This window comes from Shewanella oncorhynchi, from assembly GCF_012584455.1.
Lineage (GTDB): Bacteria > Pseudomonadota > Gammaproteobacteria > Enterobacterales > Shewanellaceae > Shewanella > Shewanella oncorhynchi.
Genome location: NZ_JABAEB010000013.1, coordinates 57,672 through 115,342 on the forward strand (window position 1 = coordinate 57,672; position 57,671 = coordinate 115,342).

The 57,671-nt window shown below is 44.5% G+C and carries 45 protein-coding genes and 1 pseudogene (1 of these 46 only partly in view); 33 read left to right on the forward strand and 13 right to left on the reverse strand.

Features of this window, described 5'->3' with window-relative positions:
- Positions 1 to 261: 261 nt before the first annotated feature.
- Complete coding sequence (locus HGO26_RS18490; protein WP_168827059.1) at positions 262 to 933, reverse strand: HAD family hydrolase; 672 nt, start codon at positions 931 to 933, stop codon at positions 262 to 264.
- Between the two features lies 1 nt (position 934).
- Positions 935 to 1,645 (reverse strand): bifunctional 2-polyprenyl-6-hydroxyphenol methylase/3-demethylubiquinol 3-O-methyltransferase UbiG, encoded by a 711-nt coding sequence (gene ubiG / locus HGO26_RS18495; protein ID WP_028759866.1) that lies wholly within the window; start codon positions 1,643 to 1,645, stop codon positions 935 to 937.
- 385 nt (positions 1,646 to 2,030) lie between these two features.
- Between ubiG and gyrA the strand changes: the two genes are divergently transcribed.
- The 3 genes from gyrA (at position 2,031) to HGO26_RS18510 (ending at position 7,272) form a co-directional block, all read left to right on the forward strand.
- The gene (gene gyrA, locus HGO26_RS18500) at positions 2,031 to 4,781 is read left to right on the forward strand and encodes a DNA gyrase subunit A (protein WP_168827061.1); all 2,751 of its coding nucleotides are present in this window, start codon (positions 2,031 to 2,033) and stop codon (positions 4,779 to 4,781) included.
- Positions 4,782 to 4,916: 135 nt separating this feature from the next.
- Positions 4,917 to 6,008 (forward strand): 3-phosphoserine/phosphohydroxythreonine transaminase, encoded by a 1,092-nt coding sequence (gene serC / locus HGO26_RS18505; protein WP_168827064.1) that lies wholly within the window; start codon positions 4,917 to 4,919, stop codon positions 6,006 to 6,008.
- A gap of 343 nt (positions 6,009 to 6,351) precedes the next feature.
- On the forward strand, positions 6,352 to 7,272 hold the full coding sequence (locus tag HGO26_RS18510; protein WP_168827065.1) for a LysR family transcriptional regulator: 921 nt from the start codon (positions 6,352 to 6,354) through the stop codon (positions 7,270 to 7,272).
- On the opposite strand, the gene HGO26_RS18515 is transcribed toward HGO26_RS18510, so the two are convergent.
- The 3 genes from HGO26_RS18515 to HGO26_RS18525 form a co-directional block, all read right to left on the reverse strand.
- Positions 7,269 to 8,165 (reverse strand): YjjW family glycine radical enzyme activase, encoded by an 897-nt coding sequence (locus tag HGO26_RS18515; RefSeq protein ID WP_168827066.1) that lies wholly within the window; start codon positions 8,163 to 8,165, stop codon positions 7,269 to 7,271. The two genes, HGO26_RS18510 and HGO26_RS18515, sit on opposite strands and share 4 nt — an antisense overlap.
- A complete protein-coding gene (locus tag HGO26_RS18520; RefSeq protein WP_168827067.1) occupies positions 8,137 to 9,696 on the reverse strand; it encodes a YjjI family glycine radical enzyme in 1,560 nt (519 codons plus the stop codon). The genes HGO26_RS18515 and HGO26_RS18520 overlap by 29 nt, the downstream gene beginning before the upstream one ends.
- A 375-nt stretch (positions 9,697 to 10,071) precedes the next feature.
- Entirely contained in the window at positions 10,072 to 11,262 is a 1,191-nt protein-coding gene (locus HGO26_RS18525) for an amino acid aminotransferase (protein ID WP_168827068.1), read from the reverse strand.
- 435 nt (positions 11,263 to 11,697) lie between these two features.
- Here HGO26_RS18525 and aroA point away from each other — a divergent pair, with 435 nt between their 5' ends.
- The 10 genes and pseudogenes from aroA to HGO26_RS18575 all read left to right on the forward strand — a co-directional run bounded on the left by aroA (position 11,698) and on the right by HGO26_RS18575 (position 21,888).
- Positions 11,698 to 12,978, forward strand: a complete 1,281-nt coding sequence (gene aroA / locus HGO26_RS18530; protein WP_168827069.1) for a 3-phosphoshikimate 1-carboxyvinyltransferase — start codon at positions 11,698 to 11,700, stop codon at positions 12,976 to 12,978.
- A 186-nt stretch (positions 12,979 to 13,164) separates the two neighbouring features.
- Positions 13,165 to 13,857, forward strand: coding sequence for a (d)CMP kinase (gene cmk, locus HGO26_RS18535; protein WP_168827070.1), 693 nt, complete (start codon positions 13,165 to 13,167; stop codon positions 13,855 to 13,857).
- A 99-nt stretch (positions 13,858 to 13,956) separates the two neighbouring features.
- A pseudogene (gene rpsA, locus HGO26_RS18540) lies at positions 13,957 to 15,627 on the forward strand (30S ribosomal protein S1); the annotation flags it as partial.
- 73 nt (positions 15,628 to 15,700) lie between these two features.
- Complete coding sequence (gene ihfB, locus HGO26_RS18545; RefSeq protein WP_006081718.1) at positions 15,701 to 15,988, forward strand: integration host factor subunit beta; 288 nt, start codon at positions 15,701 to 15,703, stop codon at positions 15,986 to 15,988.
- 122 nt (positions 15,989 to 16,110) lie between these two features.
- Positions 16,111 to 16,386 (forward strand): LapA family protein, encoded by a 276-nt coding sequence (locus HGO26_RS18550; protein ID WP_028759876.1) that lies wholly within the window; start codon positions 16,111 to 16,113, stop codon positions 16,384 to 16,386.
- 1 nt (position 16,387) lies between these two features.
- Positions 16,388 to 17,548, forward strand: a complete 1,161-nt coding sequence (lapB, locus tag HGO26_RS18555; protein WP_168827071.1) for a lipopolysaccharide assembly protein LapB — start codon at positions 16,388 to 16,390, stop codon at positions 17,546 to 17,548.
- Between the two features lie 45 nt (positions 17,549 to 17,593).
- Positions 17,594 to 18,289, forward strand: coding sequence for an orotidine-5'-phosphate decarboxylase (gene pyrF / locus HGO26_RS18560; protein ID WP_168827073.1), 696 nt, complete (start codon positions 17,594 to 17,596; stop codon positions 18,287 to 18,289).
- A 185-nt stretch (positions 18,290 to 18,474) separates the two neighbouring features.
- Positions 18,475 to 19,296 carry an SDR family oxidoreductase gene (locus HGO26_RS18565; protein WP_028759878.1) on the forward strand — a complete coding sequence of 274 codons (822 nt, stop codon included), beginning with the start codon at positions 18,475 to 18,477 and terminating at the stop codon, positions 19,294 to 19,296.
- Positions 19,297 to 19,366: 70 nt separating this feature from the next.
- On the forward strand, positions 19,367 to 19,909 hold the full coding sequence (locus HGO26_RS18570) for a DUF2058 domain-containing protein (protein WP_028759879.1): 543 nt from the start codon (positions 19,367 to 19,369) through the stop codon (positions 19,907 to 19,909).
- 221 nt (positions 19,910 to 20,130) lie between these two features.
- On the forward strand, positions 20,131 to 21,888 hold the full coding sequence (locus HGO26_RS18575) for an acyl-CoA dehydrogenase family protein (RefSeq protein ID WP_168827074.1): 1,758 nt from the start codon (positions 20,131 to 20,133) through the stop codon (positions 21,886 to 21,888).
- 101 nt (positions 21,889 to 21,989) lie between these two features.
- Here the strand turns inward: HGO26_RS18575 and dacB are convergent, their stop codons facing one another.
- Together dacB and HGO26_RS18585 are read right to left on the reverse strand one after the other, a co-directional pair.
- Entirely contained in the window at positions 21,990 to 23,483 is a 1,494-nt protein-coding gene (gene dacB / locus HGO26_RS18580) for a D-alanyl-D-alanine carboxypeptidase/D-alanyl-D-alanine endopeptidase (RefSeq protein WP_168827075.1), read from the reverse strand.
- A gap of 59 nt (positions 23,484 to 23,542) precedes the next feature.
- Positions 23,543 to 23,719 carry a hypothetical protein gene (locus HGO26_RS18585; protein WP_006081710.1) on the reverse strand — a complete coding sequence of 59 codons (177 nt, stop codon included), beginning with the start codon at positions 23,717 to 23,719 and terminating at the stop codon, positions 23,543 to 23,545.
- 430 nt (positions 23,720 to 24,149) lie between these two features.
- On the opposite strand from HGO26_RS18585, the gene HGO26_RS18590 reads away from it, so the two are divergent.
- Positions 24,150 to 24,482, forward strand: coding sequence for a DUF1904 domain-containing protein (locus HGO26_RS18590; RefSeq protein ID WP_028759882.1), 333 nt, complete (start codon positions 24,150 to 24,152; stop codon positions 24,480 to 24,482).
- 11 nt (positions 24,483 to 24,493) lie between these two features.
- A complete protein-coding gene (gene pssA, locus HGO26_RS18595) occupies positions 24,494 to 25,807 on the forward strand; it encodes a CDP-diacylglycerol--serine O-phosphatidyltransferase (protein WP_168827076.1) in 1,314 nt (437 codons plus the stop codon).
- A 153-nt stretch (positions 25,808 to 25,960) separates the two neighbouring features.
- Here the strand turns inward: pssA and emrD are convergent, their stop codons facing one another.
- The gene (emrD, locus tag HGO26_RS18600) at positions 25,961 to 27,193 is read right to left on the reverse strand and encodes a multidrug efflux MFS transporter EmrD (RefSeq protein WP_168827077.1); all 1,233 of its coding nucleotides are present in this window, start codon (positions 27,191 to 27,193) and stop codon (positions 25,961 to 25,963) included.
- 377 nt (positions 27,194 to 27,570) lie between these two features.
- Positions 27,571 to 28,755 (reverse strand): class C beta-lactamase, encoded by a 1,185-nt coding sequence (ampC, locus tag HGO26_RS18605; RefSeq protein WP_168827078.1) that lies wholly within the window; start codon positions 28,753 to 28,755, stop codon positions 27,571 to 27,573.
- Positions 28,756 to 29,163: 408 nt separating this feature from the next.
- Between ampC and HGO26_RS18610 the strand changes: the two genes are divergently transcribed.
- The gene (locus HGO26_RS18610; protein ID WP_028759886.1) at positions 29,164 to 29,928 is read left to right on the forward strand and encodes a tRNA-uridine aminocarboxypropyltransferase; all 765 of its coding nucleotides are present in this window, start codon (positions 29,164 to 29,166) and stop codon (positions 29,926 to 29,928) included.
- Positions 29,929 to 30,075: 147 nt separating this feature from the next.
- Here the strand turns inward: HGO26_RS18610 and HGO26_RS18615 are convergent, their stop codons facing one another.
- Together HGO26_RS18615 and HGO26_RS18620 are read right to left on the reverse strand one after the other, a co-directional pair.
- A complete protein-coding gene (locus HGO26_RS18615) occupies positions 30,076 to 32,130 on the reverse strand; it encodes a PhoX family protein (protein ID WP_168827079.1) in 2,055 nt (684 codons plus the stop codon).
- A gap of 405 nt (positions 32,131 to 32,535) precedes the next feature.
- Positions 32,536 to 33,651 (reverse strand): tyrosine-type recombinase/integrase, encoded by a 1,116-nt coding sequence (locus HGO26_RS18620; RefSeq protein WP_168827081.1) that lies wholly within the window; start codon positions 33,649 to 33,651, stop codon positions 32,536 to 32,538.
- A 592-nt stretch (positions 33,652 to 34,243) separates the two neighbouring features.
- Here HGO26_RS18620 and HGO26_RS18625 point away from each other — a divergent pair.
- From HGO26_RS18625 to HGO26_RS18640, 4 genes are all read left to right on the forward strand, one after another.
- Positions 34,244 to 34,771, forward strand: coding sequence for a hypothetical protein (locus HGO26_RS18625; RefSeq protein ID WP_105252540.1), 528 nt, complete (start codon positions 34,244 to 34,246; stop codon positions 34,769 to 34,771).
- 166 nt (positions 34,772 to 34,937) lie between these two features.
- The gene (locus HGO26_RS18630) at positions 34,938 to 35,276 is read left to right on the forward strand and encodes a hypothetical protein (protein ID WP_105252539.1); all 339 of its coding nucleotides are present in this window, start codon (positions 34,938 to 34,940) and stop codon (positions 35,274 to 35,276) included.
- Between the two features lie 347 nt (positions 35,277 to 35,623).
- Positions 35,624 to 37,612 carry a RecQ family ATP-dependent DNA helicase gene (locus HGO26_RS18635; protein WP_168827083.1) on the forward strand — a complete coding sequence of 663 codons (1,989 nt, stop codon included), beginning with the start codon at positions 35,624 to 35,626 and terminating at the stop codon, positions 37,610 to 37,612.
- Positions 37,605 to 37,880 carry a hypothetical protein gene (locus HGO26_RS18640; protein ID WP_028759892.1) on the forward strand — a complete coding sequence of 92 codons (276 nt, stop codon included), beginning with the start codon at positions 37,605 to 37,607 and terminating at the stop codon, positions 37,878 to 37,880. The genes HGO26_RS18635 and HGO26_RS18640 overlap by 8 nt, the downstream gene beginning before the upstream one ends.
- Before the next feature lie 86 nt (positions 37,881 to 37,966).
- Here HGO26_RS18640 and eco read toward each other — a convergent pair whose 3' ends face one another.
- Positions 37,967 to 38,518 (reverse strand): serine protease inhibitor ecotin, encoded by a 552-nt coding sequence (gene eco / locus HGO26_RS18645; RefSeq protein WP_168827086.1) that lies wholly within the window; start codon positions 38,516 to 38,518, stop codon positions 37,967 to 37,969.
- 642 nt (positions 38,519 to 39,160) lie between these two features.
- Between eco and HGO26_RS18650 the strand changes: the two genes are divergently transcribed.
- From HGO26_RS18650 to HGO26_RS18670, 5 genes are all read left to right on the forward strand, one after another.
- A complete protein-coding gene (locus HGO26_RS18650) occupies positions 39,161 to 40,387 on the forward strand; it encodes a cation diffusion facilitator family transporter (protein ID WP_168827088.1) in 1,227 nt (408 codons plus the stop codon).
- Positions 40,388 to 40,867 (forward strand): MarR family winged helix-turn-helix transcriptional regulator, encoded by a 480-nt coding sequence (locus tag HGO26_RS18655; protein WP_028759894.1) that lies wholly within the window; start codon positions 40,388 to 40,390, stop codon positions 40,865 to 40,867.
- A gap of 211 nt (positions 40,868 to 41,078) precedes the next feature.
- A complete protein-coding gene (locus tag HGO26_RS18660; protein WP_168827090.1) occupies positions 41,079 to 43,172 on the forward strand; it encodes a prolyl oligopeptidase family serine peptidase in 2,094 nt (697 codons plus the stop codon).
- Positions 43,173 to 43,439: 267 nt separating this feature from the next.
- Positions 43,440 to 45,065, forward strand: coding sequence for a phosphoethanolamine--lipid A transferase (locus HGO26_RS18665; RefSeq protein WP_168827092.1), 1,626 nt, complete (start codon positions 43,440 to 43,442; stop codon positions 45,063 to 45,065).
- Between the two features lie 188 nt (positions 45,066 to 45,253).
- A complete protein-coding gene (locus HGO26_RS18670; RefSeq protein ID WP_028759897.1) occupies positions 45,254 to 46,282 on the forward strand; it encodes a GGDEF domain-containing protein in 1,029 nt (342 codons plus the stop codon).
- A gap of 132 nt (positions 46,283 to 46,414) precedes the next feature.
- Here the strand turns inward: HGO26_RS18670 and HGO26_RS18675 are convergent, their stop codons facing one another.
- Positions 46,415 to 49,120, reverse strand: coding sequence for an acetate--CoA ligase family protein (locus HGO26_RS18675; RefSeq protein WP_105252534.1), 2,706 nt, complete (start codon positions 49,118 to 49,120; stop codon positions 46,415 to 46,417).
- 276 nt (positions 49,121 to 49,396) lie between these two features.
- Here HGO26_RS18675 and HGO26_RS18680 point away from each other — a divergent pair, with 276 nt between their 5' ends.
- The 8 genes in view from HGO26_RS18680 to HGO26_RS18715 are tightly spaced (at most 17 nt apart) and all read left to right on the forward strand, a layout consistent with a single transcriptional unit that may run on beyond the window.
- The gene (locus tag HGO26_RS18680; protein WP_168827095.1) at positions 49,397 to 50,539 is read left to right on the forward strand and encodes a methyl-accepting chemotaxis protein; all 1,143 of its coding nucleotides are present in this window, start codon (positions 49,397 to 49,399) and stop codon (positions 50,537 to 50,539) included.
- 14 nt (positions 50,540 to 50,553) lie between these two features.
- On the forward strand, positions 50,554 to 50,838 hold the full coding sequence (locus HGO26_RS18685; RefSeq protein WP_168827097.1) for an STAS domain-containing protein: 285 nt from the start codon (positions 50,554 to 50,556) through the stop codon (positions 50,836 to 50,838).
- A gap of 8 nt (positions 50,839 to 50,846) precedes the next feature.
- Positions 50,847 to 52,580 (forward strand): SpoIIE family protein phosphatase, encoded by a 1,734-nt coding sequence (locus HGO26_RS18690; RefSeq protein ID WP_168827099.1) that lies wholly within the window; start codon positions 50,847 to 50,849, stop codon positions 52,578 to 52,580.
- A gap of 3 nt (positions 52,581 to 52,583) precedes the next feature.
- Positions 52,584 to 52,949, forward strand: a complete 366-nt coding sequence (locus HGO26_RS18695) for a response regulator (protein WP_168827101.1) — start codon at positions 52,584 to 52,586, stop codon at positions 52,947 to 52,949.
- A 17-nt stretch (positions 52,950 to 52,966) separates the two neighbouring features.
- A complete protein-coding gene (locus HGO26_RS18700) occupies positions 52,967 to 55,120 on the forward strand; it encodes a chemotaxis protein CheA (RefSeq protein ID WP_168827103.1) in 2,154 nt (717 codons plus the stop codon).
- Between the two features lie 10 nt (positions 55,121 to 55,130).
- Positions 55,131 to 55,643 (forward strand): chemotaxis protein CheW, encoded by a 513-nt coding sequence (locus tag HGO26_RS18705; RefSeq protein ID WP_049821692.1) that lies wholly within the window; start codon positions 55,131 to 55,133, stop codon positions 55,641 to 55,643.
- A 5-nt stretch (positions 55,644 to 55,648) separates the two neighbouring features.
- Positions 55,649 to 57,646: a methyl-accepting chemotaxis protein gene (locus HGO26_RS18710; protein ID WP_168827106.1), complete on the forward strand. Its 1,998-nt coding sequence runs from the start codon at positions 55,649 to 55,651 to the stop codon at positions 57,644 to 57,646.
- Positions 57,647 to 57,671 carry the beginning of a CheR family methyltransferase gene (locus HGO26_RS18715; RefSeq protein WP_168827108.1) on the forward strand. It continues 821 nt past the right edge of the window, so the window shows 25 of its 846 coding nt (coding positions 1-25); its start codon is at positions 57,647 to 57,649; its stop codon lies off the right edge, out of view.

Below are 57,671 nucleotides of genomic sequence, written 5' to 3' on the forward strand. Positions count from 1 at the left end.
GTGGATAACATGAGGATAAACTTTTGCGTTAGTAACGACTAACCTTGAAGCTCAATTTCAGGTTAGCGTGTCACACTCATGGGGGATTTTTAGGCGATCTTTTTCTTTAGATCGCGATTGCTCACGAGTGCCGATCTTTTATGCGCCTGACTTTTTCCGTGGGTCATAAATAGTATGCTGACACACTGATTTCCGTCAGTGAAATTATGTATTGGATGCCTTATTCGTGAGCATTGTAGGCGCTGTTTTTGGTTGATGTTGTTAAGCCAATGCTTCGATTAGTGCTTGATGTAGCTCAGTTGGGCTTGCAAAATGCGCGTGCGCAGGCCATTGCAACGGCTTGTCGTTCACGCCCAGATAACCCCATAGGGCCACGCCGCCTAACATGCCAGCAGCCTTGGCCGCGAGCAAATCTCGCTCGGCATCCCCAAGATACAAAATGTGCTCTGGAGCACAGTTCAGTTGTTGTGCGCCTAACAGCATTGGTGCAGTGTGGGGTTTAGCGTGTTTTGTAGAATCGCCACTGATGATAACGGGCATACGCAAGTGTAAATTCAGTTTTCGCAATAAGGGACGGGTAAAGCGCGCAGGCTTGTTGGTGATGACCCCAAACGGCAGCTGAGTTAACTCGAGCCAATCGAGTAATACCGCTATGCCTGTAAATAGCGCACAATGATCGCCATTAATGCGCTGATAGTGGGCGAGCAGCCCTTGCTGTACTTGAGTACGAAGATCATCCGCTGCATTGGGGATCGCGGCATCGACTAAGGCAAAACTGCCGTGGGATGCGGCGTAGCGCATGGCCGCTAACGGCTGCGCGGCGATGCCGACGTCTTGAAGACTTAAATTGAGGGCTTGCACCAGATCCGGCGCGGTATCGGCTAAGGTGCCGTCGAGATCGAACAGCACGCCTTTGATCTGTGCCAGACTCATATTAATCAACCTTACGCGTCGCTATCATGTAATTCACATCAACCTTAGGCGTGTACTTAAAAATGCCCGTCAATGGGTTGTAGCTTACCCCTAAGGCATCGGTACAGATAAGATCGGTATTATCTACTAGCTCAATCAGCTCCGAAGGCTTAATGAATTTTTTATGCTCGTGGGTGCCAACTGGCAGCATTTTTAGCAAATATTCCGCACCTAAAATGGTGTGCACGTAGGATTTAATGTTGCGGTTGATGGTGGAGAAAAACACATGACCACCGGGTTTGACCATGTCACAGCATGCTTTAATCACAGATTGTGGATCGGGTACATGTTCGAGCATTTCCATGCAGGTCACCACATCGTAATAGGCTTGATGATCTTGGCTGTGGGCCTCGGCAGTATTTTTTACATAATTAATGCTCACGCCTGTTTCGAGGGCATGCAGGCGGGCGACTTCTAAGGGCTCATCACCCATATCTAAGCCATCAACCTCGGCGCCGATGCGGGCCATGCTTTCAGACAATATGCCGCCACCACAGCCGACATCGAGCACTTTCTTGCCGAAAATACCGCCAGCGGTTTGATCGATATAGTTTAAGCGCAGCGGGTTTAATAGATGCAGCGGCTTAAATTCGCCGTTGAGATCCCACCAAGTTTCGGCCATACGTTCAAACTTTGCGATTTCCTGTGGGTCTACATTGGTATTTTGATGCATGCTATTACCTGAAGAAGCTGTATTGTGCGGCTATTATAACGACTATGTTTGATAAACAAAGTGCTCGACTGAGCTAAGCCCTTGTGGTTGAGTGAATTTCCAGCAGTTATCTGCTTTTATGTTAATTGTTGTGCTCCGTATCGACCTTTTACTTTATCCCTTTGACGATTTTTCCTCATCGTAAGCCGTGAATTTCAACGCTTGTTTATCGCACAAACGACCAAATTGACAGTGTTTTCATCTATTAAGCCTCCATACTCTCAATTCGATAATGATAGGTCTGGCGACATTAAATAACTGTGTTAGAATGCCAAATCACGTTTTTGGGCTAGGCAATGATACGGATTATACGTTGTCGGCTATTTTTCAGGGGAACGAGCAGTTTATGACTGATCTGGCATCATCTATTTCGCCAATTAATATCGAAGACGAACTAAAGAATTCGTACCTTGATTACGCCATGAGCGTTATCGTGGGACGTGCATTACCAGACGTGCGCGACGGCTTAAAGCCGGTTCATCGCCGCGTTCTGTTTGCCATGAGTGAATTGAAGAACGATTGGAACAAGCCTTACAAAAAATCTGCCCGTGTGGTTGGTGACGTCATCGGTAAATATCACCCCCATGGTGATTCTGCTGTTTATGACACTATCGTCCGTATGGCCCAGCCATTCTCACTGCGTTACACCTTAGTAGACGGCCAAGGTAACTTCGGTTCGGTCGACGGTGACTCAGCGGCGGCAATGCGTTATACCGAAATCCGTATGGATAAGTTAGCGCACCAATTACTGGCCGATCTTGAAAAAGAGACAGTGGATTTCGTCCCTAACTACGACGGCACAGAACAGATCCCAGCAGTATTACCTACACGCGTACCTAACCTGTTAATTAACGGTTCATCGGGTATTGCAGTGGGTATGGCAACCAACATCCCACCCCACAACTTAACAGAAGTGGTGAAAGGCTGTTTGGCACTGATTGAAGAACCCTCACTGTCGATTGAACAGTTGATGGAATACATTCCTGGTCCGGATTTCCCCACTGCAGCGATTATCAATGGCCGTAAAGGCATTATTGATGCCTATAAAACTGGCCGTGGCCGCGCGATCATGCGTGCTCTGGCTGAAGTGGAAACCGAAGATAATGGCCGTGAGCGCATTATCGTCACTGAAATCCCGTATCAAGTGAACAAAGCCCGTTTAATCGAGAAGATTGCCGAGCTGGTTAAAGATAAAAAGCTTGAAGGGATCAGTGGTCTACGCGACGAGTCTGATAAAGACGGTATGCGTATCGTTATCGAAATTAAGCGCGGTGAAGTGGGCGAGGTTGTACTAAATAACCTTTATGCTCAAACGCAAATGCAGTGTTCTTTCGGGATTAACATGGTGGCCCTGACCAATGGTCAGCCTAAACTGTTTAATCTTAAAGAAATGCTCGAATGCTTTATTCTGCATCGCCGTGAAGTGGTGACGCGTCGTACCGTATTTGAACTGCGTAAAGCCCGTGAGCGTGCCCATATTTTGGAAGCGCTGGCGGTTGCACTGGCTAACATTGACCCGATTATTGCACTGATCAAAGCCTCACCAACGCCTGCGGATGCCAAAGTGAAATTGGTTGAGCAAGGTTGGGAGTTAGGCCACGTTCAAGGCATGCTGGAAAAAGCGGGCGATGACGCCGCGCGTCCAGAGTGGTTAGAGCCACAATACGGTATTCGTGACGGTCAATACTTCCTGACTGAGCAACAAGCTCAGGCCATTCTGGAACTGCGTTTACACCGTTTGACCGGTCTTGAGCACGATAAGATCATCGCCGAATACGAAGAACTGCTCGAATTTATCGCGGGTCTGCTGTTTATTCTGCGCAGTCCTGAGCGTTTGATGGAAGTGATCAAGGAAGAATTAGTTCAAATCCTTGAAGAATATGGTGATGCGCGCCGTACAGTGATCAATGCCAACGAAGTCGATATGAGTCTTGAAGACTTGATCAACGAAGAAGACGTTGTGGTAACACTGTCGCACTTAGGTTATGCCAAGTATCAACCGTTGACCGATTACCAAGCCCAGCGCCGTGGTGGTAAAGGTAAAGCCGCGACGAAAGTGAAAGATGAAGATTTCGTCGAGAAACTGTTAGTTGCCAATACCCATGACACCATTTTGTGCTTCTCTGACTTTGGTAAGATGTACTGGCTCAAAGTGTATCAATTGCCATTAGCGAGCCGTACGGCCCGTGGTCGTCCAATTGTTAACTTGCTGCCGTTATCCGATGGCGAGCGCATTACTGCGATTCTGCCAGTACGTGAATACGCGGCTGACAAGTACATCATCATGGCCACCTCACACGGTACTGTGAAGAAAACCGCACTAACTGCTTATAGCAACCCACGTGCAAACGGCATTATCGCCGTTAACCTCAAAGACGGTGACCAACTGATCGGTGTCGATATCACTAACGGTGATGACGAAATCATGTTGTTCTCGAACGAAGGTAAAGTGGTTCGCTTTGGTGAGAAAGTTCGTGATTCTGAAACAGGCGAAGTGAAAACCGATCCTGAAACCGGTGAAGAAGTCTTGTCCTTACGCCCTATGGGCCGTACTGCAACAGGCGTTCGTGGTATTCGTTTAGAAGAAGGTCAAAAAGTCGTGTCGCTTATCGTACCCAAAGGCGATGGCGCGATTCTGACTGTGACTGAAAACGGTTACGGTAAACGGACGCAACTGTCTGAATATCCTGCGAAGAGCCGTGCGACTAAAGGTGTGGTTTCAATCAAGGTGAGCGAACGTAACGGCGCTGTTGTTGGGGCTGTTCAAGTCGGTCTTAACGACGAACTGATGCTCATCAGTGATAAAGGTACCTTAGTGCGTACACCTGCGAGCGGCGTGTCTATCATTGGCCGTAACACTCAAGGTGTAACGATTATCCGTACTGCGGGCGACGAGAAAGTGGTCGGCCTACAACGTATCGACGAAATCCAAACTGAAGAAGATGAAGTCGAGCTGGATGAAAACGGTTTACCGATTGTTCCTGTCATTATCGAAGGCGAATTAGCCGACGAGGCGCTTGAAGAAGCGCTGGATGACGAAGAAGAGTTGGACGAAGATGAAGACGAACTTGCTGATGATGAGCAAGACGAAGAGTAATTAAGTGTCATATTAACGAGCGTCCAATTGGACGCTCGTTTTTTTAATGGCATTGATGTTGATAGCATTGTTCGTTTTAGAATGGTTTCGTATTTATCAATACCTACATCATGGTTGGGATTAAGGAGAGTGTCAGTGAGCGCGATTTATAATTTCTGTGCTGGACCTGCAATGTTACCCGCAGCGGTAATGAAAAAAGCACAACAGGAATTACTTGATTGGAATGGCCAAGGCGTTTCCGTGATGGAAATCAGCCACCGAAGTAAAGAGTTCATCGCGCTTACACAACAAGCCGAGTCCGATTTACGTGAATTGATGCAGATCCCCACAAATTACCATGTGCTATTTATGCACGGCGGTGGTCGTGGACAGTTCTCCGCTGTTGTGAATAATTTTTTAGGTAATCATGGCAGAGCCCTGTATTTAGTCAGTGGCCAATGGTCATCAGCCGCGTTAGCAGAAGCGCAGAAACTGGCGGGTGAAGCACAGATTGATAGTCTGAATATTGTTGAAAAACACAATGGACTCAATGCGGTTGTCTTACCTGATTTACATAAAATCGATGCCGATTATCGCTATGTTCACTATTGCCCTAATGAGACAGTAGATGGTATCGAAATTTTTGATGAATTAGACTCACCTTGGCCAATTGTTGCCGATTTATCGTCAACCATTATGTCACGTGAAATCGACGTCAGCCGCTACGGTTTGATTTACGCTGGCGCACAAAAGAACATAGGTCCATCGGGTCTGTCGATAGTGATAGTGCGCGATGACATGTTAAAACTGCCGAGTTTACCGCAGTCGTCCATCATGGACTATCGTTTAGCCGTTGAGCATGACTCTATGTTCAACACACCGCCAACCTTTGCTTGGTATCTCGCCGCTGAAGTCTTTGCTTGGCTTAAGTCCATTGGCGGCATTGCGAGTATTGCAAAAATTAATCAACAAAAAGCGCAGATGTTATATCAATGCATTGATGGTAATGCTTTCTACCGTAATGGGGTTGTTGCAGCGAACCGCTCACAAATGAACGTGACTTTCCAATTAGTCAACGAAGCGCTCGATAGTGAGTTCCTAAAGCAAGCCCAAATAGCTGGACTCGTAGCCTTAAAGGGCCATCGTATCGTAGGTGGTATGCGTGCTAGCCTCTATAATGCAATGCCACTCGATGGTGTAGTTGCTTTGGTCAAGTTTATGAATGAGTTTGCAAACAAGCATAGCTAGGCTTAGCTGTATTGAGTCACTCATTAGCTTGCGACGCTTAGCGTCTAGGCTTTTCTGCCTGAATATCAACGTTATGCTTATTGAATGTTGATCATCAGTTAGCCATCCCAAAAGCGAATGCTCAAATGCATTCGCTTTTTTGTTAGCTTTAATTTATCGACAATGGCGTTAAGCAAGATGACGTTGAGACCAGATGCCTTCAAGAACACTCGCTGTGAGAAAGCCTGTGAGCTGACGCGCATTACTGAGTAAGATGCTGGGTTAGTTGTATGCTATTGTTTATCATGATTAAAAGAACGTATCTTTAAATGCGTGTACACGATAAATCAATAGGATGTCACCGATGGATTTGGCCAAGCTTTCGCGGATTAGTATGAAGCATTTGATCACTTTGCATGTGATGCTCGATACCTTGAGCGTAACCGCCAGCGCCGAACGTTTATGTTTAAGCCCCTCATCCGTCAGTAAAACCTTAAGCCAGCTCAGGGACAGTTTGAACGATGAACTGTTCTATCGTAATGGTAACTCACTGGTCGCAACCCCATTGGCAAGACGATTAGGCCCAAGCGTGCAGCAAATGATCAATGATATGAATCAGATCATGAGTCAGGATGCGTTTAACCCTGCTCATTTTGAGGGGCGTTTTTCGCTTGCGATGCGCGAAAGTACCTTTGAACTGCTGGCCGCTAAGCTCAGCGCCCATATTCTGAGCTTGGCTCCTAATATCCGCCTCGATATTTACAGCAAAGACAATATTGGTTTTGATGGATTGCTTAAAGGTACATTAGACTTTGTGCTGTTACCCCACGATCTGAGTCAACCTAATCCTCTTCAAGACGATCTGGTATGGGAAACCTTGTTTAGCGATGAAATGATCTGCCTGATGAATTCATCCCATCCCTTGGCTAAACAGCCGCATATCAGCTTCGATGATTACCTGAGTTTTAGCCATATTGGCATTACAGACACAGATCTGAGCACGCCTTTTTTTGATATTTTGCTCGCCCAACAATCTAAAAAACGGGCCGTCCCCATTTCGGTCCCAGACTTTGGCAGTGCGGCGTTAATGTGCCATCACAGTGAGTTGCTCTTTACCTGCTCACGCCGCTGGGCATCCATCGCCAGCCAAGCTCAAGGCTTAACGATTAAATCTTTACCCATAGAATATGGCAAAGTGGCTTACAGCCTAGTTTGGCATAGTCAAAGCATGAAAGATCCCGCACTGCGCTGGCTTTATGAGCAAATTTTGCTTTGCAGTCGTTAAAGGTATATGGAAGGTAACACGAGATTGGTTACGCCTCGCTTTGCAAGCATTGCGGCTAAGCGTTCAATATCGGCTTGTTTACAGCTTGGCCAATTGAGTGCGTCATCGACAACACCATGATGGTGAAAGGCATTTAACTTAACTCGCGTATCTAGGCCTAGCAGAAGTAAATAGGTCGCTAGCGCTTCTATTTCGTCCTCGTAATCCGTGATGCTCGGAATGTGCAGCAATCTCACCTCATACAGTTTTTGCTGTTTAGCCAATAACTGGATTGATTTGAACACTGCATGGTTATCACGACCAGTAATGTATCTATGGGTATCTTGCTGCCACGCTTTGAGATCCACCATAGCGCCATCTAAAAAGGGCAGCAGTTTATGCCATCCCGTTAGACTTAAACTGCCATTGGTGTCGAGCATGCAAGTTAAGTGTGATAACGACTCTGTCGCCTTAATTCCTTTAAACAACGCAAGAATAAATGGCAGTTGCAGACTCGCTTCGCCGCCGCTCACGGTAATACCATTAATAAAGTGACGCTGACTATGGAGAATCGTCAGTATCTCCTCGACTGTGTAACGACTGACCTTAGGGCTCGCTTGTTTCGGGCATACGGCAATACAAGTATCGCATTGGCTACAACGCTCACTATCCCAGTGAATGCGAGGCTTATCATTGAGGTTTATTAATGTCAGCGCATTGTCAGGGCAGGTGGCGACACAATCGCCACAGGCATCGCATAAACCTATGGTATGTGGGTTATGGCAGTTTTTGCATTGATAGTTGCAGCCCTGCAGGAATAATACGAGCCTGCTGCCAGGCCCGTCGACGCATGAAAAGGGCAATAGCTGACTGACAATAGCGTGTCTATTTAAAGACACAAGGGGAGTGTTCATGGGCGATAACTCGTGCTTGTCGTTGCAATATTCCCGTATTAACCGAAGCTTCTGCGGCTAAGCCTGTGGTATTGAGACGCGAGCCGCACTGTTTAAACGCTTCAATATCTGAGCGTTTTACCATATAGCCAGTCACGCGCATTAAATCGTTAGAGGCGACATTGGCGGTAAACTCCCTAAAACCTAACTCAAGCGCGGCTTTACACAGTTGGAACATGGCTTGAGGATTGGATTTCACGGTTTCATCTATGGTCAAAATATCGCTAATCCCCGCCGTATAATACTGATGATGTTGCGCTAGGGCTTGAATATGGGCGATGGGATTCGGTTCAGTGCCATAGGGAATGCGAACACCAGGAGTCACATCGTTGTCGATACTAATACCGCCCTGTGAATGCAGTAGTGCCCGCCCATGGTAACCATGTGCTACGGGTGTGGATTTCACTATGGCATCGAGCGTGGCAGAAATACGGTAGCCAAGTTGATTTGCATCTGCCTGATGACCATAGCCAGTGTGTTGATCTCGTTGAGATAACTTCGTTGCATCAGTTGCAGTGAATGTCCGCAGAATATTCACGGCTTCTGCCATGCCGTAAATACCAAACATGGGTGCAAAGCGCGATTCATCAATCAATTGCTCTTTAACTAAAAAGCTGTCAAAGAAGTGTGATTCTTGATGCAAAAATGCCGAGCGCGCTTCAATGAGCTCGAAGGTGAGTGAGCAGTAATTTGGCAATACAGTATCAAAAAAATCGTTTATAGAATTGGCCTTTAACGCAACTTCTTTAAGATTAAGTCGAACTAAGGTATTGGCGCCGCCCGCTAACGGCAACGCGTTGTAGCAACTGACAATACCAAAACCGCGCTCATCAAACGCACTGGCATGCAGAGGGTAATTCGCGATATGTGGCTTACTGCACTGACAAATATTGGTGGTCGCAAGTAACAACAATTCATCTGGCGTGACGGCGGGGTTGTACATAAAGGTCAAATTGGGGGCAACTTGTTTTAACTCGGCATCAATGCGCAGTAGGGTGCGGCAAACGATGTTATCTGTAGGGCCAATATTCACATGCATAAAGGCATCGGGCAGGGTTCGGTCGAGCATGATCCAGAACAGTTTTAATTTACGATAAAGGACTTCCGCATCCATTCCTTCAACGAAAGGCATCAAAATGTCATCCAGCTGACCTAAATACACGGGGATATTGGTCACCGATGGCACGTGATGATACAGAATCGTTAAGGCATTGATGGCTTCGTCCAAGTTTTTTGCCGCAGATAACTCTAAGTATTCAGAGCCTTGTTGAAGGTAGCGGGCATAATCTGGCAACACATAGCGTGGTTTAAACGGCGCATGGCCTTCAAACATGTCGCAAATAATACCGTCATTCATCGCCGCTTTTACCTCGGGCGATATCGACATATAGGGCAAACTGGCTTCCGCTTCTAATGCTAAATAGTTGGATTTTTGCTTGGGTGAAAGCAGCGGGTTGGTGACGATTTGCACTAATTTATCTTGTAATAACATGGCTGAACATCCACAAGTTCTATGATGACCACTAATCTACTCAGTGGCGTTGGCTTTAAAAAGTGAAAATAGCCGCAGTCCTGATTAATGAAATGGAAATCCGCCGACCGAGGTCACAATTTGTGGCTTATTGCGATAAAGCCGCGATGTCAAAATCACTAGAATGTGGTTTTACGATTAAAAATAAATGCTTGAACAGTGAGACGTGGCCTTGCTTGTCATATTGTGGATATGAAACTGAGGTTAATGAACTGCCAAAACTGATCGGGTGGGATGATTGAAAAATTTAACACTTGAGGCGGTAAATGAACTCTGCTGTATTCCTTTATTGCGGGAATACAGCAGAGTGAGCGGTGCAGATAAACTCAGCGGCGCTTAGAGCACTTTAGCAATTGATTGGGCTAAGTAATCGACGTTATCTTCACTGATCCCAGCAATACTGATGCGGCTTGAACCTACCATATAGATGCTGAATTCTTTTTGTAGGCGCGCCACTTGCTCTGGAGCCACCCCAAGGAAAGAGAACATACCTTTTTGGCGGGCGATAAAGCTAAAGTCACGGTTTACGCCGTTGGCTTTAAGTTTGTCCACTAAAATGGCGCGGTTGCCGTTGATGCGATCGCGCATTACTTTCAGCTCATCAAGCCATTCTTGGGTTAATTCTTTTGATCCTAAAATCGTCTCAACAATCGCCGCGCCATGGGCAGGTGGCATAGAGTAAAGGCAGCGAACCACATAAAGCAGTACCGATTGCGCGATAATGGCGGTATTGGCATCTTTGGCAATCACAGAGCAGGAACCAATACGCTCACGGTACAAACCGAAGTTTTTCGAGCATGAGCTGCACAGGATCATATTATCGACCGCTGCCGCCATATGACGCACGCCGTAGGCATCAATATCAACGCCATCACCAAAGCCTTGGTAGGCCATGTCAATCAGTGGCGTAAAGCCTTGCTCTTTTGTAAGGGCAACCACTTTATCCCATTGCTCTGTGGTTAAATCCATTCCGCTTGGGTTATGGCAACAGGCGTGGAATAACACCACATCATCAGTACTTACTTGCGATAATGCAGCAAGCATCTCATCAAATTTCAATGATTTGCTATCGTAGTCATAGTAAGGATAGGTTTTAACAGTAATGCCAGCCGCTTCGAATAAACCGATATGGTTTGCCCAAGTTGGATCGCTTACCCATAACACGGCATTCGGGTTGCAGCGTTTGATAAAGTCACCCGCCACGCGCAGCGCGCCTGTACCACCGGGTGTTGAAACGGTGCGGATACGGTTAGCGATAATGGCACTGTGGCCAACACCAAAGGCTAATTCCGTCATCAAGGTGTTGAATTGTGGTGAGCCTGTTGGGCCGATATACACTTTGGTGGTTTCGGTATCGAGACGGAATTTTTCCGCTTTTTTCACGCAGCTTAGAATAGGGGTAACGCCGGTAGGATCTTTATAAACGCCCACACCTAAATCCACTTTTTGTGGGTGAGAGTCTTCGCGGTACTGAGTTAACAAGCCAAGGATGGGGTCCGCTGGCATTGCGATGAGTGAGTTAAACATAGCTCCATCTACCTTTCTGGTTATAGTGCAAACGTGATTGTTCGTATCAGATATGCGTTATTTATCGTTTAAAGGGTAGAATAGCGCGGAAAGGTAAAGTAATTAAAGTGAAAACTGTGATTACACGCCAGTTATCTTGGCAAAAAAGCCTGCCCAAAATACGGTTAAATCATAAATTAACCGCTTAAATTTTGCGTTTTTGTTATTTTTACACTGATCTCAGCAAATAATCTGACCAAAATGCCATTTTTCTCGAAAAAACGGTTGAATCCTTAGCGACAATCGGTAATTTTATAACGACGAAGCACCAACAAGGCCCCAATCTCCTCTTATTTGTAATCTTAACTTGACGCGCTATAGCGTGAAGTTGCCATTTTGCGTATTCAGTCCGCGTGATCGTGATGATGACGCCCTATAGAGAAAGAAGATTTATTCATGAAGCAATTACGTCTTGAACCTGTTGTGCAAGTCCGCGGTGAAATCAATATTCCGGGCTCAAAAAGTATTTCAAATCGAGCCTTATTATTGGCCACCTTAGCCCAAGGTACGACCACGCTCACCAATCTGCTCGACTCAGATGATATCCGCCACATGTTGGCCTCCCTCAAGCAGTTAGGGGTGAACAACCGTTTATCGCAAAACAATACTGTGTGTGAACTCGATGGTTTAGGTGGTGTGATTTCCTCAGCATCCGCGCAGGAATTGTTTTTAGGCAATGCGGGTACCGCAATGCGCCCCTTATGCGCCGCCTTAACCTTAGGCCAAGGTGAATTTACCCTCACGGGCGAACCACGTATGGAAGAGCGTCCGATTGGCGATTTAGTCGATGCCTTAAGGCAACTCGGTGCCAATATTGTTTATCTTAAAAATGACGGTTTCCCGCCATTGACGATTAATGCCACTGGCCTTAATGGCGGTGATGTTGAAATTGCAGGCGATTTATCGAGCCAGTTTTTAACGGCTTTGTTGATGGTGGCGCCGCTTGCTAAGGGCAGCGTCAATATCCATGTCAAAGGTGAGTTAGTCTCTAAGCCTTATATCGATATCACTATCGCCTTGATGGCGCAGTTCGGCGTTAACGTCATTAACCATGACTACGCGCGTTTTGAGATTGTTGCAGGCCAGCGTTATATATCACCGGGTAAAGTACTGGTAGAAGGCGATGCGTCATCGGCATCGTATTTCCTCGCGGCAGGGGCGATTAAGGGCGGCGAAGTCAAAGTCACAGGTGTGGGCCGTTTGAGTATTCAAGGCGATGTAAAATTTGCCGATGTGCTCGAAAAAATGGGAGCAGATATCGAGTGGGGCGATGACTATATTATTGCACGTGGCTCCCAATTAACGGCCGTCGACTTAGACATGAACCACATTCCCGATGCGGCCATGACCATTGCAACCGCAGCCTTATTTGCTAAAGGCACGACGGTTATTCGCAATATCTATAACTGGCGTATTAAAGAAACCGACCGGTTAGCGGCTATGGCAACTGAACTGCGAAAAGTGGGCGCCGAGGTTGAAGAGGGGAATGACTACATTAAAATCACTCCGCCTGCCGTGATTAAGACCGCTGAAATTGATACCTACAATGATCACCGCATGGCCATGTGCTTTTCTATGCTGGCATTTGCCGATTGCGGTATCACCATCAATGATCCAGATTGTACTTCTAAAACATTCCCTGACTACTTTAAGCAGTTTGCGAGCCTGCAAGGCTAAGTCTGTTTGTTTCGTCATTGTGACAACCATCGATGCCAAGAATAGCAAGCCGTATTTGTGCGGCTGCTAATCTTCATAAAAAATCCACGGATTTTGTTTGTCTTTTGTTGTACAATGCTGCGCGCTCATTTTCGGGGGCTCACTTGATGAACTCACGGATGATGGTTATTTTTTGCGGAGGAATGTATGTCTGAACGGGCTCCTGTAGTCACAATCGACGGCCCAAGTGGTGCTGGCAAAGGTACAATTAGTCAATTATTGGCTCAGCATCTAGGTTGGCAACTACTTGATAGTGGTGCCATTTACCGAGTTCTTGCGCTTGCAGCAATTCATCATAACGTTGAACTGGAAAATGAAGAGTCTATCACGTTGTTAGCGGCACATCTGGATGTGAAGTTTCTAACAGGCAATGATAAAGATCCGGTTCAAGTGATATTGGAAGGTGAAGACGTCACCAACGACATTCGCACCCAAGAGTGCTCGAATGCCGCTTCAAAAGTCGCTGCCTTTCCACGGGTGAGAGAAGCCTTATTACGTCGCCAACGGGCCTTTAAAACGGCGCCAGGATTAATTGCCGATGGTCGTGACATGGGAACAGTGGTTTTCCCAAGTGCGCCGGCAAAATTATATTTAACCGCCTCAGCTGAAGAGCGTGCCCAAAGACGCTATAATCAGTTGCAGGACAAGGGCTTCGATGTTAATATCGAGCGCCTTTTAAGTGAAATTATCGAACGTGATGACCGCGATATGAATCGTCCGGTGGCTCCTTTAGTCCCCGCCGAGGACGCGCTCATTATCGATACTAGCGGTAAGGGTATTGATGAAGTGCTAGCGCTTGCGCTTAACTTTATCAACCAAAAATTATCCGGCACTAACTAAGTTAGCCCACCGGATAGGTATTCGTATTAAGGATGATACGGATAATTTGACTGACTCCACGTCTAGGACGGACAGTGGTTTAATAAAGAAAGTAACCTAAACATGACTGAATCTTTTGCTGATCTATTTGAACAATCCCTTCAAACTCTGGAATTCCGTCCAGGCTCTATCGTTCGTGGTACTGTTGTATCAATCAAAAACGGTATGGTACTGGTTGACGCGGGTCTGAAGTCTGAAAGCCCAATCCCAGCTGAACAATTCAAAAACGCTCAAGGCGTTTTAGAAATTCAAGTTGGCGATGAAGTTGACGTAGCTCTTGACTCTGTTGAAGACGGCTTCGGTGAGACTCAACTGTCTCGCGAAAAAGCGAAACGTCATGAAGCTTGGATCGTTCTGGAAAAAGCTTATGAAGATGCTGAAACTGTAATCGGTATCATCAATGGTAAAGTTAAAGGCGGTTTCACTGTTGAATTAAACGGTATCCGTGCCTTCTTACCAGGTTCTCTAGTTGACGTGCGCCCAGTTCGCGACACCGCTCACTTAGAGTACAAAGAATTAGAATTCAAAGTTATCAAGCTAGACCAGAAGCGTAACAACGTTGTTGTTTCTCGTCGTGCAGTTATCGAATCAGAAAGCAGCGCTGAGCGTGATGCACTGTTAGAAAACCTGCAAGAAGGTCAAGCAGTTAAGGGTATCGTTAAGAACCTGACTGACTACGGTGCATTCGTAGATTTAGGTGGTGTTGACGGTCTGCTACATATCACAGATATGGCGTGGAAACGTGTTAAACATCCATCAGAAATCGTCAATGTTGGCGATGAAATCAACGTTAAAGTACTGAAGTACGATCGTGAGCGCACTCGTGTGTCTTTAGGTCTGAAACAACTTGGCGAAGATCCATGGTTAGAAATCAGCAAACGCTACCCAGAAAACACACGTTTAACTGGTCGCGTTACTAACCTAACTGACTACGGTTGCTTCGTAGAAATCGAAGAAGGCGTTGAAGGTCTGGTTCACGTTTCTGAAATGGATTGGACTAACAAGAACATTCACCCATCTAAAGTGGTTAACTTAGGTGATGAAGTTGAAGTTCTGGTTCTGGACATCGATGAAGAGCGTCGTCGTATTTCTCTAGGTCTGAAACAATGTAAGACCAATCCATGGGATGACTTCGCAACTCGTTACAACAAAGGCGACAAGGTTTCTGGTAAGATCAAGTCAATCACTGACTTCGGTATCTTTATCGGTCTTGACGGCGGTATCGATGGTCTAGTTCACCTGTCTGACATTTCTTGGAACGGTACTGGCGAAGACGCAGTTTCTGAATACAAGAAAGGCGATGAAATCCATGCAGTGGTTCTGTCTGTAGATCCAGAGCGTGAGCGCATCAGCTTAGGTGTTAAGCAAACTGAAGATGATCCATTCAACGCATACTTGGCTGACAAGAAGAAAGGTACTATCGTAAACGGTACTGTTTCTGCTGTTGATGCTAAAGGTGTGACTGTTGAACTGGCTGACACTGTTGAAGGTTACATCCGTGTAGCTGACATTTCACGTGAGCGTATCGAAGATGCATCTACTGTCTATAATGTAGGTGATGCAATCGAAGCTAAGTTCATGGGTGTTGACCGTAAGAACCGCTCTATCAGCCTGTCAATCAAAGCGAAAGACGAAGCTGAAGAGAAAGAAGTAATGGCGACTCTGAACAAACAAGATGACGCTGTTATTAGCAATGCAATGGCTGAAGCGTTTAAAGCAGCTCGTAAATAATCGCCTGTTGTTTGGGGAGACATCTCTCCCCATTAGGCGACTGTGTTTGGCTTGATAATAGGGGATAGCTAGGATGACGAAATCTGAACTTATCGAAAAACTCGCCACCAGGCAGTCGCAGCTGTCGGCGAAAGAGGTTGAAGGCGCAATCAAAGAAATGTTGGAGCAAATGGCAACAACATTAGAAAGCGGTGATCGTATTGAGATCCGTGGCTTTGGTAGTTTCTCGCTTCACTATCGTGCACCGCGGACTGGCCGTAATCCAAAGACTGGTTCATCAGTCGATTTGGAAGGTAAATACGTCCCGCACTTTAAGCCAGGCAAAGAACTGCGCGAGCGTGTTGACGCCGTTAATGTGTGATTGACCGCATAGTAAAAAGCCTCCGTTAGGAGGCTTTTTTGTATCGATTGCAAGGCAATGCTGGTCAGCTTAGTAAATTTCTTGGATAATCATTAAATTGAAACGCGTTTAGGGAGTGCAGCGTGAAATCATTTGTAGCAACTGTGCTTGTGGCACTGTTATTTATTCTGGCGTTGATTTTTGGCGCGCGCAACGAACAAGTGGTGACCATCAGCTATTTTGTCGCACAGGGTGAATATCGTTTACCTGTTGTCTTAGCGATTGTCTTTTTTGCTGGTTTTATTTTGAGTTGGTTATTTGCTAGCTACTATATTGTTCGCTTGAAATTAAGTTTAGCGGCAACTAAAAAGAAACTAAATCAAGTGATCGCTAAAATCCCTCAGGATGTAGACGCCTAATATGCTTGAGATCCTCTTTCTGTTGCTTCCCATTGCTGCCGCCTATGGTTGGTATATGGGGCGACGGAGCATAAGGCAGAATCAAAGTAATCAACGTAAACAATTGAGCCGGGATTATTTTACTGGTCTCAATTTCTTACTGTCGAACGAATCGGATAAAGCCGTCGATTTGTTTATCAGTATGCTAGATGTTGACGATGAAACCATCGATACCCATCTGTCACTCGGTTCGCTGTTCCGTAAGCGAGGCGAGGTCGACCGCTCTATTCGTATCCATCAAAATTTAATCGCGCGGCCTACATTAACCAATGAGCAGCGTGACATCGCTATGATGGAGCTGGGTAAAGATTATCTAGCAGCAGGTTTTTACGACAGAGCTGAAGAAATCTTTATCAACTTGGTCAGCCAAGACGATCACAGTGAAGAATCTGAAACACAGCTTATTGCTATTTATCAAGTGATTAAAGAGTGGCAAAAAGCGATTGATATCACTAAGCGTTTGAGTCGTAAACGTCAGCAAGTTTTAAAGCCGTTAACGGCGCATTTCTATTGCCAGTTAGCCGATGAAGCCAGTGATGACACGCAGAAAATTAAACTGCTACAGCAAGCGCTGAAGCAAGATCCCCAATGCGGTCGTGCATTATTAACCCTAGCGAAAAAATTCCTCGATATTCAAGATTATGCCCAGTGTAAGCAAATGCTGCTGCAACTGAAAAAAGCCGATATCGAGCTTTTTGCCGATGCAATTCCAACGGCCAAACAAGTTTATCGCGACACTCAAGATAAAGAAGGTTTTCAAGAATTACTCGCGGGCGCCATGGCCGATGGCGCTGGAGCTTCTGTGGTGGTCGCCTTAGCGCAGCACATGATAAGTCTTGATGAGATTAAAGCGGCAGAGAGCATGGTACTCGATGCGTTATATCGCCATCCGACCATGAAAGGTTTTCAACACTTGATGCAGATGCATTTGCGCCAAGCCGAAGAAGGGCAAGCTAAGCAAAGTTTAACTATGCTAGAGCAGCTCGTTGAACAACAAATTAAATTCCGTCCGAGTTACCGTTGTAAGGAGTGTGGTTTTCCTTCCCATGCGCTTTACTGGCATTGTCCTTCCTGTAAAAACTGGGGCAGCATTAAACGGATCCGAGGCCTAGACGGCGAATAATCTATTAAAAGAATACACAGTTTGTGTAACCCCGTTGGAGAGATGATGACGACTAAACCTATCCTCGTAGCGCTTGATTACGATAATAAAAACCATGCTTTACAACTGATAGAAAAACTCGATCCCAACATGTGCCGCCTTAAAGTCGGCAAAGAAATGTTTACCTTGTTTGGCCCGCAACTGGTGAAAGATATCCATGATCGTGGTTTTGATTTATTCCTTGATTTGAAATTTCACGATATTCCCAATACTGTCGCCAAAGCCGTGGCCGCAGCCGCAGAGCTGGGCGTATGGATGACGAACGTACATGCCAGCGGTGGCTTAGCCATGATGGAAGCGGCTAAAAAAGCATTACTGCCATACGGCGATAAAGCGCCTATACTGATCGCGGTCACGGTATTAACCTCGATGAGTGATGACGATCTTAAATTACTCGGCATCAATGTTCCTGCGTTTGAGCATGTGCAACGTTTGGCGAAGCTCACGCAGCAAGCGGGACTCGATGGCGTGGTGTGTTCCGCGCAAGAAGCGACAGCGTTAAAATCGCTGTTAGGTCAGAATTTCAAGCTCGTGACGCCGGGGATCCGCCCAGTTGGCAGTGATGCTGGCGATCAACACCGCGTGATGACGCCACCTCAAGCGATTGCCGCCGGTTCAGATTACCTAGTGATTGGCCGCCCGATCACCAAAGCTGCCGATCCGTTAGCAGCATTGCAAGCGATTCACCAATCATTGGCATAGACGCCACACTAGCCGTCTAAAGCGCGGTTTGAAAGCCGTTTGACCGTTGTTTAAATAAAAAAGCTTGAAATCGCTCGTTGGTATCCTTGAGATGATGGATAAAAATTGAAATAGTATCTTGAATGACAACATAAAATAATTAATCACACCCTGAGTACATATCTCACTGTTCACGGAGAACGCCCATGTTTAATGCTACGATGTTTAACTATCAAGGTAAGAATGTTGTCGTTGTTGGTGGTACCAGTGGGATAAATCTCGCGATTGCCATTGCGTTCGCACAGGCTGGCGCAAATGTGGCCGTTGCGAGCCGCAGTCAAGATAAAATCGATGCCGCGGTATTGCAGTTGCAACAGGCCAATCCTGACGGTATTCATTTGGGGGTGAGTTTTGATGTGCGCGATCTTAGCGCCCTTGAAGTCGGTTTTGATAAAATCGCTTCTGAGTTTGGTTTTATCGATGTGCTGGTAAGCGGCGCGGCGGGGAATTTCCCTGCCAGCGCCGCAAAGCTTTCGGCCAATGGTTTTAAGTCGGTGATGGACATTGATTTGCTCGGCAGTTTTCAAGTGTTAAAGCAGGCTTATCCTTTGCTGCGTCGCCCCAATGGCAATATTATCCAGATTTCGGCGCCGCAGGCTTCGATCGCTATGCCAATGCAAGTGCATGTGTGTGCGGCTAAAGCGGGTGTGGATATGCTGACGCGAACTTTAGCGTTAGAGTGGGGCTGTGAGGGGCTGAGAATTAATTCGATTATGCCTGGCCCAATCGCCAATACTGAAGGTTTTAATCGCCTTGCACCCAGCGCCGCATTACAGCAAAAGGTTGCCCAATCCGTTCCGCTAAAACGCAACGGCGCAGGTCAGGATATCGCCAATGCCGCGCTATTCTTAGGCTCTGAATTAGCTTCCTATATTACGGGAGTTGTGCTGCCGGTTGATGGCGGTTGGTCACTTGGCGGCGCCAGTATAGCGATGACAGAGCTTGGCGAACTGGCCGCAAAAATGTAGTTTGGTTTTAGATTATTGATATTCAAAATCGAGAACTTTGATTTTATAGAAATTAAGTAGGTAATGATCCATGGCTAATGCATTACAAGAGCAGCTACTCAAAGCAGGGCTTGCCAGTAAACAAAAGGTTCGCGACGTTAAGACTCAAAAACGCCGTGACAAAAAATCACGAGTTGATGATGGCTCAAGTGCTTTTAAGCAAGAAGTGGCCGAACAAAAACGGTTGCAGGCGCAAAAAGATAAAGCGCTAAATGAGCAACGTTTTGCTGAGGCATCAGAGCGTGGACAAGTGCGCGGTTTAATCACTGAGTTCACTAAGTCTGCGATTAAGATCCCAGCTTATGCTGAAGTGAAATTTAACTATACTCTTGATAATAAAATCTATTCTTTGTACATAGATGAAAAATTGCAGGCAGAATTGCTTAAAGGGCAGTTAGGCATAGTGCGTTACGAAGATAAGAGTTACTTAGTACCACATAAGTTAGCTGAACGAGTGAAACTGCTGGTGCCGCAGTGGTGTGGTTATCTATGGCAACAGGATGAATCTAAAGCTGTGGTCGTTGAAGATGATCCCTATGCAGATTACGCAATTCCTGATGATTTAATGTGGTAATTGCCACAAGCCTGTGAGCTAACGCTGCGACAATCCTGTGGTAAAGCTTATAGAATAGAGACCCTTAAGTTCAAGCTTAAGGGTTTTTTTATGGGTTGAATTTATACTTTGCTCACGTACCTCCATATTATTCGCGGCTGTATTTGTAATGAGATTGTTTTCTACAGTGAACTGGTATAAATTAAAACAACTGTTTTAATTCTACGTTTAAGAGTCTACCAATGAATCCTTACCAAGCCCCATTGACGGATATGCGTTTCCTACTGGAACAGGTATTTGATGCTCCAAACACTTGGGCACAATTGCCTGAGATTGCAGAAATGGTCGATATCGACACGGCTAATGCCATTTTGGAAGAAGCAGCCAAGATCAGTTGTGAGTTGATCCATCCGCTGAACCGGACGGGCGATGAGCAGGGCGTGTTGCATCAAGACAATCAAGTGATTACCCCTGATGGCTACAAAGCCGTTTATGAGCAGTATTCCCAGGGCGGTTGGATTGGTTTGTGTGGCGATCCTGAATTTGGTGGCATGGGGATGCCGAAGATGCTGGGGATCTTAGTCGACGAAATGGCTTACAGTGCTTGTAATGCGTTTACGCTTTATGGCTCGTTAACCGCGGGAGCGGCTTTATGTATCAATGCCCACGGCAGCGAAGAATTGAAACAAGCTTATTTGCCTAAGTTATATTCCGGCGAATGGGCGGGTGCTATGGATATGACGGAGCCGCAAGCGGGTTCTGATCTGCGTAATATTCGCACTCGAGCTTTACCGCAGGATGATGGTAGTTATGCCATCACGGGCAGCAAGATTTTTATCACGGGTGGCGATCATGATTTAACTGAAAACGTCATCCACTTAGTGCTTGCCAAGCTACCGGATAGCAAAGGGATTTCACTCTTCCTTGTACCTAAAATATCGGTAAATACCGATGGCAGCTTAGCCAATGCCAATGGTGTATCAGTGGGGTCTATCGAGCATAAGATGGGCCTTAAAGGTTCTGCGACTTGTGTGATGAATTTTGATAATGCCCAAGGTTTCTTGATTGGCGAGCCTAATCGCGGCCTCGTATGCATGTTCACTATGATGAACTATGAGCGTTTAGCGATTGGTATTCAAGGACTTGGCAGTGCGCAGGCGGCGTACCAGATGGCGGCCGATTACGCTAAAGAGCGTAATCAAGGCATCGCCGCTGGCGGCTCACCGACGGGCAGTGATTCTGATCCCATTATTGTCCATGGCGATGTGCGCCGTATGTTGTTGACCATTCGTGCGATGACAGAAGCGGGCCGTGCTTTGTCTGTGTTTACAGGACAACAGCTGGATTTAGCAAAATATGCCCAAGATGAGGTTAAGGCTAAAGCGGCGCGTTATGTGGGTTTATTAACGCCAGTGGCGAAAGCATTTTTAACCGATCGGGGTCTAGATGCGACTATCATGGCGCAACAAGTCTTTGGTGGACATGGTTATATTCGTGAAACAGGTATTGAGCAATTAGTCCGTGATACCCGTATCGCTCAGATTTATGAAGGTACCAATGGCATTCAAGCCATTGATTTCCTAGGTCGTAAAGTCACTGGCGATAACTTAGCCGCATTAAACGAATTTGTGGCAGACTTGAAGGCACAAATGCGGGCATTCACCCATGTTGATGCGGTGAAAGTGGCGGCAGTATGCGCACGTTTAGATGCATTAGTTATAGTCGCCGAGTCAGTTAATGATCGCAAAGTGGCTCAGCCTGCACTTATTAATGCGTGTGCGGTCGACTTTTTAGATGCCTTTGGTTACACCCTGTATGGTTTCTACTGGTTGGCTATGGTTGATAAGGTTGCGGATCATGAAGATAAAGCTTTCGCCGAGCAGAAAGTCTATTTGTCTAAGTTCTATTTTGATAAGTTATTGCCAAAAGCGGATTACCATATCGCTCAAGTCAGAGCTGGTGATGCGACGACTATGGCGATGCCTGCGGAGTTGTTTTAACAAGGCTTCGGTATATTCGTTTAGATAAAAACTTAAAAAGCACTGATGACTCAGTGCTTTTTTGTGCAAGTTTTTTACTCTGTAGCAGTTAATTAATGACTCTAGTGAGCCGCAGTATTCACAGTCGCAGTGGTTGATGACGGTTGCAGCACTGAAATCAATTGTTTAAGAAACTCGGCATTGAATGAGGGTTTATGTTGATTTTTCAATTCAGAACTCATGCCATTCTCAAGGATTACAAACAGGGTATCGTTATGCTGGGGCAAACGGATAAAGCCCGCTAAGTTAGACACGCCTTGCATCGAGCCTGTTTTAGCGAAAATTTGCTGTTTAAGCGGCGGCTTGTTGTAGCCCATACGATATCTTAAGGTGCCGCTGATCCCCGCCTGTGGCAGACTCGTGATTAACGGACTAAAGCGGCTATCTTGGTGGATTAGCGCCAACACCGCGGCTAACTGCTTGGCATTGAGCAAGTTATAGCGTGACAATCCTGAACCATCCACAATATTGGCGTTACTCAAATCTATGCCTAAATTCGTTAAAATTCGCTGCATGGCAGCGGCACCATTGGTAAAGCTGCCTTGGGTTTTAAAATAACTTTTACCAAGTTGCTTAAAAAGACTATCGGCAATCAAATTATCTGACTTGAGCAGCATAGTCTCGAGCAGCTCAGGTAAGGGCGCCGAGCTATGGCTGGCAATTAGTTTTGCCTTTTGGGGTAAGCTAGTGCCGAGTTGTACTTTACCCGCAAGAGACATCTCGCCTTTAAGTAGGGAGGTGAGGTTATCTTGGGCAAATTTGAACGGATCGCTGATCGCAATCGCCAGTGGTATCGCCTCACCGCCAGGGTAACAGCCGCGTAAATGGTAGTTATTTTGACCTAATCTGACCATATCAAGTTGGCAAAATTCGCGGCTCGCCTTTTGATCAAACACCGCATCGCTGCTGATTTTGACCCCATAACTTCCTGCACGCAGACTTACCTGTGAAGGTTTGCTGGTAGAGCTGGGGCTAAACTGACCATAGACACAGTTTTGATTGATAATATAGCTAGATACAGGCGCGGCAAAACAAATACCTAAGTCATCCCATACCCAACCAGGACCTTGCAATTGTTCCTGTTTATCGCCGAGCAAATACAGATGTCCATCAATGCGATTAATGCCTTGTTTTACGAGATTGGCAAAAATGGCCTTGAGATCGGCTTGAGTTAGCGTGGGATCGCCACTAAAACGCAGATAAGCACTGCCTGCGATATGGCCCTTGCGTATCGGTGCATCTGTCCATAATTCCGTGACATAACGAAAATCAGGCCCAAGCTGAGCCACAGCACTGACTGCCGTGAGCAGCTTTTGGGTACTGGCTGGAATAAACAAGGTCTCAGCTTGTTGGCTATAGATTACTTGATTGTTCGACATATCCATTGCCAGTAAGGCGATTTGTGAATGTCGAGGGCTGATCTTGCTGATTGCTTGGCTAAGCGAAGTGGTTTGAGCACTTATCGGCCTAGAATCATGTTGCTCTGCATAGGCCATATTATGACTTGCGGTTAGGAGCAGGCCGGCATATAGAGTGGTTTTCAGTAACGTTTCCATGTTAGCTATTGGCCATTTTTATCAAAACATCATTAAGATTAGGTTGGTATTGTGTGTGGTTAATCCTCACTGCTGCCGTCATCCTTTTCCATCAAGCGATATAAACGTAGGGTAACAAACAATACCAGCCCAATAAACAACGGCAGGATGAGTAACCCTAACTGGGTTTTAAAATGGAAAATACCCCAAGCAAACAGCAATGTCAGTGCTAACGTCAGCAGAATTTTTTTGTTCATAGTCTTAATCTTGTATCGTGTGGTCTAATCGCAAATAGGCGGTTTAGTTTACGCTAAATCACTGGATTCGGGGTGAATGAAATGGGTTTGAAGATTATTTTGTGATTTGGCAGACATTTTGGGTGCAGTTCAGTGAAATTTGGACTGATTTGTAGCGTTAAGAATCACCCTATTTAGGGGCAACATTATTGTGTGGACGGGCAAATAATGCCGAAAATATCCGTCGTAAAATGCGATTTCAAGCAAGGGTAAATGAAGATGATTTTTAGGTAAATTGGTGCACTGAAGTGGAATAAAATCGCGTGAGGTCAAATTACCAGCAAAACCGTTAGGTTTAACAAGACTTTTGGGAGAAAAGTCTTGCCGAGACGAGGTGAAGTCGGTAATTTCTACCCCTTACGATTTTAGGTTCTTAGGTAACAACTAAACCATGCCACATATTAGTATGCGCGGCTTACCACAAGCGGTCGTTGCAGCGTTCAGCCAAACATTACTGCAGTCATTGGCGGATATATGTAAAGGTAATGCAGAGAGTTTCACATTAGATTGGATCCCAAGCATCAGTTTTCGAAATGGAAAAATTGATCAACGCTTTGTCCAAGTTGAGTTACTCTGGTTCCCTAAGGACCCTGATATACATCTTAAAGTAGAACAAACGATCAGGTTGGCAGTGACAGAGGCCTATCCAGAGTTAACACATATTGCTGTGATGTTTTTATCACTGAACCCCAGTGCTTCCTATCGGGGTGGTCAGCATGTTTAAAGGAGGATGCCTTGCTAGATAAGCTTGGTGGAATAGCCGTTCAACCCGAGGCTTTAACGTGGTTGCTCACGCCATGCCGTTTCAAGGCAGAATTACTCGCTCGTATTGTGAGCGCCAAGCACAGTATTTATATTGCGGCGCTGTATTTAGAAGATGACGAAGCGGGTCGTGAGATATTACAAACCCTCATGGATGCCAAAGCAGCAAATCCAACGCTTGATATCAAAGTGTTAGTCGATTTTCACCGTGCGAGACGTGGCTTGATTGGCCATAAAGGTGATAGCGGTAACTATTTGATGTACCGTAGAGTTATGGCTGAAGCCGAACATCCCATCGATATCTTAGGTGTACCCGTCAAATCCCGTGAATTTATGGGTGTGTTGCACCTTAAGGGATTTATTATCGATGATGCCGTGATTTATAGCGGTGCCAGTCTCAATAATATCTATTTGCAACAACACGATAAGTACCGTTTCGATCGTTATCACTTGATTGAGTCTGCCGAATTAGCGCGCAGTATGCGCGCGATGATCCAGAAAAATATTATTTCTGATCCAGCTGTGTGTTCATTAACGCAAGATGCTGAGCAAGAAGTGCTACCACCAAAGACGGATATGCGTAGCTTTAAGCTGAGACTGTCTGACGCTGAGTATCAGTTTAAGGAAACCCGTGATGGCAATCGCATCACGCCGTTACTTGGGCTAGGACGTAAGAAAAACTTGCTCAATAAAGTGGTTGTCGCCTTGGTGGAAGAGTCAAAAGACTCGCTGTTTATTTGCACACCCTATTTCAATCCGCCGTACATTTTAGTGCGCGCTTTAGCTAAGCATTTACGCAATGGCAAACGCATCGATATCGTTGTGGGCGACAAGACGGCTAACGATTTTTATATTCCGCCTGAGCAGGATTTCTCGACCATAGGTGCCTTGCCCTATATGTATGAGCAATCATTGCGTAAGTTCGCTAAACGCCAACAGTGGGCGATTGATAATGGTCAGTTGAATATCCATCTGTGGAAACACGGCATCAACAGTTATCACCTCAAAGGCATCAGTGCCGACGGTAATAAGCATTTGATCACAGGTTCTAATCTGAATCCAAGAGCTTGGGCGCTGGATCTTGAGAATGGTTTGTTGATCCAAGATGAAATTGGCTGCTGGAAAGTCCAGTTTGAAGCCGAGCAGGCGCATATTCTTGAACACACACAGCGGTTATATCACTATAGCCAAGTGGATACCTTACAGAGCTATCCTGCGCCAGTGAAGAAGATCATGACTAGAATTCGTCGCCTTAAAGCTGATTTTTTACTGCGTCGCATTTTGTAACGATTAAAGCTATCGAAGCTATAAATTAATCGGTATTTTTGATTTATTACAGTGTCTTATCGATTTTAAAAGCCCACAACAATGTGGGCTTTTTATTGACTGATGGTAATAGATTTGGCTTAAACCAAGAATTGTCGCTTCAAATCATATCCATTAAATCTGTGGCATTAAATTCTGGTGAGTATCATTTTGATCTTTGGCGTAATAAAGAGACAGAATCACTAAAACCACCATTACAGCACTTAATAAACCTATGCTCAACTGGCCGCCCATAGGCACTAAAGACATAGTTAATGCGGCAAGTCCGGCACCAAAATTTTGTAATCCCCCCAGTAATGCGCCCGCAATCCCCGCCTGACGTGGAAATGGCTCTAACGCAGCAGATGTTAGGGTAGGGAACAGCATGCCTGCGCCACTGAAGAATAAAATTGATCCAATAAGTAAACTCCAGCCAACCACTAAATTAAAAAGACCTGGGATCAACATAAATAATGCGCCAGCACCGAGTAACGCAACACCTTGGTAAACAACCCTTTGTGGCTTATTCTGTCGGCCCGCGATGAGAGCCCCCAGTAAGTAGCCAGGAATTGGCGCAACAAAATAACAACTGACCATAAAAGGTGTCAGTCCGAGATATTGGCCATAGAGTACGCCAGCAATTGCTTCAAACGCCGCAATACCGGCAAAGGTTGCGATCAATGAAAATAAATAAGCGCGAAACGCTCTATGGCGCAGGACATGCTTATAGGATTTGAAAACGGCTTGATGTTCCCGTTGCGCCTTAGGTAAAGACTCTTTAAAGAGGAATATTAACAACAGCCAGACCGCGACACCGAATCCCGCTAATACCCAGTATACGGCTTGCCAGCCAAAATAGGCCGCAGTGGCGCTGCCGATAAATGGGGCAAGCAAAGGTAAAAACACTACAGCCATAGAGACATAGCTATTAAATTTTACCAGTCGGTCACCAAAGTAGTGATCGCGGGGAATGCTACGACACAATGCGCCTGCGCTGGCGGTGCCTAATCCTTGGATAAGGCTTGCCATAATCAGTTGGTTAAAGCTTGTGGCCTTAGCCGCGAATACAGCGCCTAGAACGAAAATAGCGATACCCACGACGAGTGGCATTTTGCGGCCAACGCGATCTGACACTGGGCCATACACAAATTGAAACATCCCGTAGGAGAGTAAGTAACATGCCATCACGGCTTGTAGTTGGCTGGCGTCCACATGGAGCCCGAGTGCGATTTGTGGAAGGGCAGGTACAAAAATCGTCTGCGCCATTTGGCCACAGGCGACCATAAAGACAATCATTAACAGTAAGCTAGACTGACTCGCCGCTGGAGCGACATCGTGATGAATAGGAGAATGTGGCGTGCCTGACATGATATTTCCGAAAAAGGTCACTTAAGGTATTTGCGCGCATCTTACTCCCTAAAAGCGTAACTTCAAGTGTCAATCATGTTGATTTAACGAAATAATTTTTAATGTGATGCATAAGTTTTTATCCTGATTTTAAGCTGTAAAGCTAAACTTACGATAGGTTATTGGCCTGTTAATTAGGTCGATGAATTGCAAATGAATTAACGTAAGGATTAACCCTGCGGTGCATTTTTTCTTACAAGCCGTCATGAGAAAAGGGAGATTGCAAGGAAGCTGTGAGTTAGCAGCAAGGTGTCAGCCATAAATCAGTAGCGACAAGAATATTGTTAAGAAAAAGGAGATAGCACCAATATACTTATCTCCTCCATTCTAGCGCATGGCTATTTTTGCAATTTTTCGATCCCAGTTAAAATCTGATACCCCACAGTGACCCTTGGTGGAACGGGGTAGTTTTTATTACTCAGCAGTACAATGCCGAGTTTTTTTGCAGGAATAAATGCTGCATAAGCGGCAAAACCGCCAGTAGAACCTGTTTTATTGATCCACACATTTTGCTGCGGCGCGAGAGGCGGCACTATGGGTTTAACTGGTGTACTGCCAAACACGACTTCCTGAGTATGGCCCATAAGTATTTTATCAAGATCAATAGGATATGAGTAATGCTCCCAAATCATATCTTGGGTCATCATGCCCACATCAAAGTATCCCGTGTGGGTCTCATCGAGTGCCGTTTGCAGTGGTTTGGCAATCGGGTGCATTTGCATATTGGCCTCAACAAATTGCAGTAAATCCTTTGCTGAGGTTTTAACGCCATAGGCTTCATCGGCTAATACACCGGGATTGACCCGCACTGGCATGTCTTGCTTATCGTAGCCTTGGGCATAATCGGCCATTTTGTTGCTCGGAACGTTAATGTAGCTGCTTGTCATACCCAATTGTGGAAATAGTGTTTGCTCAAGTGCTTGTGGAAAAGTTTTTCCTAAACTCTGCGCGGCAATCATACCGAGCAGCCCAATACTCGGATTGGCGTAATTCCTATGGGTCCCCGCGGCAAATGATGGTTGCCAATGCTTAAGGTAATCCATTAACTCTGCGTTATTAGTGACCTTATCAGGAACTTGCATCGGCAAATCACCCGCTGTGTGGGTGGCTAAATTGATGAGACTAATCTTATCAAAATGGCTGCCTTTTAATGCTGGAACATAATCACTGGCCATATCCGTGAGTGTTAATTTACCTTCGCCCTGTGCATAGTTAGCCAGTGTTGCGGTAAAGGTTTTACTGATAGAGCCAATCTCGAACAGGGTATCTTCAGTCACACTTTGCCCAGAGGTTTTAGAACTGACGCCATATTGGTAAAAATACTGTTTACCTTCTATGGTGATGCCAATTACTGCACCGGGAATAGCATACTCGGCCATCAGTGGTTTAACTGCGGAATCTACAATTGACTGGATGTCTTTGGTATTAAGCGTTTGGGCCGTAGTGACATTAGAAAATAGCGTAGCAGAGAGCAGTACGCCGCTTAATAACGGTATAGAAGCGATCGGGGCTTTTGGGTGCATAATTGACCTTTCATTGAGACTGTATTTGTAGAGTAGATTTTCGCATGATATTAGGGCAATTCCACACGAAGTTAAGTCATTACTGATATTTAGCTTAAATACTCCCCCAATAAGTAAGTTAAACGTTAATTTAGTCGGTTTAGTGTTGCACGCTATTGCATACTAAGTGGTAACACAGATTAATACATTACAGTTGTTTTAAGAGATAATTGCTCTGTGCTCTTAAATTATCTCACTGGCGTTAGGCTGCATATGAAACCATCAACCACTGACACCGGCCTTTTATCACGATAATGTATTACGCGATTGCACCATTGATGGCCAAGGGATAAACTGCGCCACCGCGATAAAAAAGTGCTAAATGATGTGGTCGCGATCCTTAATAAGTTTGATAGAGAATTGGTTTTTATGGCTTTAGCCCCCCATGCAGTGCACCATTTATATCAGTACCGTAAGTCTATTTCGACTAAACCCTTTGGTGCCCGCGGTAAAAAACTGATCCGCTGTCCATTATGCCTCTTAGGTGAGCAGTTCTGTACCTGTGCGCTACGCCGTCAGTTAGATACTCACGCCAGTTTTCTGCTGATTATGTATAACGATGAGGTGTTAAAGCCGACTAATAGCGGACGACTCATAGCGGATCTTATTCCTGATACTCACGCCTATATTTGGTCACGTACAGAACCTGAAGCTGAGTTGCTTGCTTTGCTTAATTCGCCGCAATATCAACCCTATTTAGTGTTTCCTGCCCAGTATGCAGAGCAAGGGCAAACCGTACTGAACCAAGTGCCGATGTCGACATTGGCCGAAGGCAAACGGCCGCTGCTTGTTCTGCTTGATGGCAGTTGGCGTGAAGCGATTAAAATGTTCCGTAAGAGCCCTTACTTACACTCGCTGCCGTTGCTTTCCTTCGATCCCGACACGCTCGCGACCTATGCATTGCGTAAAGGTAGTCATGATTTTCAACTTGGCACCGCCGAGGTGGCATCATTGGCTTTAGGAGCGATTGGCGAAGCGGCTAATGGCAAAGCCTTAAGTACTTGGTTTGATTTGTTTGTTGAATCTTCCTTACTTGGCCGCAATCGCCGTTGCCGTGAGGACCTTCTGCCAATTACAGATTTTACCGATGCTTTTGAACTGGCCTTTGAACAAGCAAGTCGTAGTAAGAGTTAATAGATGTTGGATTTAATCTATTATGAAAAAGGCTAGTTAACTATCTTCTTAAATAACAAATCCCCTACAGTGAGGGGATTTGTTATGTGTAGCAATTAACTTATAGGAACTTCATATTAAGAAGATACCTTGCACAAGCATAATTGTTTATACCGCGACTTCTTTACCATCTAACTTACGGATAACGACCGTAGCGGCGCGAGGGCGTAATGTCGTGCCCGCAGGCGTTTTTTCAGCGGCATTGGACGAATAAGGCCAATTACCGGGATGCTGAATGTTAGCAAAAACAGAAGTATAATCAGGGCTAATAGCAAAACCCGTAACCTCACAGTCGTTTGGTCCAACGAAGAAACGCTTTAATTCCATTTGGTTATCAGCCGTTACACCTAGCTGTTTCTCTTGGTCATCAACAAGCGTTGAAGGCACTATCGCTAGCATCTGATCGTTGGTTTCTTCTGCGACCTCCTTGGCTCCATTGTCGGTTTGAACCCACAAAATACCGCGTTGATCGAAGGCTAAACCGTCTGGGCTGGCAAATTGGTTAAGATCCGTTAAGCCTGATAAGTTTGTCTCTGCGTTACCATCACTTGGTGATCCGAATACGAAGATATCCCATGTAAATTCAGTATCTTTGTCATTTTCATCCCAACGAATAATATGGCCAAAGTGGTTTTTCAATCTTGGGTTCGCTGGATTGGTTTCAGTTCGTTTTGAGTTGTTGGTCAGGGTCAAATAAATTGAACCAGTGAAAGGATCGACAGCACACCATTCAGGGCGATCCATAGGTGTTGCACCAACAAGATCCGCTGCGCCTGCGGTGTTCAAAATAATCTCGGCTAAGCTAGCGAAAGTATTGCCTAGGGTTTTTCCGTCCGTAGTCTGGCTATCTAAGGTTAAAGGCAACCAAACACCACCATTTGCATTAAACTTAGCTGCATATAAAGTACCTTCATTCATATACTTATCGCCAGTTTGTATGCGATTGCTGCTGTCAGCATCTTTTGCATCCCACGCCGCGGCCGAGACAAATTTATATAAGTATTCGAATTGTGAATCGTGACCAGAATAGAATACTACTGGCTTACCTTCAGTTAATTTGCCAAAGGTACATCCTTCATGGCGGAAACGACCAAGCGCGGTACGCTTTACTGCGCGCGATGTTGGATTGAAAGGGTCAATTTCAACAATATAACCGTGACCATTCGCTTCATTACGATAGTCATCTTGAGCACTTGCACCTTTTGGCGTGACGTCAAAACGTGCGAATTCATCGAGACGTTCCTCATCATGACCTGCAAGATCATCCCAGCCATAACGTGTGCTGGTTTTGCTGATCCCAATGCGATTTTGCTCGGCAGTTAACGTACCACGGTTTGCGAAATAGCCTGGCCAGTTTTCTTCACAGGTCAAATAAGTGCCCCAAGGTGTGTAACCATTGCCGCAGTTATTTAATGTACCGCGAGCCTGACTACCGTCGGGAGAATAGCGGGTTTCGAGTAGAGAAGAGTAGGCGAGAGGACCGCTAATATCCATCACAGTTGCACCGGTAAATCGGCGGTTATGGCTATCATTACTCACGACTTCCCATTGATTATTAATCAGTTTTATACGTACAACCGATACGCCATGGGCGTTGATTTCTTTACGTACCTCATCGATAATTGTGCGCAAACCTGAAGTAGGATCAAAAGTTTGTCCTGCAGGATGTAATGCAACTTCATCAATGTATTCATGGTTAATGCAAAGTAAACCGTCATTACCCGAATCATTTAATGGAAAGAAATGCATGCCATCATGGTGCATACCGACTGAGTTCGCTTGGTCATCGGCAGTGTTACTACCATCACTTTTCCATGGTGCTGCTTTTGCATTTAATGGCGTGCCCCATGGTGCAAGTACCTGCGCTGTATAGCCTTCTGGCACAACGACGGCATCTAAACGAGAACCCGCAACTGACGTAAAGTTTAGCTTGGCGGTACTTTTTGTCGGTGGTAAAGGTGTCACTGGATCAACAGGTTTTGTAACGGGTGTGTCATCTGATCCGCAAGCAGTTAAGCCTACACTGGCAAAAGCTGTCATAGCACTGAGGCCTAAACCACTTTTGACGAAGTTACGGCGAGATAAATGTTTATCCAACACTTGGTTAAATGGCTCGTTATTACTTTTATTATAAAGTGTAGGATCAAAGGTGGCCTTACTCATATATTACTCCGGCTAGTACGATGGATTAAATTTCGTGACTAAGGCTAAAGTATCAATATGACAATAAAGATGATTTTATATTACAATAATACTGCAGTGAGCAATAAACCCGATATGCTATGAAAATGTTAACCAGCAGTTTGCTATGCATCTAAGATGCTGAGGTCAAAGTACCTCAATTAGAATTTTTATTCTGCTATAATGTCAAATCTTGTATCCAAGATAAAAATATATAATGTGAAATTATTGCTTTAATTATTTTCAAATTAAAATTTGGAAATAATTTTAATATAAATTACTGAATATCATTTTTATTCATAAACATGATAGGTTTATTATAGCGTTATAATTGCTATTTTATTTTAGGTAAAAGACTAACTGATTCTTACCGAGTCATGATCTAGTTTAGTCTCTTGGTTTTAAATAATGGCGAAGTGAGCGCGGATCGGTATGGCCAGTTCTGGCCATAATGTATAAATGATCTTTATTATTTTCATGGAGTTGAGTGACACAACCACTGCGCAAACTGTGGGCACCATAAAACTTTGCAGGTAGGCCCGCTTTTGTGCAATATTTTTTAATGATGCGATAAATATCATCCCCCGTGAGAAAACCACTATTTTTATGTAAACTTGAATTAGCTTCAGAATGATGTTCTACTATTTGATAAGGGCGTAAATATTTCCCATCACGGGAAAGCGATCTAAATAAATGCCCATCCTCTATATTGGCTAGTGATAACCAATTTTTTACCGCGTTGAGTGCTGCAAAAGGTTCATGATCCGGCAGGTCTTTCCATTCCCGTTGACCTTGCTGATTGCTCTTCGAATAAGGTAGGCGCACTTTTAGCTTATTGCGTAAAAAACTGACATATTGAACTTTTATATCTGCAAGTTCAGAACGGCGAAACCCACCTTGTAATCCTAACTGAATAATGGCTTTGTCTCTTGCTCGGGTTAATGGCTGCACTTGTTCATCGATAGCTTGAATGAGCATTTCCACTTCATCATACATAATCGGTTGTTGATCATAATCACTCACATGGCGAGATTGATTTCTACTTAAACCGCGCATCACTCTGATCACCAGAGGGTGCTCGGTAGGTGAGTGGAATCCCGCTTGAATATGGTGGTAGCGAATCGCCGCGAGTCGAGTCGTTAATGTCTGTTTAGAAAGTTGTACTCCAGTACTCTCTTGGATCAATTCTTTCTGATAACCAATAAATGAAATCACGCTACGGGGATCTGCGGGCAGAGCCTGCAGTTGGTGTTCGGCACAATAACGGCTAAATAGACTAAAGCTCGTATTATAAACACGGCGGGTGTTGGCTGAAATTTCATATTCAGTTTCTTCGGCAGCACTTAAATAATCACTTCGAACAGATTGTGGCAGGAAAGTCTCTTCAAAAAAACGTGGCTGTTCAGCACGGTTATTATTGTGATGATCTGATCTAGTCACTCTTTCATTCGATACATTGGTGTTATTTTGAGCATTACTATTTGTCCGGATCATTTTAGACATGCCGTTGAAGTCACCTGATATCGAATTAAGAAGGCGTAATTATACGCAAATCACGCCTACATCTACCAGTGATAATCGTCATTATCACTGGTAGAGTGCTTATTTGTTTAAATAATCCTCTTTTATCAGAGGAGGGGGCATTAAATAACATTTAGCTGGATTATTTAGTTTAAAAAACAGCCAAGATAAACCTATTCTAACAATGGCGATTAATTAAGCGGATATAAAATTAAAGGCAATGATAGTATGAAATTCGTACTTTCTCTATGCAGTGGTTTCGAACTTAGTTAGTCACAGATGCATAATTTTAAAGAATGGTTTAACCATTTTATTGGTTTTCTTGAATGGAATGCCGCTAAACTAGGCTTGAGTGTTGGGTGAAATTTAAGCTAATAACGACAACCGCTTATCGGGTTCTTAGCCTGTTATGAGTTGAGCTATTTCTGCCAAAGGCAAAATGAAGCATAAGGGATCGATTCCCAGTCAATAAAATGGTTGAACCATATATTAATACTTGTCGATTTGTACTAGCATATGAGGTCCCATTTATTTCATCCGCATTAAACGCATGCTTAACTAAAGAAACGTATTTATGGAACCGCAAGCTTGGATATATCAACAAGACAAACCGACAGCAGGAAGAAAATTATTATTGCTTGAGGAAGCAGAATTAATTTTTGCCTTACCCTTAATTTATCGCCTTATCAATCCTGAAGCTGTGGCATCTAAACCAGATTGGTTTTGTGACGCTGAGTTACAAACGGTTTCCTATACTAAGTTGGTAACACAACTAAATGAATTAGTCCGATTACGCAAAAAGGCACAGCGGATCGACAACGAGCTTACTAATGTAAACAAAATGCTCAATCAGTATTTTACTGATTTTGGCTGGCGTATGGTTCGCAAAGAATTATCTCAAATAAAAAAACGGCAAAAAAAGTCTCATATTGAGCTAAGCAGGGATATTATTTTGAGGTTAAAACGTTATATGGAAACTCAAAAGTTAGACAGTTTTGACCAAGCCATTGATACCCTATTGTCAGAGCATAATGAAAATATTTCGCTTAATGTTTTACAACATACTGATGAGGATGTTGTAGACGACATTGTTGATGAATAGAAAAAAAAACGCGGATCTATATTTTGAAGAATATGATTTTAAAGTTGTTTTATTGCCTAAAATGGATTATCTAATAAGGGTAAGTTAGCCGTGACTTATCTGTGCAGACACGTAAAATTACTGTTAAGATCTTATGTTTACGACTAGATAACGTGGGGCATTAGAGATGAGTTTAAGTATTGCAAACGATAGGAAAATTGCGGTTTTATGCCGAATTGAACCTGGCTGTCTCGGACCTGATGGCGTAGATCATATTGAGGCTTTTTGTGCTTTAGCCCAGAAAGCGATGCAACATTTTGACGTCGATGTCGGCACTTGGGTGTTGATCCCAAGATATGATAAAACCTTAGAAGAGATGCAATATAGTCTTGCAAATAAGCTGCTTTCGCGTGAGCAGGCAACTAAATATTTAGTTTCTATAGGGCGTGACATTGATGGTTTTGAAGAAAGATTTCAGGACAAACTGACGTCGCTGATCAATCTATATCTTGCTAGAAAACCTTAAATGCTCAATTTATCGGAGATGTATTTTTTGCTGAGATTCATCTGACGTCTTGTTTTTTCATAGGAGATATCGGATCGAATTTTTACAAATCGGTTTTATTTTCATATTTAATTGCTGACTAAAAAAGTAAATTAATTATATATTAATCATCGTGTTGCAATGAAATCTGCACCTATAATTACGCTCCTGATGAGCAGTTAAGTTGGCTTGAAAACTCAGTTGTTGCTAATTAACTCCGTAAAGTACGTCAAAATTTGCTAGACTAGTCGACTCACTTAATGCTGAATCTTTTTCTTGCGGTATGCCCGAATTTTGTGGGTGGTAAGGATAAGTGTAAAGGACGGTTGATGTTCAATCCCATTCCGGAAACCAATCCATACGTTAGTTTATTGCAGCAGGATTTCGGGTTTTCTGAATTTCGCCCTGGTCAAGCGCAAACGATAACACAACTTTTAGCAGGGAAGTCGAGTTTAGCGATTTTCCCGACAGGTTCTGGTAAATCCCTTTGTTATCAATTTACAGCATTGCAGTTACCCCATTTGAGTTTAGTGATTTCGCCTTTACTCGCCTTGATGAAAGATCAGCTGGAATTTTTGCAATCTAAGGGAATTCATGCGGCCAGCATAGATTCAACCTTAAGCGCCGAGCAGAGTCAGCAAGTGATGACAGATGCGCGCTCTGGCAAATTGAAAATTTTAATGGTCTCGGTGGAACGTTTCAAAAATGAACGCTTTAGGCAGTTTATTCAATCTGTTCCGCTGTCTATGCTGGTCGTCGATGAGGCGCATTGTATTTCAGAATGGGGTCACAATTTTCGGCCTGATTATCTTAAATTACCCGATTATCGGCGCGAGCTTGAGATCCCGCTGGTACTGTTACTGACGGCCACTGCGACACGTAAAGTGAAACTGGATATGGCCAAGCGCTTCGATATCGCGCCCGAACACATAGTACAAACGGGATTTTATCGACCCAATTTAGATTTGACAGTTCTGCCCGTGTCGATGCAAGAGAAAAATGCCTTACTGGTTAACCAGATAACATCATTCTCAGGTGCTGGTATTGTGTATGTGACGTTACAGCAAACCGCCGAAACGGTAGCACGACTCTTGTGCCAACAAGGCATAGTCGCCAGTGCCTATCATGCTGGATTTGAAGATGAAAAACGTCAACAAATTCAAAATGATTTTATGCAGAATAAGCTGCAAGTGGTGGTTGCTACCATCGCCTTTGGTATGGGAATCGATAAGAGCAATATCCGTTTTGTGATCCACTATGATTTGCCTAAATCCATTGAAAACTACAGTCAAGAAATCGGCAGAGCAGGGCGTGATGGTGCATTATCTCATTGTGTGACTTTAGCCAATCTTGACGGACTCAATACCGTTGAAAATTTTGTGTATGGCGATACGCCTGAGCGGGAAGGTATAGCGCAAGTCATTGAAGCTATTCGACTTGAACAAGATTCTGCTCAGTGGGAATGTCAGCTTAATGGCGTGTCGACGGCGAGTAATATTCGCCAGTTGCCGTTAAAAACGTTACTTGTGCAGCTAGAAATTCTAGGTGTGGTTAAGCCGTTATTTGCTTACTACGCCGATGTTAATTACAAATTTTTAGTGGACAAACACGCCATTCTGAGCCGCTTTAATCCAGAGCGGCAGGCCTTTTTGACGCAAATTTTTAATCATACGCAGATGAAGAAAATATGGGGCGCGTTAGATTTTGATGCCTTGTACAGTGTGACGGGCCATGAACGCAGTCGTGTATTGGCCGCGCTGGAATATTTAGCAGAACATCAGTTAATTGAATTAGAAACCAAACGAATTACCGATGTGTATCGGGTGGATGTTGCCGCATTAGCGCGTCCGGAACTCATCGATGAGTTGTACCATTATTTTATTGATAAAGAGCAGAAAGAAATTGCGCGAATAGCGCAGTTAGTCCGCTTTTTTGAGCTTGAGACGTGCTTAAGCCACAATTTATCCCGTTATTTTGATGATAATGAGACACCGGCGGTCTGCGGTCATTGCAGTGTCTGCCGCGGTCATTTCGCTAAGTTGAGTTATTCGACGGAACCGACTTGGCCGACAGATCAGCAGATGTTGGCTGATTTGCGTGAGTTGAAGCACCATTTAACGGCCAAAGGCATTGATGCTTTATCACTTGATACCTATTGTCGTTGCCTCGCTGGCATGTCAGTGCCTTTGGTGAGTCGTTTTCAAATGCGTAAGTTGAGTGGTTTCGGCCGCTGTGAAAAATTGAGATATGCTGAAATTAAACAGAAAGTTGAGTCACTGTTGTCGCAACTAGATGATAAAAGAGTTGAACATGAATAAGGCCGTAAAAAAGATGTTAGCCACCCATGAACATTTGGTTCACTCTGAAGGTGTGACTGTGGTTTCGCATATGCAAAGGGAAAAAGCGGAGTGGATACAACATACTGTTATGATTGAAGATTGTGACGTGCCATTTAAATTTAGACGGGTTAAAAAGTATCGTAATCTGCAAGGGCAAAAGATCAACGTCATCTATTACCCAGAGACAGAAACTGTGGCAGGTTTTGAAATAGAAATTATGCAAGTTGTTAGAATCAAACGATTCTAGTTAATGCGCTTCGAGTCTTTGCTTTTATCAATCAGCAAAGACTCGAAGCGCATTTGATTGATGACGCAAGAGTTAAATTCGGCTATTTACTTGGAATATTGATAGGTTGAATCTACTTTCCAAGTTCTGAAACGCAGTTCAGCGCCTTCTGGTAGATAAAACACCTTAGGCAAGCGACTGTCATATCGCATTTTTAGTTCACCCGGAATACGTACAAAAGCTTCTTTCTTCGCCAATTCGAAACAGGCCATCATAGTGCTTGGGCCTTCAGCGATTTCATCCACTTGATAGTAGTTATAACCCCAACCTTGCACTGTCAGTTCCTTCAATTCCCCGTTTAATCCATGCTTATTGCAATCAACCATTTGAGTCTGACCAATTTGGATTTCGACCATGTAGTCATCTTCGTTTTCTAATTTAGGTAAACTTAAAATGTGCTGCACCATACCAGCTGCCGGAGCAGGGAACATCTTAGTGGCTTCCTGTGCGCTGTAATCTTTTGGATCGAAACGTTGAATACTGATCATAGGCGCATTTAACCCTGTTGGATGTGGTGGGCTCACCGCCGCGGCATTGAATGACAATAGTGCAAATGCAAGGTGAACAGTGCTAACGCTAAATAAGGTCTTCAATTTCATTTTGTTTCTCCTAATCGAACTGAATTGATGTCGATAAATTTGTCTGTGTTCTGCTCCCTATAAACGCAGCAGAGGTAAAAAAGGGTTAAATTATTCAATAAAAAATCGATTTTTTATTCAAATAATTCTTTATCAATCTGAATAATAAGGGTTAATTACACTTTCCAATGACTTATTTTGTTAAGTTCGCAGCTATTTCAATTCTTTGCGGTGGCTGTTTTATGACTCATATCATGCGAAAAATATACGAAATAGCCTAGATAAAAACCTTAAAACTTGGATTTCAACTTGCACTGAAAAGCCACCGCTGTGTCTGTCTGTAACTGCATAAGGCTGTAATAAAGCCAATCTAACTCAGCTATGTGAGCTGTTTTTACTCATAAATCAAGCGCTAATCCATTAAACCTTGCCTGATATCCTTTGCCTAGTCTAGCTGCCTATCTTAATTCACATATCAGTGTCTCGACTGATGGCAGGAGAGCAGATGCATTATGGGGATTCAAATACACGTTTAAAAGTTTGAAAACAGTATATCTTGATAAATAGTTAATTTGATCTTCATATATTTTGATTTTCAAACTATAATTCAAGCGACGAGTTTTTCACCATTAATAGCGATAGAAATGGAACAGGGGCCATACAATGAAATCAATGACAGCCGAGCAAGCGACAGGGCATCAAGCTACTACGGGAAGCCGCCAAGGGCACTCACTCGCCCAGTGGCAGCACGCCCATGAGTTTTCCAGTCAGAACCGCGATGGCGAGAAGAACACTCGCTATGTACTGTATTTAACCGTGATCACTATGGTGGCTGAAATTGCTGCCGGAACCATCTACGGTTCTATGGCACTGCTCGCCGACGGTTGGCACATGGGAACCCATGCCGCGGCCTTTATGATCACGCTATTCGCCTATTCGTATGCCCGTAAACACGCTAACGATCCTGCATTTGCTTTCGGTACTGGCAAAGTGAGTGTGCTTGGCGGTTATACCAGCGCAATAGCGCTAGGACTTGTGGCACTGGTGATGTTGATTGAATCGGGAATGCGACTGATTAACCCTGAGCAAATCCATTTTAACGAAGCCATATTTGTGGCTGTTATAGGTTTGAGCGTGAATGTGCTGAGTGTATTTTTACTCAAAGATCACCATACCCACGACCATGGGCACACTCATGGTCATAGTCACGATCATGGACATCAAGATGATCATGAAGACGAGCATGCTCATCACAGCTGCGAAGCACACTCCTCCCATGACGATCACGTCCATACGGCTCATTCACATGGTGCGGGTCCACATACACATGATGACTCACATGCACACGATGAAAGTCATCAAGATCATAGCCATTGCCATCATAAACAGGAGCACCATGTTGCTCAGCATGAGCATGAGAGTCAGAAGGCACACGGTGGTCATGATCACAACCTACGCGCCGCCTATTTTCACGTATTAGCCGATGCGTTAACGTCAGTGCTCGCCATTGCGGCCTTGTTGTTTGGTAAATACATGGGACTGACTTGGCTCGATCCGGTTATGGGTATCGTGGGTGCTGTAATTATTAGCCGTTGGTCATGGGGACTCATTCAGCAAACGAGCCCTATCTTACTTGACGGTGGTGTTAAAGCGTCATTGCAGCGTAAGGTCGTGGAAACTCTTGAGGCCGTACCGGATCATCAAGTGGCCGATTTACATCTTTGGCGAGTGAGTGCCGATCACCATGCTATTATGGTGTCTATCGTGTCCCATTCACCGAAAGATGTCAGTTATTTTAATCAGTTACTGTCACAATTTCCTGAATTGGCTCATATTACTATTGAACTCCATACTTGTCGTCAGCGCGAGTGTATGGCTAAGGAAGCCTAAATGACTGTTGAACATCATCATTCATCAAACCTGAATTCAACGACTGCTCATTCAACGGCCGCACATTCAACAGATCATGCATTAAATCATGTGATTATTGAATTTTACGAAAAGCTGTCGTCTTGGGAACACGCCATTGTACGTGACAAAGGTTTTAGCCTATCGCAGGTGCACACCATTGAGTTACTCGGCGTGCACGGCGCTATGAGGATGAAAGAACTGGCGGATAAAATTGGTGTCACAACAGGCACACTAACGGTTCAAATCGACAAAATGGTTGAAGCTGAGTGGGTTGTACGTCGTCCCCATGAAACCGATCGTCGTTCAATTCTGGTGGAGTTAACCGAAAAGGGCCAAACTTTGTTCCTCGAACATGATGCATTACATCTACAACTCACCACAGATCTCACCGCTAAAATGAGCAGTGAGGAACGAATCGTACTGCTCAATTTGTTGTCTCGTATGAATAACGAGTTTTAATTTACCCTATTTCATCCACTAAAAAGCGTCCCTCGTGGACGCTTTTTTATAGCATGACATTTTTAAAAACGCGATTCATTCTAGATTAATCATCAGCTATTACAGTACCTTACCTTTTGTTACATTCTTGTTGGATTAATAGTTGAACTGGATATTAATTAAGGTAATGTAAGGGCAGATCTCAAGATGGACTTTGTTTAAAAGGAATAGAATGAATAATAAATTACTGCCTTTGTGCATTGCAGGAGTGCTCGGTATGAGCGGTCAACTTCACGCAGAAGAAGATAAATACATTTGGTTAGAAGATGTTGAAGGCGCTAAGCCTATGGAATGGGTGAAAACCCAAAATGCTGCATCTGCCGCCGAAATTAAAGCGTTTAAAGGTTTTGATACCTTAGTGGCGAACAGTCTCGCCATCCTGAACGATAAAGAACGCATTCCCTACGCGACCCATATTGGCGACAAGTTATACAACTTTTGGAAGGATGACACCCATGTGCGCGGTATTTACCGCCGTACTACCATGGAAGAATATGCCAAGGCCGATCCTAAATGGGAGACTGTGCTTGATATCGATGCCTTAGGTAAAGCTGAATCCGTCAATTGGGTATTTAAGGATATTAGCTGTCAGTATCCCGAAAATGAGCGCTGTTTTGTCTCACTTTCCCGCGGCGGTGCCGATGCGGTGGAAGTGCGAGAATTTAATTTAAATACTAAATCCTTTGTTGCCACCAAAGATAAGCCATTCTTTTTAAAAGAAGCCAAATCAAGTCTGAGCTGGATAGATAAAGACCACGCCTTTGTCGGTACTGATTTTGGTGATGGTCAAAGCATGACTGACTCAGGTTATCCACGGGAGGTGAAACTCTGGCAACGTGGTACAGCACTCGAGCAAGCGAAACCGATTTTCACTGGCGACAAAACCTCAGTTGCTGTATCAGGCTGGGTTTTATTCGATGATAAAACGCCGCTGAGTTTAGTCACTGAGGCACATACTTTTTATACCGCCAGCCAATATGTCTATCAAGATGGCAAACTCATAGGGTTGCCATTACCTCAAGATGCTGAGATTAAAGGTTATTTTAAAGGTAAGTTATTTATTGAGTTAAAGAGCGATTTAACCAACAAAGACGGTAACTTTAAGCAAGGCGCGGTCGTGTATGCCGATGTGGCGGATCTTATCGCCCAAAAAGCCAAATTCAGTTTATTTGTGAGCCCGACTCAGACCGCATCGATAGCGCAGCTCAGTTTTAGTAAGAGTGCGATTTTCGTTAATTGGCTCGATAACGTGAAAAGCAAATTAGTGCGGTATGAGCAAGACGAAAAGGGCGCTTGGCAAAGCACCCAAGTCCCATTCGAAGCGAATGGCGCCCTGACGGTAATGGACGTTGAGCAAGACAGTGATGATTTTTTCGTGAATTACACCAGTTTTCTTGAGCCTTCAAGCCTCTATACGGTTAATGCAAAAACCTTAAATCCGAAGAAAATTAAAGGTATGCCGCAACAGTTTGCTGCGGCTAAGTTTAAAACTGAGCAATACTTTGCGACGTCTAAAGATGGCACTAAAGTACCGTACTTTGTGGTGATGGCTAAGGATCTTAAGTTAGATGGCACTAATCCTACGCTACTTTATGGCTATGGTGGGTTTGAAGTCTCACTGCGTCCATCCTATTCGGCCACCATTGGTAAGAATTGGTTAGAGCAGGGCGGCGTATATGTGTTATCTAACATTCGTGGCGGTGGCGAATATGGCCCAGCTTGGCATCAAGCGGCGTTAAAGCAAAATAGACATAAAGCCTATGAGGATTTCGAGGCAATAGCGGAAGATTTGATTGCCCGTAAAATTACATCAAGTAAACATTTAGGCATCCAAGGAGGCAGTAACGGTGGCCTGTTAATGGGGGCGGCATTTACCCGCAGACCGGATCTGTACAACGCTGTCGTGTGCCAAGTACCTCTGCTTGACATGTTTAGATTCAATAAGTTACTCGCCGGTGCTAGCTGGATGGGCGAATACGGTAATCCGGATATTCCTGAGGAATGGGCTTACATTAAAACTTACTCACCGTACCATAATCTGCATAAAGACGTGCATTATCCAAAGGTCTTTTTCACCACATCGACCCGTGATGACAGGGTTCACCCAGGTCACGCCCGTAAGATGGTTGCTAAGATGAAAGACATGGGAATTGATGTTTTGTACTACGAAAATATTGAAGGTGGCCACGCCGGTGCTGCAGATAATAATCAAGCCGCGGAACTTAATTCAATGGCGTTTGCCTACTTATTACAGCAATTAAGATAATTACCGCTGGGTTAGCATGAATTGTTAACTCTTCACTGGTAAAACCGAGCAAGACCCTAATAGGTTGGGGAGCAGAAAACGGTCGAACTTATTGAGGTTCGGCCGTTTTTTAAGTTTATTATTTAATGTTAACAATACCCACAGATAATTTGAGCCATTGCCAAGAGCTTGCTACTATTGCGAAAAATTTCACTGTCAAAGGCCTAAGACTACCTTAAGAATACTAAGTTATTCTCGACAAACAACTAATTTGAGTGAGAGCTATCAGTGTTAGCAAGATTTAAGACTCTATCGGTGAATCGATTCACTTTTATCACAGCGTTATTTTACGTCTGTATTTTCAATATCCCATTGTTTGGCATCATTAAGAAAGGCATTGAAAAACAACCTGATGTCGATCCTATCTTCATCGCTACTGTGCCGTTGTTTTTAACCTTTGCACTCAGTTTTGTATTTTCCTTATTTACGGTGAAGTATCTCGTTAAACCGTTTTTCATTTTACTCACCTTGTTATCATCGAGTGTGTTCTTCGCTGCCTACCAATACAATGTCGTCTTCGATTACGGCATGATAGAAAACACTTTTCAAACCAATCATGCCGAAGCGTTCATGTATGTGAATTTTGCTTCGATAATGAATATGTTACTGACTGGGATTTTACCCGCGTACCTTATCTTTAAAGCGGATATTCAGTACAAACCTTTCCTAAAAGAACTACTGCATAAAGTGCTTTTTATGCTAGCGATGTTGGCAGGACTGGGCATTATTGCTTTCTTCTATTTTCAAGATTACGCTGCCTTTGGCCGTAACAACGACGAGCTAAAACGTTATATCGTGCCGACGTATTTTATAGGTGCTGTGTCTAAGTACATCAATGTGCAGTACTTGCAAACGCCAATGGAATATCAGCAACTTGGCCTTGATGCAAAAAATGTCAGTGCCAACTCAAATGGTAAACCGAATTTATTAGTCCTCGTCGTGGGGGAAACCGCGCGTTCAATGAGTTATCAGTATTATGGCTACGACAAGCCAACCAACGCCCATACCCAAGACCAAGGATTAATAGTCTTTAAAGATACCCATTCATGTGGCACGGCAACCGCGGTATCTTTGCCTTGCATGTTTTCTCGCATGGGACGGGAAGATTACGATTCACGCCGTGCCTATGCTCAAGACACCGCCGTTGATGTGTTGGATCATGGTGGTATTAAAGTGCAGTGGTTTGACAATGATTCTGGCTGTAAAGGGGTGTGTGACCAAGTTGAAAACATAACCATTGATTTGAACAGTGATTCTAAGTTGTGCACTGGCCAATATTGTTTTGATCAAGTGTTACTGAACAAATTAGATGAAGCCTTAGCCAACGCAGAACGCAAAGATACCGTGATTGTATTGCATGTTATTGGTAGTCATGGCCCGACTTATTTCTTACGTTATCCAGCAGAACACCGTAAGTTCACACCGGATTGTCAGCGCAGTGATATACAAAACTGCAGTGAAGATGAGCTGATGAACACCTATGACAATAGTATTTTGTACACTGACTATATTATTAGCGAAGTGGTTAAAAAGTTAGAAAACCAACAAGATAAATTTGATCCAGCCATGTTGTATCTGAGCGATCATGGCGAGTCTTTAGGCGAAAAAGGCATGTATTTACATGGCGCACCTTACAGTATCGCACCGATTGAGCAGACGAGCATTCCTATGCTTGCTTGGGTGTCAAAAGATTTTAGCCAAGATAATCAATTGGATATGGATTGTTTGGCTGAGCATGCGGCGAAAGGTGGTTTCTCCCATGACAATTTATTCGATAGTCTATTGGGACTAATGAATATCAAAACTGAGGTATATCAGCCTGAATTAGATATCTTTGCTCGCTGCCGCGGTTAATTGTGGACTTAATTGTCGCGAGGTTTCGCTCGTTCTAGTTGGTTCAACACCATGATGAGGAAGAGGATGGCAACATCCTCTTTTCTTTTGCTCCCTGTCATAATAATTGATTTCTCCCATATCCAAATCGAACCAGTTGAGTTAACTTAATATATACAAAAACATAACAAATCTATGGTTCGCGATTTATGTCTTCTACTGCAGAAAATAAAGAACTTGATTCTGCCGCGCAAATTTTGCGTTTGGCCGTGCCGCAAATGTCTGCCCTCGATATTCCTGTTACTCCTGAAAATTACACTGTTTGGTATGAATATTTTGCAGGCACAAATCTCGATTTAAATCGCGCGATTGATGGTTTTTTGGCGAATTCTGTCTCTTTTACCAAGGAAGTTAATACCAGTCTTTATAAAACCTTTATCCAAGAACAGTCACCAGAAGTGATTGAAAATGTTCAGATTGAAACACAAATCTTGATCAATAGCCTGTTGAATAAAATCAGCCAGTTGAGTCAAGGAACCGCGGCATTTTCTGGCTCATTAGCCGAGTTTGGTTTGCGATTACAGACTAATCCCGATATCAATACCTTGAACGAGCTGGTTGATGGTGTGGTCGATGAGATGCAGATGCTACTTATCAACAACCGTGAGATGGAGCAAAGTCTGTGTACCATGGGTCAAGAAGTACAAAATCTTAAGTCGGAAATGGAAAATCTTAGCCTCGCGGCTATGACAGACCAATTAACGTCTCTGCATAATCGCCGCGCCTATGAATTGAGTATTCAGGATCAAATCTACCGTTCACAAGATCACCAGACCCGCTGTAGTCTCTTACTGATTGATATCGATAATTTTAAAGCCTTTAACGACACCTATGGTCATTTAACGGGTGATAAAGTATTGGCCTATGTCGCATTAGCCTTAAAGCAATGTGTGCGTGGGGATGACTTTGTTGCGCGTTATGGCGGCGAAGAATTTGTGGTGGTGCTACCTAACACCCATTTTCACGACGCATTGCAAGTGGCTGAAAATTTGCGTGAACGTATTTCTGAGCGGCGCTTAACGGTAGGGAAAGACAAAAAGCTTTCCCTTGGCGCGATTACTGTCTCGATTGGGATGGCCTCATTGCAACAGGGGGATGATGCTGAAACGCTGTTTAGTCGCGCCGATAAAGCACTGTACCAAGCTAAGTCTGAAGGCCGTAACTGTGTTAGAGGCTGAGAATGTGGGGGCGAGTGTCGATTTTTCAAGGCGTTAAGTATTAGCTCGGTCGCTATTTCGTTAAATAATCATTTACTTAGGATAACAAAACGCCGCAATGATTTGCGGCGTTTTTGTTCGTCTGGGTAGGTGCTATTGATCACTGGGCGGTTTTAAATCCATGTGCATTTTGATCAAATGCTCCTCCATATCGAAGGTCACTTTAAAACCGAGACTCTTGGCAAGACTGGCCATATTGCGATTCTCAAACATGGTAAAGCCGGTGAGCACGGGCGTGTCGTTGGCCTGATAATATTTGATTAATTTTTCGAGTAACAACTTGCCTAACCCTATACCTTGATGATCGCCACGCACCGCCATGGCAAACTCGGCCTCGGTATTATCAGGGTCAATAGATGCACGCACGGCACCTAAGGTGATGTCATCGCCATCGGGTCCCTTAGCCGTGGCGATAAAGGCCATCTCACGGGCGTAATCGATTTGAGTTAATACCGCCATTTCTTCATGGGTCATTTTCGATCGCACCCCAAAATAACGTTTGTATCTGTCTTCATCGGATAACGAATTATCGAAGGCCAAATGTTTAGGCTCATCTTCGGGTAAAATCGGCCTTAGCATTACCTTAAGGCCATTTTTAAGCTCGGCGAATTCTTCTAATTCCTTCGGATAGGGCATGATGGCCATCCGCGATGAACTGTCGGCATTGGCATCATGCAAACGGATATTCACATCAAGCAGAGTGATATTTTCACCCGCGGCCAGTACTGGGTTTAAATCTAACGAGGCGATTTCAGGGCAATCAATAATAATATGGGATATTTGCGTTAACATCACGCACAGGGCATTCATGTCTAGACCCAGTGGTAAATGTCTGTCCTTTAACTTATGGGTCTTTAACGCTTGGATCACCATATAACGCGCCAGTGCCATATTCAGGGGAGGCAGGGCAACGGCAGCATCATTGGTGGGGTCCCATTCTGAGCCACCTTCGCCAAGGCAAATCGCCGGACCAAAGACGGGATCGCTTATCACGGCCACGCGGATTTCCTGTGCGCCAGCGGTCAACGCCATTTTCTGCACTATCATGCCTTCAATGATGGCTTCGGGATTGGCTTGATGCACCCTCTGGGTAATCGCATTCGCGGCGTGGCGGATATCTTCAGCCGAGGTTAAATTGAGCATCACTCCGTGCACATCGGACTTATGCAAGATGTTAGGGGATTGCACTTTTAACGCTAAGGGATAGCCCGCTTCATTCGCAATGGCCACCGCTTCATCGGCATCTTTCACAAACCAAGTGTCTATGGTGTTAAGCCCATAAGCACGCAAAATAGGGCTGGCCTCATGGGTTTCCAGTACCGATTTTCCTTTAGCTTGAGCCGCTTGCAGTAATTTGCGCGCAGTGAGGCTATCTGTCGGAATATTATCGGGGATCGATTGCGGCACTTCTTGCAGCAGTTTTTGGTTACGACGGTATTCAACCATGTGCATAAAGGCCCCCACAGCGCCTTCGGGTGTACGGTAGGTGGATATGCCGCCCTTAGTGAAGCGTTTTCGTGCCTGATAAGCCGAGTCTTCACCGCTCCAGTTCGTCAAAATATTGAGGCGATTCTTTTTGGGATGCGCGTGGATCACACTCACCAAAGCATCAGCTATCTCAACACTTTCACCGAGTGCTGAAGGGGAGTGCAAGACCAAAATAGCGTCAAGTTCATTGGAATCCATCAAGATAGTCAAAGCTTTAGCATATCGTGATGCGTTCGCATCACCAATGATATCGATGGGGTTTTGCCTTGACCAAGTATTCGGTAACACGGCTTCTAATTTGGCTATGGTGTCTTCTGATAACTCCGCCAGTTTACCGCCGCGCATAATGAGTTCATCTACCGCTAATACGGCAGGACCGCCACCATTACTGATAATCCCTAAGCGCTCACCTTGCAGCGGATTGGAATGCGCTAAACTTTCAACCGCGGCAAACAGTTCAATTAAATCGTTAACCCGCAACATACCTGCACGGCGAAACGCCGCTTCATATACTGCATCGTTACCGCCAACACCGCCCGTATGCAATTTTGCGGCGCGGGCACCTTCGGCGCTACGGCCCGATTTAATCACTAGAATTGGTTTATTGCGTGAAGCGGCTCGAGCGGCCGAGAGGAAATGGCGCTTCTCATTCACCGAGTCGATATAAAGCATGATGGCGCTGGTGCGGCTATCGCGGCCGAGGTAATCGAGCAGTTCGTCAAAGTTAATGTCGGTGGCATCACCGAGGGAGATAAAGGAGGAAAAGCCAATACCTTTGTTATTAGCCCAATCGAGTACCGTTGTACAAATGGCGGCAGATTGAGACACAAAGGCTATTTTGCCCGGTAGTGCGCTGGCGTGGGCTAAGCTGGCGTTTAATCCCAACGGAGGTAATAGCATTCCTAAGCTATTTGGCCCCAGAATGCGCATCCCATAACGCTTAGCATTTTGCATGGCAAGGTCGAGCAGGCTCACGCCATCTTCGTTAAATTCCTGTGCCATTCCCGCTGCCATAATAATGGCCACCTTACAGCCAAATTGCGCAAGGGTTTCAACGATGGCGGGCACACGGCAAGCGCGGGTACAAATAACCGCTAAATCGGGTTTGATGGGTAAGGCTTCAATATTGGGATAGGCGAGCACGCCCATCACTGCCCGATACTTAGGGGTGACTGGCATGATAGGCCCCGAAAAACCACTCGATAGTAGGTTTTTCATCAGCACATTACCCGCGCGTTTTTCGGTATTCGAAGCGCCGATAATAGCAACGGAAGTCGGTTTAAATAAGGAGTTTAATGTACGTTGACTCATAAGCGATCCCATCCCAATCCATGACGCTTCCAGTGTAACCTAGGGTATGAGGACTGCACAGTTAAGTTTCGGGTTCCATTAAGACAAGTTTATTAGCAAATCATGAATTTACGGCAATTTACTGAGAATTAGCGCTCAATGATAGGGATTTCTATCGCGATAACTGCATTTTCCGCATTGCGACACGTAACAATGTGAATAATTTCACTTTCGTGTTTGAAAATCACCCAATATGAAACTACTTTTTAATCACTGTACAATTATTGTGAAGTCCATATGACATACAAGGATGGGGTCGTTGCGGTGCTCGCGGCAGGCGTTGGATATGCGCTGAGTTTGATGACATTGTGGGCTATTGGTCCGGTTATTTCTGTATTGATTATGTTGCTGTGGCAATTTTATCAGCACCAGCAAATGCAGTCAGTTCAACAGCATGATGATAAGTCCTTCAACAACCAACTTGCCGCAGATTGGCAAGCCCATGTCAGTCTGTACCAAGAGTCAATCACGACGCTTAACGGCTGCGAGGCTAACATTGACAGTGTGCTAGCGGTGCAAGGTGACGCAGTCAATTTGCTCGGTGAGTCATTCGATGGTTTAGGGCGGTTAATGACGGAGCAGACAGGATTTATTTCAGCGCTTGTCCAAAGTACGGATGATGCTGAGTTATTCCATTCAGATCAAATGAAGCAATTTGCCAACAATACCTCAATGACGTTAGAGCGCTTTATTCAATCCACCATAGAAATGTCGGCATCAACTATGGAATTGTTGGAAAAAGTGAATCTCATCTACGAGTCTATGCCTCAAGCAATGAAAGCCTTGCAAGACATAGATCAAATCTCGTCCCAGACTAATTTGCTCGCTTTAAATGCGGCAATTGAAGCGGCGCGGGCGGGTGATGCAGGTAGGGGCTTTGCTGTTGTGGCAGATGAAGTGCGCGCTTTATCCACTCGTAGCGCAGGTTTTAGTGAAAGCATACAAAAACAGCTTAAATCAATTCAAATTCAGATTGAACAATTGACGGTACACGTGAGTAAAGTCGCCGCTCAAGATATGACTTATATTATTGATGCCAAAAAGGATATAGATACTGCACTAAGGCAGATTATCGTTAAAGCAGAGAAGGATTCTCAAGTGATTGAACGTATCGATTCATCGGCACATGAACTAGAACAAGCCATCTCGGATACTATTCGGGGATTGCAGTTCAGTGATATTACTTCCCAAAGCCTGATTTACACAAATCAGTCCCTAAACCATTTAAAAGAATCGCTCAATCGTGTCACCACTATGTCACAACAGGAGTTTGGCATTAAGGGTGATGACATCACAATACAAATGAGTCGCCGACGTCAGGAGACTCATAATCCCGTTTCAAGGGATCAAATTACCTGTGGTGAAATTGAACTCTTTTAATTAGGGATAACACAATGTCAAATATTAAAGTTATTTCATTGCCAGAGCGCTTTGACTTTTATTACCACAAGAAATTCACCAGTGATTATCAAGATGTTTTAACGCTTCCAGAGGTTAACCATATTATTTTAGATTTTAGTCGAGTGCTTTACCTCGATAGTTCTGCTTTAGGCATGATGGTACTGCTGCATCGTAAGGCGCAGGAGTTACATATTTCTACGTCTGTAAAAGGTGCACATGGTCAGGCGAATGAAATCCTTAGTATTGCCAATATGCAGAAAATCTACATCATAGAGTAACACTCATTATGGTATCGCTTACTCAGCCGGAACATTTTATTTTAGTTATCGATGATGACGCTATTGCTAGTCAAAGGATCAGTGACTTTATTCACAGCAAAGGTTACAACGTTATTGTTTGTAGTGAGCTAGAAGAAGGTTTATTTGAAATAACGCAAAATACGGTTGATTTAATTCTGATTAACTATTGGTTAAAGGATGGTACCGCACTGGCGTTACTAGACAAGTTGAATAAGGACAAAAAAGAAACTCCTGTTATCGTCATGAGCGAGACAAAAGAAAATCAATCCGTGTTAGCCTGTTTTAGAATGGGGGTTTTGGATTTTGTTGTTAAACCGATAAATGTTGAAATATTTTGGTACAAGGTTGAATGTTTACTTACCCGGGTGCAACTTCAGCATAAAGTAGAGCATCAAAGAATTGAACTTGAAAAAATGCTTTATGAAAAGGCCCGAGAAGAACACATGGCCCGGCATTTATTTGAGCACTTAGTCAATATTGATAATACTGACTTTGATTTTGTACATACTTACTGCCAAGCCAGTGCTAATTTTAGCGGTGATATTATCCTCAATGGCATAGCGCCTAATGGCAATTTTTTCTTAATTCTCGCCGATTCAACGGGTCATGGCCTGAGTGCAGCCATGCCCATCATGCGTGTCGCCAGTACATTTAGAGCCATGGTTTCAAAGGGATTTTCTTTAGTTACGTTTATTTATGAACTGAATGCTAAGCTCCACCGAGAAAACCCTGAAGACAGATTTGTTGCCTGTATTATTTTAGAAGCCGATTTTAATCGTAATAAATTACACATTTGGAATGGTGGTATGCCACCCGTGTATATTCAAACGGGGGGAATTGACTGTTTAACAAACCACAATATTAAAGAAACTGACCTTCCTCGTTCAGTCAGTAATCAATCAATTGATAAATTTAAATCGACAAATATGGCCCTTGGTATTTTACCTCCGCATACTTTTATCGCGGATATTGTTACGGTTGATTTACCATCCCATGGGCATGCTTGCCTTTTTAGTGATGGTTTAATAGAGCAATATACCCATGACGGTAATCCATTTGGCATTGATAAATTAAAAGATCTATTTATTCATTTGTCAGGTGGTCTAGTCAAATATTTAGAGAACAATATTCATGAGTACTGTTCTGCTGAAAATATTGCCGATGACATCACTATTTGTACCTTAGATTTTGAACGATTAAACACTTGGCATCAAGATCGTGATGTTAGTCGTATTAAAGCCATTATGGATGGTGAGTTCTGCTGGGATGTCAGTATTGCAGGGCCTATGTTACTCAGCGCTGATTATTTAAGTTCATTGAATCAGTTTCTCAGTATATTGGGATTTGCGACCAATTTCTGTCAACGGGTTTTTACTGTTGTCGCAGAGTTATTTAGCAACGCTATTGATCATGGTGTACTAAAATTAGATTCTCGACTAAAAAATGATCCAGAAGGCTTCGAACTGTACCATAGTATTAGGGACAGTTTTGCAGATAGGCTCACGGAAAATGATTGGGTAAAAGTAAGCATCATCTGGCGTTCATCGCAGGATGAATTACATATTAGCGTGGCTGACAGTGGCAAAGGCTTTGAGGGTGATGAAAATTTGATGGCGGACATTCCTCAGTTGTCTGGGCGCGGTCTCTCACTGGTGAAAACATTATCTAAGACCTACGAATTAGTACCGCCAGGGAATATAACTAAAGTCATAATGGAATAGCGCATGAGTAAAAGAATATTAATTGTTGATGATTCCGCAGCGATCCGACAAATGGTCGAAGCGACACTTAAATCGGCTAATTATCAAGTAGTACTGGCCAAAGATGGTCGAGAAGCCCTCGATATCTGTAATGGGCAGAGATTTGACTTCATTCTGACAGACCAAAACATGCCTCGAATGGATGGGCTGACCTTAATTAAATCCTTACGTACTATGTCGGCATTTATGCGTACGCCGATCATTATGCTCACCACGGAAGCGGGCGATGATATGAAAGCCCAAGGGAAAGCCGCGGGTGCGACGGGATGGATGGTAAAACCCTTTGATCCTCAAAAGTTGTTGGCTATTACGGCTAAAGTGCTGGGTTAACTGCAACGGGGTGCGCTATGTCCATCAATATGGCCGAGTTCCATCAGGTCTTTTTTGAAGAAAGTCATGAACATCTTGAAAATATGGAACAATTGCTATTGGCATTGGACCTTGCTTCTCCCGATCCTGAAGAACTGAACACCATTTTCCGTGCTGCACATTCTATAAAAGGCGGCAGTGGTATTTTTGGTTTTACTGCATTAACCAGTGTCACCCATGTGATGGAAAACCTGCTGGATAAAACGCGTAAGGGTAACTTCCAATTAACGTCATCCATTATCGATTTACTACTGAGTACTGTGGACACTTTATCCCATATCTTGAGCTTGTACCGCGAAGAAGAGCAGATTGATTGGCAGGAGGTCGAATACAGTAAAAGCCAGTTGGTTGCAGCGTTAAATGGTGAGCCTTTTAGTTCATCAGTTGCGATACGTAATGGTACAGACGCCGCTAGCACTCCCATCATAAATGCAACACTGACCGCACCAGTGGAGGCAGAAGATCTGGGTTTTGGATTTTTTGAAGATGAAATGGCACGTGATATTGCCATCGAAGGTGAAGACTTTGGATTTTTTGATGAGGCTTATCAAGCGGAAGACATCAGCGCTGACAGTGTGGCAAATAATAAAGAGTGTAATGCTGAGCTGTGTGATGTGACAATTGACGATGATGAGTTAGGTTTTGGTTTTTTTGAAGCATTAACGCCAGAATCCTTCGCCAATGAAATCGAGTTATTAAGTTCGAAATCGCTAGTGCAGAAGGTTTATAAGCCAGCGACCACTCGAGCACATCAAGCCAAGGAAACTGGAAGTAGCCAATCCAAAAACACCTTATTTAAAGCCAACGCGACTGAGCCTACCGCACCTGATTCAACCGTGCCCACGAGTCCTTCTGTGAAAGCAAGCTCGCCTGCAATACTGAGTTCAAACGCAACATCAAACTCATCCGTTGCCCCAAAGCCCAATACCACAGAGGTGAAAACAGCGACAAAAAAATCAGCCACGTCAGCCCAAGATGCCACCTTAAGGGTCGAAACCTCCAAAATAGATACCCTGGTTAATCTCGCGGGCGAGCTGGTGATCACTCAGTCCATGTTGACTCTCATTGGTAACGAGATGACGGGCGATTTAGGTGAGCGACTCAAGACCGCACTCAATGAATTGGAACGTAATACCCGTGAGATGCAAGAGGCAGTGATGTCGGTGCGTATGCTGCCGGTATCCTTTGTGTTTAACCGTTTCAACCGTTTAGTGAGGGACCTTTCTGAGCAACTGGGTAAAAACGTCAATCTCGTGATTGAAGGTGGCAACACAGAAATTGACAAGGGCATGATTGAAAAGCTCGTCGATCCGCTGACCCACTTAGTGCGCAATAGTTTAGATCACGGTATCGAAAAACCTGAAAAACGGCTCGCAGCGGGTAAATCTGAAGTGGGTGTGTTATCCCTTAAAGCCAGTCAAAGGGGCGGCAATATCGTTATCGCTGTGCACGATAACGGCGCAGGCTTAAATCGTGAACGCATTATTCAAAAGGCGCGGGAAAATGGTTTGCAAGTGGCTGATAACAGTAGCGACAAGCAAGTTTGGCAATTGATTTTTGCCGCAGGATTTTCAACTGCGGAGGAAGTCACAGATGTGTCAGGCCGCGGTGTCGGTATGGATGTGGTGCGCCGTAATATTGAAGCCTTAGGTGGACGCATTGATATTGAGTCCACTGAGGGCCAAGGCTCAACCTTTGAAATCCAGTTGCCACTCACGCTCGCCATTGTCGATGGTATGACGGTTTCTGTGGGAAATCAGATCTACATTCTGCCCTTAGTGCACATCATAGAATCTATTCAGCCGCAAACGGAACAACTTAAATTTCTCGCCAAAGAAAGACTCTTAAAAGTACGTGAAGAGTACTTACCTCTGCTCAATCTTTATCAGCTGATGGAAATTGAGCCCAATGCCCGCTGCCCAGAAGAGGGCATAGTCGTATTGCTCGAAAGCAACCACAAGCGCTTTGGCCTGTGCGTTGATGCCTTAGTTGGCCAGCAGCAAGTGGTGATTAAAAGTCTTGAAAAACATTATCGCAGGATCCCCGGTGTTTCCGGCGCCACCATCATGGGCGATGGCAGCGTCGCGTTGATCCTCGATGTCGAATCGCTCGCTCTGCACATTAAAAATTAAGGAAATAGCCATGGAGAGTCGATCAACTATGACCGCCAAAGTGGAATACAACGCCCATGATGAGGTGGAGTTTTTAAGCTTTATGTTAGGCGAAGAGCACTATGCCCTCGATATTATGTCCGTCAAAGAAATTCGCGGTTATGAGTCGGTCACTAAAATCGCCAACGCCCCCAGTTTTATAAAAGGCGTGATTAATTTGCGCGGTGACATAGTGCCCATAGTGGATTTGCGGATGAAATTTGCTGTTGGAACCGCCACTTATAACGAGTTCACTATCGTTATTATGCTCAATGTGTTTGAACGTATAGTCGGCATAGTGGTCGATGCCGTCTCCGATGTGATTAAGCTGTCGGCGGAGGAGATCTTACCTGCCCCAGAATTTGGTGTGGCGTTCGATAGCCGCTACCTCAAAGGCTTAGCCACAGTCGAGGATAAGATGATCATTTTAGTAAATATTCAGGCTCTGATCAGCAGTGATGAGCTGGGTCTAATTGATGCAAATAGTCTGACTGATCAGGAGTAACAATAATGAGTATCTTCAAATTTTTTGGCAATGATGAGGCGCGTGAGCAAAGGGATGAAGAGCGTCAGCGCTATTTTCAGCTACTTGATAACAGTGGCAACAGCTTTATGATTGCTGACAGTCAGCGCAATATTATTTATGCGAATAAAGCCGTTGTCCGTTTGCTGCAAGAGGCAGAGGACGATATTCGTAAAGAGTTACCTCAGTTCTCGGTTGCCAAACTGATCGGCAGTAATATCGACATATTCCATAAAAATCCTGCACATCAGCGCAATTTATTAGAGCGTCTAACTCAATCCCATACCGCGCAAATCACCATAGGCAAACGTACTTTTAGGTTGATTTTGACGCCGATTATCACCGCTGAAAATAAACATTTAGGTACAGGTGTTGAGTGGATAGACCGCACCGAAAGTATCGAAGCCGAGCGAGCAACCCAGCGCATCCTCGAAGCGCTCAATAATACCAGTACCAACGTCATGATAGCCGATGCTAACCGTACGATCATTTATATGAATCGCTCGGTTGAAACTATGTTGCGCCATTCTGAAAGTGAGATACGACAAGCCTTACCTCATTTTTCCGTAGATAAAATCCTCGGCAGCTCGATGGATATCTTCCACCGCAATCCTGCCCACCAAGCAAGTTTACTCGATAAATTAGACCGTAAATATGAATCGCTTATTAAGGTCGCGAGTTGCCATTTTCGCTTAACTGCCAGCCCCATTGTGTCTAAAGAAGGTGAGCGCTTAGGGACTGTGGTTGAATGGCTCGACCGCACCATTGAAGTCCAAACCGAACAGGAAATTTCCCGCATAGTTACAGCCGCAGCTGCGGGTGATTTCTCCCAAAGGGCGGAAACAGATGGCAAGCAAGGTTTCTTTTTAATGCTGGCGAACAATTTAAATTCGTTAATTGAAACCTCGGAACGTGGATTGCAAGATGTGGCGCGGGTGCTGATGGCGCTAGCGGATGGCGATTTGACCACTCGCATTTATAACGACTATGAAGGCACCTTTGATGATTTGAAAAATTACTCAAATCAAACTGCTGAAAAGTTATCCTTCATGATCCAAGATATTCAACGAGCCGCGGATACCATCAATACCGCTTCGGCAGAAATAGCCCAAGGCAATGCTGATTTATCCAGCCGCACCGAAGAACAAGCTTCGAGCCTAGAGCAAACCTCGGCCAGCATGGAGGAACTCACAGGTACAGTGAAACTCAATGCGGATAACGCCAGTCAAGCCAATGCCTTAGCCTCTAAAGCAGCTGAAGTCGCAGTGGATGGCGGTGAGCTTATTCAGCAAGTTGTCCAGACCATGGCATCGATTAATGAATCGGCGCGTAAGATTGCCGACATTATTGGTGTTATCGATGGCATTGCTTTCCAGACCAATATCTTAGCGCTCAATGCAGCGGTTGAAGCGGCGAGGGCGGGCGAACAAGGCCGCGGCTTTGCGGTGGTCGCGTCAGAAGTGCGTAGCTTAGCCCAACGTTCGGCCAATGCCGCTAAAGATATCAAGGCACTGATCTCTGATTCTGTGTCTAAAATCGAGAGTGGCAACAGCCTTGTTGGTAAGTCCGGCGATACCATGAAGGAAATCGTCATCGCCATTAAACGGGTGAACGACATCATGGCGGAAATTGCCTCAGCCTCTAATGAACAGGCCATCGGTATCGATGAGATCAGCAAAGCCGTAGTGCAAATGGATGAAATGACACAACAAAATGCGGCATTAGTTGAAGAAGCGGCCGCCGCAGCGGAAAGCATGCAATCCCAAGCGCAGCAACTCTCAGACAGTGTCGCCAGTTTTCGCGTGGACGACGAAGATGAAGCCCCAAGACGCAGCAACGCGAGATTAGCGGCGCCCAAAGCGAAGGCGATGAAACCCATCAAACAGCAGCTTCAACCTATGGCAAGAGCCAGAGTGACAGAGAAACCTAAAACCAATGCGATGAAGCCCATTAAGCAAGATCAAGATGAATGGGAAGAATTTTAATTGAGTGAAAACAAACCATTGGAAC

Bases quoted from the DNA above. Each gene is read 5' to 3' on its own strand.
- HGO26_RS18670 (WP_028759897.1), top strand. From the start codon at position 45,254: ATGTCTTCTACTGCAGAAAATAAAGAACTTGATTCTGCCGCGCAAATT.
- gyrA (WP_168827061.1), top strand. From the start codon at position 2,031: ATGACTGATCTGGCATCATCTATTTCGCCAATTAATATCGAAGACGAA.
- HGO26_RS18690 (WP_168827099.1), top strand. From the start codon at position 50,847: ATGGTATCGCTTACTCAGCCGGAACATTTTATTTTAGTTATCGATGAT.
- HGO26_RS18685 (WP_168827097.1), top strand. From the start codon at position 50,554: ATGTCAAATATTAAAGTTATTTCATTGCCAGAGCGCTTTGACTTTTAT.
- HGO26_RS18635 (WP_168827083.1), top strand. From the start codon at position 35,624: ATGTTCAATCCCATTCCGGAAACCAATCCATACGTTAGTTTATTGCAG.
- HGO26_RS18515 (WP_168827066.1), bottom strand. From the start codon at position 8,165: ATGAACACTCCCCTTGTGTCTTTAAATAGACACGCTATTGTCAGTCAG.
- HGO26_RS18650 (WP_168827088.1), top strand. From the start codon at position 39,161: ATGAAATCAATGACAGCCGAGCAAGCGACAGGGCATCAAGCTACTACG.
- HGO26_RS18510 (WP_168827065.1), top strand. From the start codon at position 6,352: ATGGATTTGGCCAAGCTTTCGCGGATTAGTATGAAGCATTTGATCACT.
- dacB (WP_168827075.1), bottom strand. From the start codon at position 23,483: ATGGAAACGTTACTGAAAACCACTCTATATGCCGGCCTGCTCCTAACC.
- HGO26_RS18520 (WP_168827067.1), bottom strand. From the start codon at position 9,696: ATGTTATTACAAGATAAATTAGTGCAAATCGTCACCAACCCGCTGCTT.
- HGO26_RS18655 (WP_028759894.1), top strand. From the start codon at position 40,388: ATGACTGTTGAACATCATCATTCATCAAACCTGAATTCAACGACTGCT.
- HGO26_RS18590 (WP_028759882.1), top strand. From the start codon at position 24,150: ATGCCACATATTAGTATGCGCGGCTTACCACAAGCGGTCGTTGCAGCG.
- HGO26_RS18630 (WP_105252539.1), top strand. From the start codon at position 34,938: ATGAGTTTAAGTATTGCAAACGATAGGAAAATTGCGGTTTTATGCCGA.
- ihfB (WP_006081718.1), top strand. From the start codon at position 15,701: ATGACGAAATCTGAACTTATCGAAAAACTCGCCACCAGGCAGTCGCAG.
- ubiG (WP_028759866.1), bottom strand. From the start codon at position 1,645: ATGCATCAAAATACCAATGTAGACCCACAGGAAATCGCAAAGTTTGAA.
- HGO26_RS18615 (WP_168827079.1), bottom strand. From the start codon at position 32,130: ATGAGTAAGGCCACCTTTGATCCTACACTTTATAATAAAAGTAATAAC.
- HGO26_RS18575 (WP_168827074.1), top strand. From the start codon at position 20,131: ATGAATCCTTACCAAGCCCCATTGACGGATATGCGTTTCCTACTGGAA.
- eco (WP_168827086.1), bottom strand. From the start codon at position 38,518: ATGAAATTGAAGACCTTATTTAGCGTTAGCACTGTTCACCTTGCATTT.
- HGO26_RS18695 (WP_168827101.1), top strand. From the start codon at position 52,584: ATGAGTAAAAGAATATTAATTGTTGATGATTCCGCAGCGATCCGACAA.
- HGO26_RS18610 (WP_028759886.1), top strand. From the start codon at position 29,164: ATGGCTTTAGCCCCCCATGCAGTGCACCATTTATATCAGTACCGTAAG.
- HGO26_RS18680 (WP_168827095.1), top strand. From the start codon at position 49,397: ATGACATACAAGGATGGGGTCGTTGCGGTGCTCGCGGCAGGCGTTGGA.
- aroA (WP_168827069.1), top strand. From the start codon at position 11,698: ATGAAGCAATTACGTCTTGAACCTGTTGTGCAAGTCCGCGGTGAAATC.
- HGO26_RS18570 (WP_028759879.1), top strand. From the start codon at position 19,367: ATGGCTAATGCATTACAAGAGCAGCTACTCAAAGCAGGGCTTGCCAGT.
- ampC (WP_168827078.1), bottom strand. From the start codon at position 28,755: ATGCACCCAAAAGCCCCGATCGCTTCTATACCGTTATTAAGCGGCGTA.
- HGO26_RS18565 (WP_028759878.1), top strand. From the start codon at position 18,475: ATGTTTAATGCTACGATGTTTAACTATCAAGGTAAGAATGTTGTCGTT.
- lapB (WP_168827071.1), top strand. From the start codon at position 16,388: ATGCTTGAGATCCTCTTTCTGTTGCTTCCCATTGCTGCCGCCTATGGT.
- pyrF (WP_168827073.1), top strand. From the start codon at position 17,594: ATGACGACTAAACCTATCCTCGTAGCGCTTGATTACGATAATAAAAAC.
- cmk (WP_168827070.1), top strand. From the start codon at position 13,165: ATGTCTGAACGGGCTCCTGTAGTCACAATCGACGGCCCAAGTGGTGCT.
- HGO26_RS18675 (WP_105252534.1), bottom strand. From the start codon at position 49,120: ATGAGTCAACGTACATTAAACTCCTTATTTAAACCGACTTCCGTTGCT.
- emrD (WP_168827077.1), bottom strand. From the start codon at position 27,193: ATGTCAGGCACGCCACATTCTCCTATTCATCACGATGTCGCTCCAGCG.
- HGO26_RS18620 (WP_168827081.1), bottom strand. From the start codon at position 33,651: ATGTCTAAAATGATCCGGACAAATAGTAATGCTCAAAATAACACCAAT.
- HGO26_RS18640 (WP_028759892.1), top strand. From the start codon at position 37,605: ATGAATAAGGCCGTAAAAAAGATGTTAGCCACCCATGAACATTTGGTT.
- HGO26_RS18625 (WP_105252540.1), top strand. From the start codon at position 34,244: ATGGAACCGCAAGCTTGGATATATCAACAAGACAAACCGACAGCAGGA.
- HGO26_RS18490 (WP_168827059.1), bottom strand. From the start codon at position 933: ATGAGTCTGGCACAGATCAAAGGCGTGCTGTTCGATCTCGACGGCACC.
- HGO26_RS18525 (WP_168827068.1), bottom strand. From the start codon at position 11,262: ATGTTTAACTCACTCATCGCAATGCCAGCGGACCCCATCCTTGGCTTG.
- HGO26_RS18710 (WP_168827106.1), top strand. From the start codon at position 55,649: ATGAGTATCTTCAAATTTTTTGGCAATGATGAGGCGCGTGAGCAAAGG.
- HGO26_RS18660 (WP_168827090.1), top strand. From the start codon at position 41,079: ATGAATAATAAATTACTGCCTTTGTGCATTGCAGGAGTGCTCGGTATG.
- HGO26_RS18705 (WP_049821692.1), top strand. From the start codon at position 55,131: ATGGAGAGTCGATCAACTATGACCGCCAAAGTGGAATACAACGCCCAT.
- HGO26_RS18585 (WP_006081710.1), bottom strand. From the start codon at position 23,719: ATGAACAAAAAAATTCTGCTGACGTTAGCACTGACATTGCTGTTTGCT.
- HGO26_RS18700 (WP_168827103.1), top strand. From the start codon at position 52,967: ATGTCCATCAATATGGCCGAGTTCCATCAGGTCTTTTTTGAAGAAAGT.